Here is a 56487-nt window from a genome sequence, read left to right as displayed (position 1 = left end):
ACTTCTTCAACAACCTTTTCAGTGTCGTATGTTGGCTCGACTTTCAAACCAAGATTTTCTAAGTCGCTACCTTTTTCAGGCTCAACCTCGTCTTGAGTTTCTTCAGGTTGCAATTCTTTTAAAACTTCAATATGGCCTGTTTCTTCTAAAATCGTGCTGGCTTCTTTATCATTCTTAAGAATTTCAGCTTTGACTTCTTCGGAGATTTCTTGACCTTCTTCTTCAATTTTCTTGATAGCAGCAACTACATGTCCTAAATCAACGGTTGCTTCGCTGACTGTTTTAACTGGATCATTTTGATCATTAATTTCTTTTGGAACGCCTTTGATTGCTTGCTGATTTGCTTTTACAACCGTTGTTTCACTGATTGCTTCGATATCAACTTGAGCTGGTTTTTTACCAAAAAGTCCAAAAAATCCTTTTTTCTCTCTCGAAACAACTTTGATATGAGCTTTCATTCTCGGAATATTTAATTCATTCAATCCCTTTTGGATTGCTTCTTCAACTGTTGAACCTGTAAATAATACCATTATCAGATTTCTCCTTACTTTTTCTTTTTCTGTGCTTTCTTTAGAGCTTTTCTTTTCTTAACTTCTAAATCCTTCTTAGCTTGCACATCTGCTTCACGCTCTGCAATAATTTTGAAGGGGTTATTCAAAAGGTAAGTTTGCAATACTTGATAAGCATTTGAAACCGCCCAGTAAAGAGCGACACCACTTGGAGCAGATATTGCAAAAAAGAAGATTATAACAGGCATCCCATACATCATACCTGTCATTGCACCATTTTTCTCAGGCAAAGCTTTATTTGAAAGCCAGCTACTGAGGAAGGTGAATAGGGCAGCTAAAATAGGTAGTACGAAAGTGGTATCAGCTCCACCTAGATTGAACCATAAGAAGTGGCCTGTCTTCAAAAAATCTACGTTTGATAAAGCTTGGAAAAGAGCCAATAGAATTGGCATTTGAATCAAAAGCGGCCAGAAGGATGCGGATTGCTTAATGCCTAATTCTTTAAATAATTTACGTGTTTCCTGATCTAGCTTAGTACGACTTTCCATGTCGCGACCTGGATAACGTTCACGTAATTCTTTGATAAGAGGTTGCGCCTCTTGCATTTTTCTGGAAGCCACCATTTGTGTTTGAAAGACCGGTAACAGTATTGTTCTAATCAAGACTGTGAACAGAATAATCCCTAAACCAATGCTGACATCAAATGACAAAAATCGAATAGTTTCAGCAAAAAAATAAACAAGTTTACTCCAAAAGTCTGCAGAATCTGCAGACACTTCACTAGTTGCACAAGCAGTCATTACCAACAAGGACAAACCTAACAAACTAGTCAATTGTAATTTCTTCTTCACTCTTATTTCCTTCCTGGTAAATCTTTGCTAATCTCAAAACATGAAGTAAGTTTTTTTCAATTTCTGCATATTCTAATAGTTCAACGTCTTTTCGAGCAATCACAACAAAATCGACATTATCAGCAATTTGATTACTATTTTGAATGAGAACATGCCGGATTCTTCTCTTGATTTGGTTTCTTGTCACAGCATTTCCTAATTTTTTACTGACTGATAAACCTACTCGAAAATGTGTTTCATTATTTTCTAATCGATAAATAACAAATTTTCGATTAGCTACACTTGCTCCCTTTTTAAATATGGCGTCGAAATCTTTCTCTTTTTTTACACGAAAGCTTTTTCTCAAAAATTCTACTCCATCTAATAAAACTACTACTATTATACCATAATTTTTCAAAAAGCCAATCATGGCAAGGTTTTAGGCTGGTTTCACTTCGAAAAAGTAGCCATTCTTAAAAAATTTGACCAGAATCAATGAAATTTTACTAGTTTTTTAAAGAATACAAAACAAAAGCCACTCTTACGAGCGACTTTTGTAGGAGATTATTATGAAAAAGTTTAGGATTTCTATTAAATAAAGTTAGGAGGTCTTTATTTAATGATTAGAGTATACACACCTATCCTTAAATTGAACTTAAATCATTTTATTTTTTTATTAATTTTTAAAACTATGAATTGGAGCTGGAATCTGTCCTCCACGAGCAATGAAATCAGCCGAAGAAGCTCCATTGACTTTCATAACTGGGGCTGTACCAAGCAAACCACCAAACTCAATCATATCGCCTTCTTTACCCTTTGGAATGATACGAACAGCTGTGGTTTTCATATTGATAACACCAATTGCTGCCTCATCCGCAATCATAGCCGCAATCGTTTCTGCCGGGGTATCTTCTGGAATGGCAATCATATCCAATCCAACTGAACAGATAGCAGTCATGGCTTCTAATTTCTCAAGATTTAGGGAACCATTTTGCACTGCTGCTATCATACCCTCATCCTCTGAAACTGGGATGAAAGCACCTGACAAACCACCGACTTGGTTGCAAGCCATTACTCCGCCTTTTTTTACTTGGTCATTTAAAAGAGCTAAAGCGGCAGTCGTCCCATGAGTCCCAACTGTTTCCAGTCCCATTTCTTCCAGGACCCGAGCTACTGAATCCCCCACTGCAGGAGTAGGTGCTAAACTCAAATCAACAATCCCAAAATCAACACCTAGTCTTTCACTAGCCATCTGGCCAACTAATTGACCAATCCGAGTAATCTTGAAGGCTGTCTTTTTAACAGTTTCAGCAACTACATCAAAGCTTTGCCCGCGAACTTTTTCTAAAGCACGTTTGACAACACCAGGCCCTGAAACACCTACATTGATAATAACATCCGCTTCACCAACACCATGAAAGGCTCCGGCCATAAAAGGATTGTCCTCAACTGCATTGGCAAAAACGACAAGTTTTGCAGCACCCATATCTGAAAGCTCAGCTGTCTCCTTGATAATTCGACCCATATCAGCTACAGCAGTCATGTTAATTCCTGACTTGGTTGAGCCAATATTGACAGACGAGCACACTTTGTCTGTCTCGGCCAAAGCACGTGGAATTGAGTTGATGAGTATTTCATCTCCTTTTTGGTAGCCTTTTTGAACTAAAGCAGAAAAGCCACCAATAAAATCTACGCCAATTTCTTTTGCTGCTCTATCTAAAGCTTTGGCTAATGGTACATAGTCCCTTGTATCTGTAGCAGCACCAATTAGAGAAATCGGTGTTACTGATACACGTTTATTGACAATAGGTATACCTAACTCAGCAGCAATTTCATCACCAACAGCGACTAAATTTGCCGCCTTAGTCGTAACTTTTTCATATATTTTATCTGCAGCTCTATCAATATCCGGATCTATACAATCAAGAAGAGAAATTCCCATGGTAATGGTACGAATATCAAAATTCTGCTCTTCAATCATTGCAATTGTTTCGGTAACTTGTCTAATATCCATAAACGCCTCCTAGATATTATACATAGCATCGAAAATTGCTGCACTTTGAATATTAATTTTAACATTCAAGGTCTGGCCAAAGGCTTCAAACTCATTTCTTAGTTGAGTAAAATCTTGTTTTTCATTACTGGATACTACAGCCATCATGGTAAAGAACTCATCCAAGACAGTTTGTGAAATATCATCAATATTTAATCCTAATTCAGCAATCTTAGTCGCAACACCTGCAACAATACCACCCTTATCTTTTCCAACTACAGTTATAATAGCTTTCATATTTGTCCTCCATCTTTGAAATCATAGAAAAATAACCATATCTATATTTTTCTTTTTTCTCAGTATAGCACATTTATTTCAAAAAACTAAAAAACGCCTGCTTACGAAATTGTTCTTAAAAGAAAAACAATTTCGTAAACAAGCGTCTACCTTACCATCTTATGATGAGTGTTCCCGCTAGGACAAAAGTCCTAGCGGTAGACCAGAGCTAGACTAAGAGCACAGGGCTCCATCATCATAACACTCAACAAAATTGATGATTTTATACTAATTCGATGATCGCCATTGGCGCTGCATCACCACGACGTGGTTCAGTTTTAAGGATACGAGTGTATCCACCGTTACGGTCTGCGTAACGAGGTGCGATTTCTGAGAACAATTTTTGAAGTGCTGTAGTAGAAGTGTACTTATCAGTTGCTTCATCATAGTTTTCAGATGCGATTTCATTACGTACGAAAGCAGCAGCTTGACGACGTGCATGTAAATCACCACGTTTACCTAGAGTAATCATTTTTTCAACAGTTTTACGGATTTCTTTAGCACGAGCTTCAGTTGTCACGATTGATTCGTTGATCAAAAGGTCAGTTGTCAAATCGCGAAGCATTGCTTTACGTTGTGAGCTAGTGCGTCCTAGTTTACGGTAAGCCATGTATTCCTCCTTTATTTATCTTTTAATCCAAGACCCAAATCAATGAGTTTGAGTTTCACTTCTTCCAAACTCTTGCGTCCAAGATTTCTTACTTTCATCATCTCTGCTTCAGATTTTTCTGTCAAATCATGCACAGTATTGATACCAGCACGTTTCAAACAGTTATATGAGCGTACAGACAAGTCAAGTTCCTCAATCGTACGTTCCAAAATACGGTCGTCCGATTCAGTATCAGCTTCTTTCATCACTTCTGCAGATTTAGCAATCTCTGTAAGATTTGTAAACAAATCAAGATGTTCTGTCAAAATACGTGCTGAAAGCCCTAAAGCATCTTCTGGAATAATCGTTCCATTTGTCAAGATTTCAAGGGTTAATTTGTCGAAACCATCATTGCTTCCTACACGAGCAGGTTCAACTTGATAGTTAACTTTTGTAACTGGTGTATAAATAGAATCTACAGCAAGTGTTCCAACTGGGGCATTATCTTTTTTATTTTCATCTGCAGGTACATAACCACGACCAGTGTTTACAGTCATAGTTGCTTTAAATGAAGCACCTTCTCCGATTGTAAAAAGATAATGATCTGGATTTACGATTTCAATATCACTATCAGTTAAAATATCTCCGGCTGTCACCTCAGCAGGACCTTCAACATCAAGTTCAATAGTCTTTTCGTCTTTTACATATGATTTAACTGCAATACCTTTAATGTTCAGAATGATTTGCATCACGTCTTCGCGAACACCAGGAATTGTATCAAATTCATGTAATACTCCATCGATATCGATAGATGTAACAGCTGCTCCTGGAAGAGAAGCAAGAAGTACACGACGAAGAGAGTTACCAAGTGTTGTACCGTATCCACGTTCTAGTGGTTCGATTACAAACTTGCCATAATCTTTATTTTCATCAATTTTTGTTATATTTGGTTTTTCAAACTCGATCATTTAGTTACTCCCTCTTAAACGAAAAGCAGTGTAAAGGTAATGATTATACACGGCGACGTTTTGGAGGACGAGCACCATTGTGTGGCACTGGAGTCACATCACGAATTGCTGTTACTTCAAGACCAGCGGCAGCAAGAGCACGAATAGCTGACTCACGACCAGAACCTGGACCTTTTACAGTAACTTCAACTGATTTAAGACCGTGTTCTTGTGCAGATTTAGCAGCAGCTTCTGAAGCCATTTGAGCAGCAAATGGTGTAGATTTACGAGAACCTTTGAAACCAAGAGCACCAGCTGATGACCAAGCGATTGCATTACCATGCACATCAGTAATCATAACAATAGTGTTATTAAATGTAGCGTGAATATGAGCAATACCAGATTCGATATTCTTTTTCACACGACGTTTACGTGTTGGTTTAGCCAAGACTTTTACCTCCTATATTATTTTTTCTTACCAGCAATCGCAACAGCTTTACCTTTACGAGTGCGAGCGTTGTTTTTAGTATTTTGTCCACGGACAGGAAGTCCACGACGGTGACGGATACCACGGTATGAACCGATTTCCATCAAACGTTTGATGTTCAAGTTCACTTCACGACGAAGGTCACCTTCAACTTTAATTGCATCCACTTCACGACGGATAGCATCTTCTTGATCTGATGTAAGGTCACGAACACGAATATCTTCTGAAACTCCAGCAGCTGCCAAAATCTTTTGAGATGTTGCAAGTCCGATACCATAGACATAAGTCAATGAGATAACTACGCGTTTGTCATTTGGAATATCAACTCCAGCAATACGAGCCATGTTTTCTCCTTTCTATCTTATCCTTGACGTTGTTTGTGTTTTGGATTTGCTGGGCAAATTACCATAACACGACCATTACGACGAATTACTTTACAGTATTCGCAAATTGGTTTGACCGATGGTCTTACTTTCATTTCTTATCCCTCCAAGTTTTTCGATTATTTAAAGCGGTAAGTGATACGTCCACGTGTCAAGTCATATGGACTCATTTCAACAGTAACACGATCTCCCGCTAAAATACGAATATAGTTTTTACGAATTTTACCAGAAACTGTTGCTAAAATCTGATGTCCATTTTCAAGTTCAACCGTAAACATTGCATTCGGCATCGTATCGACTACTTTGCCTTCAACTTCAATCACATCGTCTTTTGCCACGCAAAAGTACCTCCCTAAATTTCGATTTGATGCCTCTAGACACAGAGACAACAATTATAAGTCAGACTAACTCAGTATAACATTTGTCAAGACATTTTGCAAGCCTGAAAAACGCTTTTATTTCAAATTTGTCAATACCTTTTCGATATCTTTAAAGACATCATTGATATCTTGGTTCCCTTCGATATCATGTACTAGACCTTTAGCACGATAGTGAGCGATGATTGGTTCACCTTGAGCAATATTGACATCCAAACGACGTTTTACTGTCTCAGGTTTATCATCTTCACGTTGGTAGTAATCTTCCTCTTTGTAATCAACTGGTGGGTTGAATACTTTATGGAAAGTTTCGCCAGTTTCACGATGAATGATACGACCACTCAAACGTTCAAGTAGGCAAGATGGATCTACTTCGATGTTGATAACACCTTCAAGTTTAATTCCAAGTTCAGCCAATGTTTTATCTAAGGCATGTGCTTGCTCAATTGTACGTGGGTAGCCATCCAACAAGAAACCAGTTTCTTTAATATCATCTTGAGAAAGACGTTCTTTAACAATTCCATTTGTTACTTCATCTGGAACCAATTCGCCTTTGTCAATATATGACTTAGCTAGTACACCCATTTCAGTTTGGTTAGCCATTGCTGCACGGAACATGTCACCTGTTGAGATGTGGGCAACGTGAAACTGTTCAACAATTTTCGCTGCTTGTGTCCCTTTACCTGCACCAGGTAAACCCATAATCAAAAGATTCATGATTCAAACTCCTTTTTTGTATTTAAATAGAAGCAAAAATTCATTTCAACTCCTATTTAAAAACAAAATAGAAGAGAGGAGATAAAAATCTGACAATGTCTTTGATTTTTACACTCCACTCTCTGAGCAATAGTGAATTTTATTTTCTATTACAATTATTCTGTTGTATCTAAGAAACCAACATACTTACGTTTCAATAGATAACCTTCCAATTGTTTAATTCCTTCGATACCTGTAGAGATAATGATTAGCAAACTTGTTCCCCCAAAAGCGACAACTTCTGAAAGGCCAAATAAATCTTTAGCTACAATAGGTAGGATAGAAATCACACCTAGGAAGATTGATCCGACTGTTGCGAGACGACGAAGAAGTTTTGACATATATTCTTCTGTCCCTTTACCAGGACGGACACCATGGATATAAGCTCCACTCTTTTGTAAATTTTCTGCTGCTTTCTCTGGATTGATCTGTACAAATGTATAGAAGAATGTAAAGAGAATAATCAACAGAGCATACAAAGCCACACCTGTTGGGGTTGAAGTAGATACCAACTCTTGAGCTGTTTTTACCCATTCCCAATTAAGGCCAGACGCACTTACAAATTGTAAAATTGCTGCCGGTGCTGCTGTAATAGAGCTAGCAAAGATAACTGGGATAACCCCAGCAGGGTTAATCTTCAATGGAAGATAGGAACTTGACGGCGCACCTTGAGCTACCTTTGTATACTGAATTGGAATCTTGTATTTAGCTTGTTCAACGTAAGTTGTAAAGTATACAATTAACAAAACAGCAATGATTAAGATGGCAACGAAAATGAGAGACGATGTCAATCGACTACTTGGTACATTGACAAAGTAGTCCACGTAGATGCCCTTAACCATATCAGGAATTGAAGCAACAATCCCTGCAAAGATAATCATTGAAACACCATTACCATATCCCTTATCTGTGATTTGCTCTCCCAGCCAGGTTACAATCATGCTACCTGCTGTTAAGATTCCTCCAATCACAAGGAAAACTTGTGGTGTAAGTGGTACAGTCAAAAGTTTAGCTCCAGACAGAGCGTTAAAACCAGCAGTAATACCGACTGATTGAACAAATGCAAGCACTAGTGCAATGTATCGAGTCGCTTGGTTTAACTTTCTACGACCAACTTCCCCTTGTTTACCCCACTCCACAAACTTTGGTAATAAATCCATTTGCAAGAGTTGGACGACGATTGAGGCTGTAATGTAAGGACTAACTCCAAGAGCAAAAACTGAAAAGTTTTTCATGGCATTCCCTGACACCAAGCTCAACATATTCAAGAAGGATAGTCCACTCAAAGCGTTCAAGCTATTTGCATTTACCCACGGTACAGTAATACTAGTACCGATACGAAAAACAAATACGATAAAAATTGTAAATAAAATCTTTGATCGAACTTGCTTAACTTTGAGTGCTTCTCTCAATAATTTAAAAAACATAGGTCACCTCACTTAGATGACTTCAACTGAACCACCTTTAGCAGTGATAGCTTCTTCAGCTGATTTAGAGAATTTAGCAGCTTTAACAGTCAACTTCTTAGTCAACTCACCGTTACCAAGAATCTTGATACCTGATTTTTCAGATTTAACAATTCCTGATTCTACAAGTACCACTGGAGTTACTTCAGCACCGTCATCAAAGGCGTTCAATTGGTCAAGGTTAACAATCGCATACTCTTTAGCGTTGATGTTAGTAAATCCACGTTTTGGAAGACGACGGAACAATGGAGTTTGTCCACCTTCAAAACCAAGGCGTACTCCACCACCGCTACGAGCTTTTTGACCTTTTTGACCACGACCAGATGTTTTACCGTTACCTGATGAAGTACCACGACCAACACGGTTACGAGTTTTACGAGAACCTTCTGCAGGTTTCAATTCATGAAGTTTCATTATATATTTTCTCCTCTTTTGTAAAATGCTAGCGCCGATAAGAGAGAAAAGGTTGTCTCTCCTATCAACTCGCCTATACTGAGTCATCTAAGATGACTATATCTAGTTTTAGGGGATGGTCTTATGCACATCCCCTAAAATTTTATTAGTTTACTTCTTCAACTGTTACCAAGTGAGATACTGCAGTGATCATACCACGGATAGCAGCGTTATCTTCTTTAATAACAGAGCTGTTCAATTTGCCAAGTCCAAGTGCTACAACAGTTTTACGTTGTGATGGAATGCGTCCGATTGGAGACTTAGTCAAAGTAATTTTAATTTGAGCCATTTTATCCCCTTTCTTATGCCAAATCAGAAACTGAAATACCACGAAGGGCAGCAACTTCTTCAGCGCGTTTCAATTGTTTCAATCCTTCAACAGTTGCACGAACAATGTTGATTGGAGTGTTAGAGCCAAGTGATTTAGATGTAATATCTGCCACACCTGCCAATTCCACAACGGCACGAACTGCACCACCTGCGGCAACTCCAGAACCTTCTACAGCTGGTTTCAACAATACTTTAGCTCCACCGAATTCTGAAAGAACTTCATGTGGGATTGTTGTTCCAACCATAGGAACTTCGATCAAGTTTTTCTTAGCATCTTCTACTGCTTTGCGGATCGCTTCTGGAACTTCTTGAGCTTTACCAGTACCAAATCCTACACGACCATTGCGGTCACCAACAACTACAAGAGCTGCGAAACGAAGACGACGTCCACCTTTAACAACTTTTGTAACACGGTTAACAGCAACTACGCGTTCTTCAAGTTCTACTGCATTGTCTTTAAATGCCATTTTCTAGTGTCCTCCTATTAGAATTTCAATCCGTTTTCACGAGCTGCATCAGCCAAAGCTTTCACACGTCCGTGATATAGATATCCACCGCGGTCGAACACCACTTCTGAAATACCTTTAGCACTTGCACGTTCTGCAACGAGTTTACCGACAGCAACGGCTTGTTCAGTTTTAGTTCCTTTTGAAACTTCTTTGTCAAGAGTTGAAGCACTTGCGAGCGTTACACCCGCTACGTCATCAATCACTTGAGCGTAGATGCCTGTATTAGAACGGAATACGTTCAAACGTGGGCGATCAGCAGTTCCAGAGAGTTTTCCGCGAACGCGACGGTGGCGTTTTTGGCGGAGTTTGTTTTTATCTGGTTTAGAAATCACAGTTTTCACCTCTTTAATTTTAAATCGTGTGCTATGCACAAAGTTGGTAATGAGGTTGGTGGTTGAGAATCAACCACTCAACATTATTTACCAGTTTTACCTTCTTTAAGACGAACATATTCGCCAACGTAACGGATACCTTTACCTTTGTATGGTTCTGGTGAACGAAGGCTACGTACGTAAGCAGCTGTTTGACCAACTTTTTCTTTTGAAATTCCGCTGATAACGATAGTCGTTGGGTTTGGAAGTTCAAAAGTAATTCCTGCTGGAGCTTCAACTTCATCTGGATGTGATTTACCAACAGCCAAAACAAGTTTGTTTCCTTGAAGTTGAGCACGGTACCCAACCCCACGCATTTCAAGTTCTTTCTTGAATCCTTCTGAAACACCAATAACCATGTTGTTCAAAAGTGCACGAGTAGTTCCGTGGATAGTTTTCATTTCTTTTGAATCGTTTGGACGGTGAAGAGTTACTTCAGTACCTTCCACACGGATTTCAATATCTTTTGAGAACTCACGAGTAAGTTCTCCTTTAGGTCCTTTTACAGTTACAACGTTGTCATTGTTAGTGAGTTCAACACCAGCAGGCAACACGATAACTTTATTACCAATACGTGACATGTTTTTATTCTCCTGTTAAATTGTCAGGCCATAAAGGCCAGTTTTCACGGGGTTAAATCGATTTCTCTATTTAAAGGAATATTTAGATTTCAATTTCAAAGTGAATCTAGGCATCGTCTCGCAGGCATAACTTTTGGTTAGGCTAGAGACGATAACGAAGAGTCACAAAGAAATTGGGAGCTAAATATTACCAAACGTAAGCGATAACCTCACCACCAACATTCTTTTGGCGAGCTTCTTTATCAGTAAGCAAACCTTCTGAAGTTGAAAGGATAGCAATTCCAAGACCGTTAAGTACTTTTGGAAGATCTTCACGTTTTTTGTAGACACGAAGTCCTGGTTTAGAAACGCGTTTCAAGTTAGTGATAACTCGTTCACCGTTTGCTCCGTATTTAAGGAATACACGGATGATGCCTTGTTTGTCATCTTCGATGATTTCTACGTTCTTAACAAAACCTTCGCGTTTAAGGATTTCAGCAATCCCTTTTTTAATGTTTGATGCAGGTACTTCAAGTACTTCGTGTTTTGCTTGGTTAGCGTTACGAATACGAGTTAGGAAGTCTGCGATTGGGTCAGTCATAACCATTTTATTTTTCTCCTCTTACTAGTAGTTTGCAAGTTGCACTTGCTAGTTAATACATGATACAGAGAGCGTAACAGCTAGAGCAAAAATAGGCAATTTGATGCAGGAGCGATGCTCCAAAGAAAATTGGTCTTTTTTGCCAAAGCTGTAGCTCGTGTTCAAATTGGCGGGCCCAACTGAACCCGGGCTAAACTCTGCGCGAAAAAGATAAACTTTCCTAGAAACTAAAGTTTCTTCGTCAAATTTCCTATTTTCACTTAGAGTTTTGACGCCCTTGATATCTTAAATTACCAAGATGCTTTTGTTACACCAGGGATTTGACCTTTATATGCCAATTCACGGAAGCAAACACGGCAAAGTTTAAACTTGCGGTAAACTGAGTGTGGACGTCCACAACGTTCACAGCGAGTGTATGCTTGAGTAGAGAACTTCGCTGGGCGTTTGTTCTTAGCAATCATAGATTTTTTAGCCATTAGTTATACCTCCTATATTATTTTGCAAAAGGCATTCCAAGGCCTGTAAGCAATGCACGTGACTCTTCGTCAGTGTTAGCAGTAGTAACGATAACGATGTCAAGACCACGAGTTTTGTCAACGTCATCAAAGTTGATTTCTGGGAAAATCAATTGCTCTTTCACACCAAGTGTGTAGTTTCCGCGTCCGTCAAATGATTTTGTTGGAACACCGTGGAAGTCACGTACACGTGGAAGTGATACTGAAACCAATTTATCCAAGAATTCGTACATACGTTCACCACGAAGGGTAACTTTTGCACCGATCGCAACACCTTCACGAAGACGGAAGCCGGCGATAGATTTTTTAGCTTTAGTGATAAGTGGTTTTTGACCTGAGATAAGGGCCAATTCTTCGGCAGCTTTTTCAAGGCTTTTAGCGTTTGATACTGCTTCACCAACACCCATGTTCAAAACGATCTTATCCACTTTAGGAACAGCCATCACTGATGAGTAGTTAAATTGTTCTGTCAAAGCAGGAACTACTTCATTAAGATATTTTTCTTTTAAACGATTTGCCATTATACTTCTCCTTTCCTTCGTGATTAATCAAGCACTTCGCCTGATTTTTTGTTGTAGCGAACTTTTTTACCGTCTACAAATTTGTAACCAACACGACCAGCTACACCATTTTTGTCCAAAACTTGAACGTTTGATACGTGGATAGCTGCTTCCTTCTCGATGATACCACCTTGAGGAAGTTCGTTAGTTGGACGTTGGTGTTTCTTAACAATGTTAACACCTTCAACGATAACTTTGTTTACTTTTGGAAGGGCAGTAAGGACAACAGCTTCTGTTCCCTTATCTTTACCAGCGATTACGCGAACTTTGTCGCCTTTTTTTACAAACATTTTTTTCTCCTTTTATTCTTACGCCCAATGGGCACCCTGGCTAGGCCAGGGGACTGTGTTTGTTTTTATTGATTAAAGTACTTCTGGAGCAAGTGACACGATCTTCATGAAGCCACCTTCACGCAATTCACGTGCAACTGGGCCAAAGATACGTGTTCCGCGAGGAGTTTTGTCGTCACGGATGATAACTGCTGCGTTTTCGTCAAATTTGATGTATGAACCATCAGCACGACGAGCACCTGATTTAGTACGAACGATAACTGCTTTAACAACGTCACCTTTTTTAACCGCACCACCAGGAGTAGCTTGTTTTACAGATGCCACAATAACATCACCGATGTTTGCAAATTTACGTCCTGAACCACCAAGAACTTTGATAGTCAAGATTTCGCGAGCACCGCTGTTGTCTGCGACTTTCAAACGAGTTTCTGTTTGAATCATTTCAGTTTTCTCCTTTCAGGTTTGATTAGATGATGACCGCTTCTTCAACAACTTCTACAAGACGGAAACGTTTTGTAGCTGAAAGCGGACGAGTTTCCATGATACGTACGATATCGCCTTCTTTGGCAACATTGTTTTCATCATGTGCTTTGTATTTTTTAGAGTAGTTAATACGTTTACCATAGACTGGGTGGTTACGTTTTGTTTCAACTACAACTGTGATTGTCTTGTCCATTTTGTCAGATACAACACGTCCAACAAGAACTTTACGATTATTGCGTTCCATTGAAATTTCTCCTTCCCTAGTCTATTATTTCGCTTCAGATTGAACTGTTTTAATACGAGCGATTTGTTTTTTAACTTCTTTCAAGCGAGCTGTTTGTTCTAATTGACCAGTAGCAGCTTGGAAACGAAGTTCGAACAATTCTTTTTTCAATTCGTTTTCGCGCTTCGCGAGTTCTTCTTGAGAAAGACCACGAAGTTCTTTAACAAATTCTTTTACTTCATTAAGTTTCATGCCTTCTCCTTATTCTGCTTCACGTTTTACGAATTTACATTTAACTGGCAATTTGTGGCTTGCAAGACGAAGCGCTTCGCGAGCGATCTCTTCAGATACACCAGCAACTTCAAACATTACTTTACCACGTTTAACTGGTGCTACCCAACCTTCAGGTGCCCCTTTACCAGATCCCATACGAACCCCGATAGCTTTAGCTGTGTATGATTTGTGTGGGAAGATTTTAATCCAAACTTTACCACCACGTTTCATGTAACGAGTCATGGCGATACGAGCAGCCTCGATTTGGCGGTTAGTGATCCAGTGGCTAGTTGTAGCTTGAAGACCGTATTCACCGAATGCTACTTCTTTCCCACCTTTAGCTTCACCGCGCATTTTACCACGGAATTCACGACGGTGTTTAACACGTTTAGGTACTAACATTGGTTATTTACCTCCTTTAGTGTTTTTACGAGCTGGAAGAACTTCACCACGGTAGATCCATACTTTAACACCAAGTTTACCGTATGTAGTGTCTGCTTCTTCCCAAGCGTAATCGATGTCTGCACGAAGTGTGTGAAGTGGAACAGTTCCTTCAGAGTATCCTTCAGCACGGGCGATATCTGCACCGTTCAAACGACCTGATACTTGAGTTTTAATTCCTTTAGCTCCAGCACGCATAGCACGTTGGATTGCTTGTTTTTGTGCACGACGGAAAGCAACACGTTGCTCCAATTGACGAGCTATTCCTTCACCAACAAGGTGAGCATCCAAATCAGGTTGTTTGATTTCGATGATGTTGATGTGTACTTGTTTACCAGTCAATTTGTTAAGTTTAGCACGGAGTGCATCAACGTTAGCACCACCTTTACCGATAACCATACCTGGTTTAGCAGTGTGAAGTGAAACGTTAACTTTGTTTACTGCGCGTTCGATTTCAATAGTTGAAACTGCTGCGTCAGCAAGTTCTTTTTGAACGAATTTACGGATTGCAAGATCTTCATGAAGGTAATCCGCGTATTCTTTTTCAGCATACCATTTGGCATCCCAATCACGGATGATGCCGACACGCATACCAATTGGATGTACTTTTTGACCCACGATTTTACCTCCTTATTTTTCTGCAACAGCTACAGTGATGTGAGCTGTACGTTTGTTGATTGGTGAAGCTGAACCTTTCGCACGTGGACGGAAACGTTTCATAGTTGGTCCTTCGTTTGCGAATGCTTCAGATACTACCAAGTTAGCTTTATCCAAACCAAAGTTGTTTTCAGCGTTAGCTACAGCTGAGTTCAAAACTTTCAAGATGATTTCAGCAGCTTTGTTTGGAGTGAATGTCAAAATTGCGATTGCATCGGCTACGCTTTTACCACGGATGTTGTCAAGAACAAGACGTGATTTACGAGGTGAAACACGTACTGTGCGAGCCATTGCTTTAGCTGAAGTAATTTCTGCCATTTATGTTCTCCTTATTTTCTACGTGTCTTCTTGTCGTCTGCGGCGTGACCTTTGTAAGTACGAGTTGGTGCAAATTCACCAAGCTTGTGACCTACCATGTCTTCTTGGATGTAAACAGGTACGTGTTTACGTCCATCATAAACTGCGATAGTGTAACCAATGAAACTTGGGAAGATCGTTGAACGACGTGACCAAGTTTTGATAACTTTTTTCTTTTCGTCGTTAGCTTGAGCTTCAACTTTTTTCATCAAATGCTCATCGACGAAAGGTCCTTTTTTAAGACTGCGTCCCATTTTTATATTTTCTCCTTTAAATATAGTACCACAGCGGCTTGCGCTCTCAACGAGCGCTACCGAGCTGGCGGATTATCTAGCGCTTAAGCAACTAGTTTTAAATTATTTCTCGTTGCGACGACGAACGATAAGTTTGTCAGATTTCGCTTTCTTGTTACGAGTTTTAAGACCAAGAGCAGGTTTGCCCCATGGAGTTGATGGTGCTTTACGACCAACTGGTGCTTTACCTTCACCACCACCGTGTGGGTGATCGTTAGGGTTCATTACAGAACCACGAACTGTTGGGCGGATACCTTTCCAACGGCTACGTCCTGCTTTACCAAGGTTTACAAGTCCATGTTGTTCGTTTCCGACAACACCAACTGTAGCACGACAAGTTCCAAGAATCATACGAACTTCACCTGATTGAAGACGAACAAGAACGTATTTACCTTCTTGACCCAATACTTGAGCAGAAGCTCCAGCAGCACGTACCAATTCTCCACCACGACCTGGTTTCAATTCGATGTTGTGGATCAAAGTACCAACTGGGATGTTAGCAAGCGGAAGAGCGTTTCCGACTTTGATATCTGCTTCTGGACCTGAAACGATACGTTGACCTACTTCAAGACCTTTTGGAGCGATGATGTATGCTTTCACACCGTCAGTGTAGTGTACAAGAGCGATGTTTGCAGAACGGTTTGGATCGTACTCGATAGTTTTAACAACTGCTTCAACGTTGTCTTTGTTACGTTTAAAGTCAACCAAACGGTAGAAACGTTTGTGTCCACCACCTTGGTGACGAACTGTGATACGACCGTTGTTGTTACGACCAGCCTTGCTCTTCAATGCAACAAGCAATGATTTTTCAGGAGTGCTTGTTGTGATTTCAGCGAAATCCAAAGAAGTCATATTACGGCGACCGTTTGTTGTTGGTTTATAAACACGAATTCCCACGATATTTCCTCCTTAGATTATTCAGCTTCAGCTGCAAACAACTCGATTGCTTTTGAATCAGCTGTAAGAGTGATGATAGCTTTTTTAGTTTTGTTAGTAAAACCAGTGTAACGTCCAACACGTTTAGCTTTAGGTTTTACGTTGATTGTGTTAACATTTGCAACTTTAACACCTTCGAAAGCAGCTTCAACAGCTTGCTTGATCAAAAGTTTGTGTGCACGAGTGTCAACTTCAAATACATATTTCCCTGCTTCAAGTTGAGCCATTGAGCTTTCAGTGATAACAGGTTTTTTGATAACATCATACAAATTCATTATGCAAGAACCTCCTCGATTTTAGAGATAGCTGCTTGAGTAACAAGAAGTTTGTCACTATTTGCGATGTCAAGAACACTTGCAGTGGTAGCAGTCGCAACTTTCACGTTTGGAAGGTTACGAGCTGAGAGAGCTGCGAATTCGTTTCCTTCTTCAAGAATAACAAGGACTTTAGAATCGATGCTCAAAGCTGCAAGAACTTTTGCAAATTCAGCAGTTTTTGGAGCTGTAAATTCAAGAGAATCAACGGCTACAAATTTGTTTTCAGCAACTTTTTCTGAGTAAACAGATTTAAGTGCAAGGCGACGAACTTTTTGAGGAAGTTTGTACGCATAGCTACGTGGAGTTGGTCCGAAGACGATTCCACCACCACGCCATTGTGGAGAGCGGATAGAACCTTGACGAGCACGTCCAGTTCCTTTTTGACGCCATGGTTTGCGTCCACCACCTGAAACAGCTGAGCGGTTTTTAACTGCATGAGTTCCTTGACGAAGGCTAGCGCGTTGGCTGATGATCACATCAAACACAACAGATTGGTTTGGTTCGATACCAAAGATTGCATCGTTAAGAACAACTTCGCCCGCTTGTTTACCAGTTTGGTCGAATAATGTTACATTTGCCATTTTGACTGTATTCCCCTTTCCTTATTATTTACCAGCTTTAACTGCTGACTTGATAGTGATAAGAGATTTCTTAGCACCTGGTACGTTACCTTTGATAAGGATAACGTTCTTTTCTGGAACAACTTGTACAACTTCAAGGTTTTGAATTGTTACACGGTCGCCGCCCATACGTCCTGCAAGGTTTTTACCTTTGAATACGCGGTTAGGTGCAACAGGTCCCATAGAACCTGGACGACGGTGGTAACGAGAACCGTGAGCCATAGGTCCACGTGATTGTCCGTGGCGTTTGATAACACCTTGGAAACCTTTACCTTTAGATGTACCAGTTACATCAACAATGTCTCCAGCTGCGAAAGTTTCAACTGTGATTTCAGCACCAACTTCCAAGCCTTCAACGTTTTTGAATTCACGAATGAAGCGCTTAGGAGCCGTGTTAGCTTTTGCTACATGTCCTTTAGCAGGTTTGTTGCTCAATACTTCGCGTTTGTCATCGAAACCAACTTGGATAGCGTTGTAACCATCTGTTTCAACAGTTTTAACTTGAAGGACAACGTTTGGAGTTGCTTCGATAACTGTTACAGGGATCAATTCGCCAGCTTCAGTGAAGATTTGAGTCATTCCCACTTTTTTCCCTAAGATTCCTTTTGTCATGAGAAAATAGTTCCTTTTCTATATTTTTTATTCAAAAAGTTTTTAACGAGCGTTTTTTATGCTCAAGGTTTCAAACTTTAGATTAAAGTTTGATTTCTACGTTTACACCACTTGGAAGATCCAATTTCATCAAAGCGTCAACTGTTTTTTGAGTTGGGTTGATGATATCGATCAAACGTTTGTGTGTACGCATTTCGAATTGTTCGCGAGAGTCTTTATATTTGTGAGTCGCACGAATGATTGTGTAGAGGCTACGTTCAGTTGGAAGTGGGATTGGACCTGCAACTTCTGCACCTGTGCGAGTAGCTGATTCTACGATTTTAGCAGCCGCTGTGTCAAGCGTACGGTGTTCGTAAGCTTTCAAACGGATACGGATTTTTTTGTTTGCCATCTTTTTCTCCTTTTCGTCTATTTAAGATAATAGGCTAGCTCCACAAGAAAACCGACGCGCGTTGCGTGGCAATGCAACCGAGCGTGTCGCAACCTCTTGCATCAAAGCTAAGGCTGTAATTTACAGCACCATAATAGAATAACACAAAGCCCCTGCGATTGCAAGGGATTTGACAGGATTTTTTTAATTTTTCGAATGAAACTGTTTTCTTATCGCTCCTTATCTCAAATAAGCATAAATGAAGAGCGAATTTTTATTTTTTCTTCTATATAATATTCGTTTTGATCTGAAATTTATCATTTGATTGATTTATCAAGATATCCGCTTTTGACTCGGTTTCTTTATAGTATTGCAGATACTGTTCTCGTCTCATTTGCTGACTAGCCAATATAAAGGACGCATCGCGATTTCTCACAGTCGTATCTCGAGCTAGACGCCTCTTTAATTCTGTCTCTTCATTCGTGTAGAAACAGACAGTTTTGTCAAAGAGTTCCTTGGGTAGAAAACCCACAGACATCCCTTCGACTATCAGAATTGGTTTAGAACCAGACAAGATTTCACTAGCTTTCCAAGGTTCTTCGATTGTCAAGACATCCATACCCGCCTGCAGGGCGAGAATATCTCTCTGCAAACTTGCCAGTTCATGCGCCACTGGCAGACAGGCTGTCACCTTTTGATCAGGTGCTTGCTTTGGTACTACCAGGTGACGTTCTGAGGTGATATAGGGATCTGTTTCTAGCAAATTTACTGTAGTAGAATCTAGGGCTTGATACAATTCCTGAGCGAAGGTTGATTTCCCTGAAGCCCCATGACCGTAAATACCCAGCGTTTTTACTTTTCCGGACTCTATTTCTGATACTAGTCTTTCTATTAAGTCTTTTTTCTTCATTCTCTCTTCACCTGTTCATAGCTTTGCTTCCCATCATTAAGCTTGTCCCAAATAACTACTTTTCCACTTTGCATAGATTTTTGTACATCGATAATTCGTTGATTGGAAGAGCCACGGAATTGAAGCATGAGATTACGCTTGCTTTTATCATACCGTCCATCAACCAAGATATCAATCATTGACAAGAGCTCCAGTTTATCAGGTGTCTCCAACATCATCTCTTCCCATGTGTATCCCGTCCAAGACCAGATATCTTTTTCTGGCAATTCTTTCCGGATACGTTTCACGAGCGGCAAGAGGATTCCTGTATTTAGGAAGGGTTCTCCTCCTAATAAAGTCAAGCCTTGAACATAGGGTTGGGCTAGGTCTACTATGATTTGCTCTTCCAACTCTGGGGTATAAGGTATGCCTGCATTAAAGGACCAGGTCGCAACATTATAACAGCCCTCACAGTGAAACATGCAACCTGCTACATAGAGAGAATTGCGCACCCCCTCTCCATCGACAAAGTTAAAAGCCTTATAGTCAATGATGCGCCCCTGACTGAGTTCTTCACTTTTCCACTCGCCTGGTTTTGGTGTATTCCATGTCATGCTTTCTACTCCAAGTCTATCCAATAGCGCTCCGTTCCATTTCGAACATCCTCCAACTCCCCACCATTAGCTAAGATAACAGCTCGGCTTGCTGGATTTTCTGTGCTACAAGTCACTAAAGCTCGTTTAATATTTTTTCCCTTAGCAACTTGTAGACCTTGTCGGAGGGATTCTTTCGCATAATCCTTACCTCTTTCAGATGGACGAATAGAGTAGCCAATGTGGCCAGCATAATTCAGCAAGCCCTCATTCAGTCTTAATCGCAGATTCAAAAACCCTAAAGCACAACCTACATCATCAAATGATACAAATTGAATAGAAGGAACCCAGTTTTCAGGAATATTGAGTCCCGCTTCCGCTTGAAGATTTTCTTCTAACCACTCTTCATAAACAAAATTCTCAGCATCCCAAAATCCGCCATCGTGGGCTGATTGAGTCTGTTCAAACTCTGCCATCATCTCTAAAACTGTTTCTTTATCTGCCAATCTTGGTCTGCGTAGTTCCATATTCCCCTCCCCGCTATAAGAAAAGCGAGAGGCAACTCTCACTTTTTCTTGTTCTTGTTTAAAAATTGTTCTCTAAGGCTAGCTACTCGGTCTTTTTTATTGACTCCACCCTTTGAATGTTTTTCGTGGAATCGTTGAACCAAGGCCTTGCCTTTATCATCTAATTGATATTTTCCCATGCTATCTCTTTCTAATTTCTTACTTCATGTCCTGCTGTTTTGATAGTAGAACCGTTCATGTGTTTGACACGCGCAGCAATTTCCTTGTGGCGTCCATTAACCATCGGACGCGCTTGTGGGTTCCCAAGATAGCCACAGGTCCGTTTAACCACATCTACTGTTTTAGGATCGTTATTTCCACAGTTAGGACAAGCAAATCCTCTCTCAGTAGGTTCAAAATCTCCTTCAAAATCACACTTGTAGCAACGGTCAATCGGAGTATTGGTTCCTAGATAACCTACACGGTCATAAGCATAGTCCCACACAGCTTCCAAGGCCTTTGGGTTTTGTTGGAGAACAGGATACTCGCAGTAGTGGATAAAGCCACCTGATGCACCTGCTTCTGGATAAACCTTTTCAAAATCTAGTTTTTCAAAAGGAGTTGGATTTTTACGCACATCATAATGGAAGGAATTTGTGTAGTATTCTTTATCAGTAATGTCTGGAATAGAGCCAAATTTCTCTGTATCCAAGCGGCAGAAGCGGTCTGTCAGACTTTCAGATGGTGTTGAATAAATAGAGAAATGATACCCATATTGGTCTGACCACTCTTCCACTCGATGTTTCATATCTCGAATGATATTAAGGGTGAATTCTTTAGCTTCTGGATTAGTTTCCCAATTGTTGCCAAAGAATACTGTCGCTACTTCATAAAGTCCAATGTAGCCAAGCGAAACAGTCGCACGACGGTTCTTAAAGAGCTCGTCAACTCTTTCTTCTTTACCAAGACGACGTCCGAAGGCACCATATTGATAAAGAATTGGTGCATTAGCTGGAGTGGCTTCCTTGGTTCTTTCCACACGGTAAACCAAGGCATCTTCCGCGATATTCATACGCTCATTGAAGATTTCCCAGAACTTGTTCAGGTCGCCTTCGGATTCAAGTGCGATACGAGGAAGATTAACCGTCACGACCCCTAGATTCATACGGCCCGAATTGACTTCTACTCCATTTTCATCCTTCCATCCTTGAAGGAATGAACGACATCCCATCGGAACCTTGAAAGAACCTGTCAACTCGACAATCTTATCATAAGACAAGACATCTGGGTACATGCGCTTGGTTGCACACTCAAGAGCCAACTGTTTGATGTCGTAGTTAGGAGAGCCTTCCTCTAAGTTGAGTCCTCTTTTTAGCGTAAAGATGAGTTTAGGGAAGATGGCTGTTCGATGTTCCGAACCAAGCCCCTTGATACGAATGTTCAGGATTGCCTTTTGAATTTCACGTTCAAAACGACTGGTTCCTAGACCGAAACCAAGAGAGGTAAATGGCGTTTGCCCATTTGATGTAAAGAGGGTATTAATCTCGTACTCTAGAGATTGCATGGCATCGTAGATGTCTTTTTGGGTTTTCTTCCAGGCATATTCTTGGCGCTTATCAGGCAGAACCCATTCCTCCGCATCTTTGAGGTGCTTTTGGTAATTTTTCTCTGCATAAGGAGCCAATACTTCATCGATACGGTCAGCTGAACAGCCCCCATACTGGCTAGAAGCAACGTTTGCGATGATTTGTGAAATCTGCGCTGTCGCAGTCTGGATAGATTTGGGACTCTCTACCTCAGCATTCCCAATCTTAAAACCATTTTCCAACATGCCCTTGAAATCAATCAAACAGCAGTTGGTCATAGGGGTATAGGGACTGTAGTCCAAATCATGATAGTGGATATCTCCTTTTTGATGGGCATTAGCCACATGTTTAGGAAGCATTTGAAGTCCGATGGATTTCCCAACAATCCCTGCCGTCAAATCACGCTGGGTATTAAAAACATCACTATCCTTATTGGCATTTTCATTGACAACTGCCTGATCTTTATTGAGAAGTTTATGAATACTAAAGTTGATATCTGTCGCTTTTGAGCGCTCAAAATCTCTTTGAGTCCGATAAGTGATATACTCCTCAGCCAAGGCATATTCTTTGGCTTCCAGCAATTCGTGTTCTACGATATTTTGGATTTCATAGATTTTTACACCTTGTGGGAAACGGCTATGAATCTCTTCGACGATACGTTCAACTAGAGTACTAAGTCGTTTTTCAACCAAAGGGGTTACATCCATAACCTTTTCAGCAGCCTTATGAAGCGCTTTGTCAATCTTGTCTACATCAAAAATGACACGTCTACCGTCACGCTTTTCAACGAATAAAGTCGGATCAGGGACAGTCTTCTCTTCCAATACAATCATATCCATACCCTTTTCTTAAATATAATATTGATTCTAAAAAGTATTATATCACTAAAAAAATAAAAATCAATATCTTGTGTAAAAAAATAAAATTTTTTTAAAATTACACAAGATATTGATAATTTTATTTTAATTTATAGAGTTTAAAATCTTTGAATTCACTTTGAACCGCTTGATAATTTTCAGCTAAAAGCTGCTCAACTTCTGTCCAAAGAGTTGTTTTTGTATTTACTACAATTATCTTTGGTTGATTATCTCGCAGATCATTTACAAGTTTGGTACGATTTTCATCAAGCCCTGTATGCAATCTAGGAGATAACAACTGACTAGCAGCCAAGCGTTCGCTAGCTTTATAGCTACTTGTCAGATTATCCCAAACATAGATACGATCTGTAGCTTGCGTTTCCCCTTTGACTTTAGTTTCAATGCCTGTACGTTCTTGATATTGTTCCGCATGAAGTAAATATCGTGATACTACAGGAGCTAAAAATAGATAAACGAGAGCTAAAATTGGCAGATAGGCATTTCCTTTCACAAAAGTGCCCCATGGTGACGTTTCTTCTCTGCGTCTTCTACGACGGCTGGCTCCCTCTAATTCCCACGTGCGAATTCGAGTTAACAATAGAATAGACAAGAAGGGTAACAATTCAACCATACGACTACCATTGATAAGATCTGTAGAGAAAATTTCTAAAACTAATACCAAAATAACAGCTATTGCAGCAGAGATTGATAAGACTGATTGTTTCAATGGTTTAGATTGGAAGAGACCTGTGAAAGCCAACGTCAATGCTCCAAGAGCAATTGCCAATAATCCATAGAAGAGGATGTTGTCGAGTAACCCCGAGTTAGAGGTGAAGTTCAAACTATCTAATGGATAGAGGATTTGACTAATGGCATTTCCGAAGCTACCTTTATAAGCTGTATAGTAGCCAATTGGATAAAAGAAGATTGAAAAACCAAGACCCGCCGCAAAGAATTGATAGAGGCCATGAGTCAAGTTGTTGCGCCCAACATTAAAAGCAGTTACTGCAAAAAATAAGACAAATGCATATAAAGTTGTCACCAAAGGTGCAAAGAAAAATGCTAGGGCCAGACTAATCCCAATACGTATGAAACCTTTATCATGATCTGGTTCTGCAAAGTAAGCAATCGCTAAACTGAGAGCATAGAATAAGAACGGAAGGGCAAGAATAGTCGCATAGCCACCACCAAAACTAAGAGCACTGGCGAGGATATAAAAGACTGTCAGCACTTGTTGAGATTGTTTGTTTTGTCCCGTCAAGTTATAAGCCGAATGAAAAAGAAAGAATCCTGCACCTATTAAGGCTAACCAATTAAAGACTGCAAACAATAGACTGCCTTTGGTTAGATACTGTAAAAAGTAATAAAGGAGACCACTAGTTCCAAAGTAGTCAGAGTAGATATCTCCTCTCTGATGCATGGCCCATCCGATATAGAAATCCTGAGCCTGTTCTGGACTTAGCAAGCCTAATAAAAAGGGTAGGACCACAGACACAAGTACTACTAGCGTACTCAAAATTAGGATATTAAAAAATGGTAAGCGAGTAGGCTGACGAGTTTCAACCTCGAGTTGCTCCTCATTTGTTACTGGAGCTTCCTGACTTCCCACCCAATATGGATTCGATTCATCTTCTAATCTGCCATATACGTTCATTCATTCTCTCCTATATTTTAATTTGTTCTAGTATATCAAAAAGTCTAGTTCTTGTCAGCCTGCGGCGGACGTTTGCGTAACTTTTCAGATAAGAAAACAAAGCGTTCAATCTCATAAAAACGATGATAAGAAGCTTTTTTATAGTAGTCTAAAAAAGTTTTTTCCTCTACTGTCAGCATGGTTACCCCTCCTTTTCTCTTCATTCGAAAAAAGGAGAAAAATCTAAAAAAGCTGAATTCTCAAAAAGAGGATTCAGCACTTTTTAATCAGCTTTCTTTTCTAAGTTTTTTGAAATGCTACGATTTTTACCTTCCAGATACACCATCAAAATTGAGATATCTGCTGGGTTTACCCCAGAAATACGGCTAGCCTGACCAATGGTTTCTGGATTAATGAGTTTGAACTTCTGGCGCGCTTCTGTCGCGATAGAGTCAATATCATCCCAATCGATGTTGGCCGGAATACGTTTTTCTTCCATGCGTTTCATCTTGGCAACCTGATCCATAGCTTTTGAGATGTAACCTTCGTACTTGATTTCTGTTTCAATCAATTCGATAATCTTGTCATCCAATTCTTCGGCAGCAGGTCCAATAAAGGCCACCACGTCTTGGTAAGAGACTTCTGGACGACGGAGAAACTCCTTGGCAGTGACTGCATCAGTCAATGGTTTGAAGCCCATTGCTTCAACCTTAGCGTTTGTTTCCTTGACTGGCTTGAGTTTGATGCTATCCAAACGCTTCATTTCATTTTCAAATTGATTTTTCTTGATTTCAAAACGAGCCCAACGTTCATCGTCAACAAGCCCAATCTCGCGCCCCATCTCAGTCAAACGCATATCGGCATTGTCATGACGGAGGATGAGGCGGTATTCGGCACGGCTGGTCAAGAGACGATAGGGTTCAATGGTCCCCTTAGTTACCAAGTCGTCAATCATCACTCCGATATAACCGTCGCTTCGTTTCAGAATCAACTCAGGCTTACCTTGGATTTTCAGAGCCGCATTGATACCCGCTATGATCCCTTGTCCAGCAGCTTCTTCGTAACCTGACGTTCCATTTGTCTGACCAGCAGTGAAGAGACCTGATATTTTCTTGGTTTCAAGCGTTGCACGCAATTGATGAGGTAAGACCATATCATACTCGATAGCATAACCCGTTCGCATCATCTCTGCATTTTCCAAACCTTTGATAGAATGAACTAGCTCACGCTGTACATCTTCAGGTAGACTGGTTGAAAGACCTTGGACATAGACTTCTTCCGTATTGCGCCCTTCTGGTTCTAGGAAGAGTTGGTGGCGTTCCTTGTCCGCAAAACGTACAATTTTGTCCTCAATCGACGGACAGTAACGAGGTCCCACTCCCTTAACCACACCTGTAAACATAGGCGCACGGTGGAGATTGTTTTGGATAATTTCATGACTGGTACCATTGGTATAAGTCAACCAACATGGTACTTGGTCCTTTACATAATCCTCATCACGTGAAGTATAAGAAAAGTGATTTGGTGTTTCATCTCCTGGCTGGATTTCTGTCACATCATAGTTGATAGAGGAAGCCTTGACACGTGGAGGTGTTCCTGTCTTGAAACGACCGATCTCGAGGCCCAATTCCTTGAGATTGTCAGCTAGGTTAATCGAAGCTAAGCTGTGGTTAGGACCTGACGAGTACTTGAGGTCTCCGATGATGATTTCCCCACGGAGGGCTGTCCCTGTAGTCACAATAACAGCCTTTGCAGCATACTCTTGATGGGTCGCTGTACGAACACCGACAACCTTGCCATCTTCCACCAAAATCTCATCAATCATGGTTTGACGAAGGGTGAGATTCTCTTGATTTTCAACCGTTTTGCGCATTTCCTTAGAGTAAAGCTCCTTGTCAGCCTGCGCACGAAGGGCACGAACAGCAGGTCCTTTCCCAGTGTTGAGCATCTTCATCTGGATGTAAGTCTTGTCAATAGTTTTTGCCATTTCGCCACCAAGAGCATCGACTTCACGCACAACAATCCCCTTGGCAGAACCACCAATAGACGGATTACATGGCATGAAAGCCAACATTTCAATGTTGATAGTCGCAAGCAAGACCTTGCAGCCCATACGGCTCGCAGCTAGGGAAGCTTCGACACCCGCATGTCCCGCACCGATTACAATAATATCGTATTCTTCTGTAAAATTATAAGTCATTTTCTCTCCTATTCCTCAAGATGAATGTGTCTTAGTTGGCCGTTCCAATTTGGTAGGGCTGTTTTTAAAAAGGATGGAACTAGATTGAGCCCCTTAAGCTTGTCTAAGTCAATCCACTCACAAGGCTGCATTTTTTCGTCTTCCTGCATGGTCAATGGAGCTTCTTCAAGCAAATTCACCAGATAATGAAACTCGATATTGTGATAGTGAACACCGTCTTCTTCAAAACGATTTTCAACCACGAAAGCTAGCTGCCCAACTTGAGCTTTGACACCCAGTTCTTCTCTCACTTCGCGGACTACCGCATCTTCCGTTCTTTCGTTGACTTGAATAGCACCGCCGATGGTGTAATACTTGTCCTTGTCTTTAGTAGCTAGAAGTTTGCGATTTTGGAGAATCAAGGCTGTTGCCCGAATACCAAAAACAGTATTTCCCTCTTTTGTCCGAAAGTCTTGTTGAGTCATTTTTGCCCTTTCCCTTAAACGACACAAAAACAGTCAAAACTCGTAAGAAGTGCAGGACAAAAAAGCCTGCAACATCCATGAGCTTTGACCATCATTTCTATTGCTTTTATTATTGTAGCAAATTGAGAAAATTTGTCAATCTATATGTACTGACAAACCTTGCCATCACGGTAGGCATTGTCAATCAAACCACCACCGAGACACTCTTCACCATCGTAAAAGACAACTGCCTGTCCTGGTGTAATGGCGCGTTGCGGCTCCGCAAAGATGACCTCGGCCTTGTCTCCTTTAACATGAACAGTTACCTTAGAGTCAGGCTGACGGTAGCGGAATTTAGCCGTACATTCTAGCGTAAACTCCTCTGGCATGTCACGAGTAAAGTGAACTTGACTAGCCTCTAAGCTAGTTGACATGAGCGCTTCATGATAGAAACCTTGTCCGACATAGAGGATATTTTGGCTCAGGTCTTTGCCGACAACGAACCAAGGGGCATTGTCCCCTCCGTGTTGACCACCGATACCGAGTCCCCCACGCTGACCAATTGTATAGTACATAAGGCCTGCATGCTCGCCCATATCGCGACCATCCACAGTCATCATGCGACCAGGTTGAGCTGGTAAGTAGTTGCTGAGAAATTCTTTAAAGTTCTTTTCTCCGATAAAGCAAATTCCTGTCGAATCTTTCTTCTTGGCAGTCGCAAGTCCAGCTTCTTCAGCTATTTTTCGGACTTCAGGTTTTTCCAAATGCCCCAAAGGAAACATGGTTTTTTGGAGTTGTTCTTGAGAAAGTTGACTGAGGAAATAGGTCTGATCTTTGCCATTGTCCACGCCACGAAGCATGTGAACGATGCCATCCTCATCACGCGCCACTCGAGCATAGTGCCCAGTTGCTACATAGTCTGCTCCCAAGGTCATGGCATAGTCCAAAAAGGCCTTAAACTTGATTTCTTTGTTGCACATAACGTCTGGATTTGGCGTGCGTCCTGCACGGTATTCCGCTAGGAAATACTCAAAAACGCGGTCCCAGTACTCTTTTTCAAAATTGACAGAGTAGTAAGGAATGCCAAGTTGGTCTGCCACCGCAGCCACATCCTTGTAATCCTCGGTCGCTGTACAGACGCCGTTTTCATCTGTGTCATCCCAGTTCTTCATGAAGATGCCGATCACATCGTAGCCCTGCTCCTTGAGCAAGAGAGCCGTCACCGACGAATCAACACCACCACTCATCCCCACGACAACACGTGTTTTAGAGTTATCACTCATGGTAAGTCTCCCATCTATTCGTTTATTCACGATTGAAGGTCGTGTGTGCTTCAACGATTGAAGGTCGCTTGAGCAAGATTCATTATAGCATGCTTTAAAAAAGATGACAAGGAAGATGGAGACAAATCTAGCAATCTCTTCTGTAAATACATAAAATTAAGAACTTAAAAAAGTAATTCATGCCTAAACCTCTATTCACTTTAAAAATTTATTTTTAAAATCAACTAAAAATGATATACTGTAATGAGGAGGAATGCGCACATGATTCCATACATATACCTTTATCCACGTGCGTAGAACTATTGTGAACAACTACAAAGATATACTAAAATCAAAAAATACCATTTTTACTATTATAATTATTGCAGGTTTTGGACTTTTAACAGCCTTAGTCATTCATCAAGAACATGTTCAAGCAGAGAAAGGAAACATTGCTCTCATCAAACAACAAAAAAATCAACAAGATGTTGAACAAGTAAAAAATGCTATTAAAGACTTCAACATCGATTCTGAAAGCATAATAGATGATTGGAAAAAGATTCAGGAATTGAAACCAACCACTGATGCGGGTAAAAAGACACTAACAGACTTTCTTACTTCTACTGCCGATAAAGTCACAAAGCATTATACTGAAAAAGCTTTAAAATTAGATATAAAGGGCTCTGATAGCCAGTTTCAAGATAAACAAACACTTGAAGCAGGCATCACTTCTTTACAAAAAATACTAGAAATCATTAAAGATATTAACTCTACTAACGAACAAACTTCCATTGAAGAAAAAATAAAACCAATTCAAGAACTGATCTCTAAATTCCAAAAACAAGTTGAATTCTTGACTAAAAAAGAAGAACAAAAATCTAACCAAAACGAAACAGAAACAGCTAATAAGACTCAGGTAGTAGAATCCTACAATTCAGAAGATAGCAACTACAGTCCAACCTACACTGAATCATATGAAAGCATAAATAATTCTCAAACACCTGCAGCTGAGCAATATTCATCTGATAGTGCTGGCAGCGAAGGGAACCATGGCGTTGATACACGAGATCAATCTTCTAATTCTTCCGGTTCTCAGACAGAGGCTAATAGACATAATAATTAAACTAGAATTCGCGATTTAAACAGTTTAACTTACTAATTCGGGTGGAAAAATTCTGTAAAATCATCAACCTGAACAAATCTTCCGTCACTATTACTTAAAAATTGTCTCTCATTAAAAGGTACACAAAAAGAGCCATTCAAGGCTCTTTTTTATTTTTTAGTACCAACCGTTGTTAAGCCAGAAGTTCTTAGCTTCAGTCCATGAACCATAGCGTCCTGCTACATAAGCGTCAGCTACACGTTCTTGGTTTTCTGCTGAATAGTCACCGTTCAAGTATGAATCTGTCAATTGGTAACGTCCGATGTAACGTCCGTTTGTAGCTGTATAGCTACCGCCTGATTCTTTTTGGGCGATCCATTCTTTAGCTTCTGCTTCAGATCCGCTTACAGTCGCAGCTGGTGTTGTGCTCTCTTCTGCTACTGGGGCTGGTGTTGCAGCTGCTGGGGCAGAAGTTTCTTCTACTGCTGGAGTTTCTTCTGCAGTCGCTGGGGCTGGTGTTGAAACCGGAGCTTCAGTATTTGCAGATGGTGCAGGAGTTGTCGTTGCAGGAGTCGCCGCTACTACTGGAGCTTCTCCTTCAATAACTAAAACTTGGTCAACATAGATGAGGTCAACGTTTTTAATGTTGTTCAATTTAGCCAATTTTTCAACTGTTGTGTTGTAAGTCTCAGCAATTTCTGATAGAGTATCTCCAGGTTTAACTGTATAAGTTTTTGATTCTTGTGCAAAAGTAAGTGATGGTGCAAGGAAAGCAAGTACAACTGCAAATCCTGCAAGTTTAGTCTTAATGTTTAATTTCATTTAAAAAAGTTCTCCTTTTTTCTTATACTACCATGATACCTTTCTAATGTTACTATTTGTTAACGAATTTGTGTAGAAATGTTACAAAACTGTGATTTATTTACTTAAAAAAGCCCTTTTTTGTTACAAAACCCTTGTTATTAAAGCTTTTTAATCTTTTTATATATTTCAGAAAGTAATTAAGCACTTACATCTAATCTTTGCTATAATAGAAGTAAGAATCTTTTTAAGGGGAAACAGATGCAATCACTTCGTTTTCAATCTGTCTTTGATATCATTGGACCAGTAATGATTGGGCCATCTAGTAGTCACACTGCAGGAGCTGTTCGTATCGGTAAAATCGTTTCATCTATCTTTGATGATACTCCAACTGAGGTTGAATTCCAGCTTTTTAACTCTTTTGCAAAAACCTATCGTGGACACGGGACAGACCTTGCCCTTGTAGCTGGTATTTTGGGAATGGATACGGATGATCCTGAAATTCCAAATAGTTTAGAAATTGCCCATAAGCGTGGCATTAAAATCGTGTGGACCATCCAAAAGGACAGTAATGCTCCCCACCCAAATACTACGAAAATCACTGTTAAGAACGATCGTAAGACTATCAGCGTAACAGGAATTTCAATCGGCGGTGGAAATATCCAGGTGACAGAATTAAATGGTTTTGCCGTATCTCTCAACATGAACACCCCTACCATCATCATCGTTCATCAGGATGTTCCAGGTATGATTGCTCATGTGACTGAGGCTCTTTCTCGCTTTGGTATCAATATCGCTCAGATGAATGTAACTCGAGAAAAAGCTGGCGAGAAAGCAATCATGATTATTGAAGTTGATAGTCGCAACTGTGAAGAATCTATCGAAGAAATTCGGAAAATTCCTCATTTGCACAATGTCAATTTCTTTCAATAGGAGAAAATATGTTTTACTCTATCAAAGAATTAGTCGAACAAGCCGAACTTGATTTCCAAGGAAATGTTGCTGAGCTCATGATTACTACTGAGTATGAGCTAACTGGTCGTGAGCGAGAAGAAGTTCTCCTCCTCATGGAACGTAACCTCGAAGTCATGAAAGCTTCCGTCGAGCTTGGTCTCAGCGAAAAGAAATCTCGTAGCGGTTTGACTGGTGGTGATGCAGCTAAGCTCGACCACTACATCAAAAAAGGAAAGACCTTATCAGACTTCACTGTCTTGTCTGCCGCCCGTAACGCCATTGCCGTTAATGAGCACAATGCCAAGATGGGCCTTGTGTGTGCGACACCAACTGCAGGTAGCGCAGGTTGTCTTCCTGCAGTTCTCACATCTGCTATTCAAAAGTTAGATTTAACGCATGAACAACAACTAGATTTTCTCTTTGCTGCCGGTGCTTTTGGGCTCGTCATTGCTAATAACGCTTCTATCTCGGGAGCCGAAGGAGGCTGTCAAGCCGAAGTTGGATCTGCCTCTGCCATGAGCGCTGCTGCCCTAACTCTAGCTGCAGGTGGAACTCCTTATCAAGCGAGTCAGGCTATCGCCTTCGTTATCAAAAACATGCTCGGTCTTATCTGCGATCCCGTTGCAGGTTTGGTTGAAGTCCCTTGTGTTAAGCGTAATGCTATGGGGGCAAGTTTCGCCTTCATCGCAGCTGATATGGCTCTAGCCGGTATCGAATCAAAAATCCCGGTTGACGAAGTCATTGATGCCATGTACCAAGTAGGCTCTAGCCTCCCAACTGCCTTTCGTGAAACTGCCGAAGGTGGTCTCGCAGCCACACCGACAGGCCGTCGCCTTCAAAAAGAAATCTTCGGCGAATAATTTCAAGATTACTAGGAGAATCAATGTCATCTCTATCAGCCATCTTTTTCGACTTAGATGGAACCCTTGTGGACAGCTCTATCGGTATTCACAATGGCTTCACCTATACTTTTGAACAACTGGGAATTCCTAGTCCAGATGCAAAAACCATCCGTGGTTTTATGGGACCTCCTTTGGAAACTAGTTTCGCTAGTTGCTTACCAACTGAGCAGATTGAGTCAGCTATCCAGCTTTATCGCTCCTATTATAAGGAAAAAGGAGTCTACGAAGCTCAGCTCTTTCCACAAATCAAGGAACTACTCACTGAACTAGCTCAACAATATCCTCTCTATATCACGACAACAAAAAATACTCCGACAGCAGTCCATATGACAGCTAATTTTGAAATCGATCACTTCTTTGACGGCATCTATGGTTCAAGTCCTCAAGCGGTGCATAAGGCAGATGTCATTCATCAAGCTTTGACAACTCATAAATTGGATCCAGAAAAAGTGGTCCTTATCGGAGATACTAAATTTGATATGATTGGCGCCCAAGAAACTGGCATTAAAAAACTAGCGGTTACTTGGGGATTTGGTGAAGAGGAAGAGTTGATGAGCTACCATCCTGACTGGGTCGCACATCAACCAGCAGACATTTTACGTCAACTATAATTGAAACCCTAAACAAAAAACACTCCAATTAAATTGGAGTGTTTTTTAACTTTTTGATAATAAAATACAAGAAGTCCAAAACAGATTCAACCGTAAAACAAGAATCTCTTAGTTCTTATCTGATTCTTCGAACGGTGTATCTTCGATGGCTTCTTCATTTTTGACTGCTTGAGATTCACTATAGTTTACCACTTCAGTTTCTTTTGTCGGCATAGCGAAAAGAATCAAAAGAGCTAGCCCTCCCATTGGGGCAAAGCGAAGGAAGATAAAGGCCCAGTGGAATCCGGCATCACGCAAACGGCGAACTGATATAGCCAAAGTCGGTACTAAGATTGCTAGGTAGAAAACTGCATAAATAATAGCAACTAAACCAAAAACCATGAAAATAGCCTCGCTGGCTGAATCGCTCACTGAATCCATCACAGTACTAAGATATACAATGTAGAAATAGATAATCCAGAAAGGAATAGAAAGGATGAGGTTTCCTAGCCAAACCCACCAGAAATCTGGACGCGTCGAACGACCGGTGAACTCTGCATAATTCTTAAAAAAATTCTTATACGCGTTAATCATATGATACTCCCATTTTTTATTTTATCAGTAGATACTAAACTGTACAGTTATAGAACACTCCCAAATCTAGTAAAAGGCCTGGGAGTGTTAGCCAATTATTCGACAAGACTGAAAATTCTTCGTCCTTGTAGCATTCTTCAGATAGTTGAACTTATATTTAATCCTTTGTCGGCATAGCTAGGAGTATCATAAGAGCGATACCTCCAACAAATGGAACAAATGCTACGAAAATGAGTGCCCAATGGAAACCAGCATCACGCAGACGACGAACTGTCAATGCAAGTTGAGGCAAGAAAAGTGCCAGACCAAAAATGAAATAAATAAATATGAAAAGACCCAAAGTCGTAATAGCAGCTTCGCTATCTGGATTTGCTATTGCACTACCGTAGACTATGTCAAAAGGAATAGAAAGGATAATGTTTGCCAACCCAATCCACCAGTAATCAGGACGTGTTGAACGTCCAGAGAAATCTACATAACCTTTAAAGAAATTTTTAATTGCGTTAATCATATGATACTCCCAACTTTTATTTTATCAGTAGATACTGTACAGTTATAGAACACTCCCAAATCTAGTAAAAGACCTGGGAGTGTTAGCAAATTATTCGACAAGATTGAAACTTCTTCGTTCTTGTAGCATTTTTTCAGATAGCTGAACTTAGTGTTAGTCCTTTGTTGGCATAGCTAGGAGCACCAAAAGTGCGATACCTCCAACCATTGGAATAAAAGCAACGAAGATGAGCGCCCAATGGAAACCAGCATCACGTAGACGACGAACTGTCAGTGCTAGTCCAGGCAATAAAACTGCTAGTCCAAAAATGAGATAGACAAATCCGATTAAGCCCAAAGTCATAATAGCAGCTTCGCTATCTGGATTTGCCATTGCAGCACCGTATGCCATGTAGAAAGGAATAGAAAGGATAATGTTTGCCAACCAAATCCACCAGTAATCTGCGCGAGTTGAACGTCCTGAAAAATCTACATAACCTTTAAAGAAATTTTTAATTGCGTTAATCATAAGTTACTCCCTAATTTTTTATTTACTATAGTTTACCATATCTGTTCAATAATAACAAGTTTGTTCAAAAAACTCTGAAAGTCTCTCGAAATCTAGAAAAAAAGATACTATCCGCTCTTTCTCATAAACAGAAGTTGCAGATAATATCTCATCTATTTTTAGTCAACATGTGTTGTTTCATTAGCAAAAGCTATGATTGCTCTCTTCAATTCAGAACCTTGCAAGGTACGGAACTCTTCAATCTTCTGATTGATCATCTCAAGAGGCATTACATTTACTTTACCAACAAAGATTTTGTCCATTACTTGATTGTCAACTAGTTCAGTTGATACAAGCAACTCTTCGTATAGTTTTTCACCTGGGCGAATACCTACTTCTACGATTGGAATTTCATTTTCAGTATGACCACTGAGTAGAACCATTTTCTTAGCCAAATCGTAAATGCGTACTGGTTTGCCCATATCAAGGATAAAGACTTCTCCATCCTTTGCATAAGCACCCGCATGAATCACCAAGCGACTAGCTTCTGGAATGGTCATAAAGTAACGAGTCATTCGGAAATCCGTCACCGTTACAGGCCCACCTTCAGCAATCTGACGTTCAAAGACAGGAATTACACTACCACGGCTACCGAGTACGTTACCGAAACGAACCGCACAGTAGGTAGATTGGCTACGTTGATTAAATCCTGTAACAATTAACTCAGCCACACGTTTAGTTGCTCCCATTACGTTTGGTGGATTAACAGCCTTATCTGTCGAAATCATGACCATTTTTGGAACTCGAGCAGCGTCAACTGCCTTAGCAACATTATAGGTTCCAAGGATGTTATTCTTGAATGCTTCTTTTGGATTACGCTCCATCATCGGAACATGTTTATGAGCTGCAGCATGGTAAACAATCGCTGGTTCGTACTGTTCAAAAACTTGAAGCAAACGATCGTAATCTTGAATATCGGCAATGACAGGAACAAAGTCAATTCCCTGGAATTTACGAATCAATTCATGGTAAATCAGATAAATAGAGTTTTCTCCATGACCGAGCAAAACGACACGTTCCGGATTGAAGCGACTGACTTGACGGCAAATTTCTGAACCAATCGAACCTCCGGCACCAGTTACCAAAATCGTTTTATTAGTGATTTCAGAACCCAGACGTGATTCATCGAGCTGAATCTCTTTACGTCCCAACAGGTCCGTGATATCAATTTTCTGGAAACCACCTGCTTGAGGCTGGATACCTTGCACAACTGATTCAATCATCGGCATCTTAAAGCATTTTACACCGATACTGTTACACATTTGCAGGATTCGTTCATATTCAGATGGATCTAGAGACGGAATCGCAACGATAACTTTTTCAACTCTGTAGCGTTTAGCCAATTCTGGTAGATCATCATAAGAACCCAAAACTGGGATTTTCCCAAGTTTTTGTCCTTTTTTCTTTTCATCATTATCCAAAATCCCAACTAGTTCAAGGTCACTAGTAGGATGTTGGTAGCTGTTCATAAAGAGCGCGCCACCATCACCAGCACCAATCAAGAAGGTACGACGGTGTTCTCCAGCTCCATTTCCCTTTTTACGTCTTGAGTAAATCAACTGCCAAGTGATACGAGGAAGTAGAATCAAGAATGTTGTTAATAGGATAAAGAGTACGATAAAGCGGATAGAAAAGAGCGGCAAGAAAGCATAGCAGATCACATAAGATAAGATACTACTGATAGTCACTCCGAAGAAAATCTTCATGAAATCTGTTATTTTGCTATATCGACTAATACTAGCATTAAGCCCCCAGAATCCAATCATCAGTTGGTAGAAAAGGAAGGTTAGACCTGTGTAAATGACATAGTCTACCGGGGCTGGATTAATCAAGCCATAAAATAGAATATAGGAAACAATAATTGATAAGACCATACTGGCAATATCAAAAAATCCCCAAAAAATTTGTTTCTGTTGTTTATTTAATACTTCAACCAGATCAATTACGTAATCTGTTATTTTTTTATTCATGTGAATGGTATCCTCCTACACAGAATCACATTTTCTAGTAATCTTCAGATAAATTTTTAAAATCTAATTAGCTTCAATTACTTGCTTTTTCTTAGAAGTTTCAAAAATATAAACTGTCGCACAAATCCTGGACATAGGGCAACGACAACTTGGATTAAAACACTTTTCAGATATTCGCCATAAGAAATCTGTCCACGAGCGTGCATTCTTTGACGTGCTTGGCGATAGAGTTTGAGATAGCGAAGACCTCCACGGCGTTCAAACATCCCTGCTCCCACGCGCACCTTACATAGAATTTGATCCACATTTCCAGTTCGAGCTCCAGCGCTAATCATATTGAGCCAGAGAAGATCATCTTCCATATAAAGACCATCCTCGTAGTTACCAGCCTTGAGAACCATTTCTTTTTTGAACATAACAGTCATATGATTAAAGGCACTTCTCATACGTTGGTAGGCAATGATATCCTCATGCTTAGTCGGTACACGACGGTAAGACACAATCTCGTCAGGTTGGTCGATAAACTCTGCGATATGACCACCTAGTAGGTCCAAGTTTTCTTTTTCCATCAATTCGAACTGCTGTTCGAAACGGTCTTCAACAGCAATATCATCTGTATCCATACGAGCAATGACGTCATATTGGCACTGTAAGACACCGTACTGAAGCGCTAAACCTAAGCCGCGATTTTGCTCAAGTGGACAACGTTTGATTGGAATACTTGACTGTGCTTCCAATTTCTCCAAAACTTGATACAGTTCAGGTGTCAGCGGACCATCTTCGACGATTACCACTTCGCTAGGTTTGAGCGTTTGATGTATGATACTCTCTACCGCCTCTTCTAGAAAGACTGGATTTTCTTTAACATAGACTGACATCAGGACGCTAAATTTACGATTTTCAGACACAGTAGTTCTCCAATATATAGATTTTCTTTCACTATTTTATCACAATTTTTCAGACTTTCCTATTTTTATTTGAATCCCAGAAAAAAACTAGTAAATATATTGTCCTTCTTTACTATGATTTCTATCGACTACGTAGCGAATCACGTCAGGTCAACTTGACATCTTTAGGAAAAAAATTAAAATAAGCTGTTATCAAAATCAGCTTATTGAGGTTCACATGAAAAAACGATCACTCTTTTTTATTCTAGGAATTATCTTAATTGGAGCGGTCTTAAGAGCTCCTTTCACAGCTTTACCAACTATTTTGGGAGATATTGCCCAAGGTTTAGGCGTGGAAGTCAGTTCACTTGGTGTTTTGACCAGTCTCCCTCTCTTGATGTTTGCCCTCTTCTCCTCTTTTGCGACTCGTTTGGCTCAAAAAATTGGACTCGAGCACCTTTTCACCTATAGTCTTATCGTATTGACCATCGGTTCAGTGATTCGTATCTTTAATCTTCCTTTACTCTATCTAGGGACTTTACTCATCGGAGCAAGTATTGCGATCTTTAACGTGCTCCTTCCTAGCGCCATTCAGGCCAATCACCCACAAAAGATTGGCTTTCTGACAACCATCTATGTGACCTCTATGGGGATTACAACGGCTCTTGCTTCCTATCTCTCAGTCCCCATTACTCAGGCAACATCCTGGAAAGGCTTGATTCTCTGTTTATCCTTGGTCTGCTTACTAACTTTAGTTGCCTGGCTCCCCAATCATCGTCACAATCATTTTCTAAGAGGAAGTGAGAAAAAACAAAAGAAAGAGAATATCTTAAAAAACAAGGAAGTTTGGGCTATTATTGTATTTGGTGGGTTGCAGTCCCTACTCTTCTATACCAGTATGACCTGGCTACCAACCATGGCCATCAGTGCAGGACTATCTCATACAGATGCTGGACTTCTGGCTTCTATCTTTTCACTGATTAGTATCCCCTTCTCGATGACCATTCCAAGTCTCACAACTCGTTTATCAAATCGTCACCGTCAAATCATGCTGACAGTCATCTCTCTGGCTGGAATGCTTGGAATTGCTATGCTCCTATACCCGAGCAAGAGTTTCCTTTACTGGTTAGTAGCGCATCTCTTGATTGGTACTGCTTGTAGCGCTCTTTTCCCTTATCTCATGGTTTGCTTCTCCATCAAAACCAGCTCTCCTGAAAAGACGGCCCAATTATCTGGTCTTGCCCAGACTGGTGGTTACATTCTAGCGGCCTTTGGACCAACTCTCTTTGGTTACAGTTTTAACATGTTCCAGTCTTGGGTTCCAGCGGTACTGATTCTTCTAGTAATTGATATCATCATGACGGTCGCCCTCTTTATGGTGGATCGAGCGGATAAAATCCTCTAATCTTCTAGTTTTCACTAGAAGATTTTTTATATGTAAAAATTTTATACATATTACTTGACAGCGTTTCCATTTAGATGTATGATGTATGTGTAGAATAATTATATATAAAATTTTTATATACTAAAAAGGAGGTGCCCCATGTATTTTCCGACATCAGCGGCTTTGATTGAATTTCTCATCTTGGCCATCCTAGAACAAGGGGATTCCTATGGTTATGAAATTAGTCAAACCATTAAACTCATTGCCAAAATCAAGGAATCTACCCTCTACCCCATCTTGAAAAAACTGGATACCAACCGCTATCTGACTACATACTCTCGCGAATACCAAGGTCGGATGCGGAAATACTATTCCTTAACAGAGATTGGAGAGGAGCAACTATTTGTACTCAGCGAAGAGTGGATACTCTATACTGACACTATCAATGGCATCATAGAAGGGAGCATTCGCCATGACAAGAACTGAATATTTGAATCAGCTTGAAGCCTATCTGATGAAGCTTCCTCAATCTGATCGTATCGAAGCCATGGACTACTTCAAAGAACTCTTTGATGATGCTGGTCCAGAAGGTGAGGAAGAGCTAATGACTAGTCTGGGAAGTCCTAAAGAGGCTGCCCACGACATCCTGACTACACTTCTTGATAAAAAAATCAACGAAGAAAATTCCAATAAGAACAACCGTCAGGTTTTACAAATCGCAATCCTCGCACTTCTGGCTGCACCTATTGGGATTCCAGTCGGGATTGGTCTTCTCATGGCTATCATCGGGATTTTTATCGCTGCGATTAGTGTACTTTTAGCCTTCTTTGCTGTATCAGCAGCTGGACTAATCCTAGGAGGCGTTCTCCTATTTGAAAGCTTCTACGTTCTGGCTGAATCGACATCTGCCTTTATGCTGATTTTTGGTGGAGGTTTGCTAGCTATTGGAGCTTCATCCCTAGTCTTGCTAGCGACTTCCTATGTGACCCGTTTCTTTGGAATACTAATCCTTCGACTTATTCAGTGGATTCTTAATAGAGGAAAGAGAGGTGAAAGTCATGCGTAAATTAACAAAAGGATTTCTTATCTTTGGTGTTGTTACTAGTATCATTGGTTTTGCCATGATGATCATCGGCATCCAAACAGACGGTATCAGAGACCTCCTTGCAATGTCACAAAAACCAGTCTTTGAGAGCCGAATGGAAGAGCTCGTTTTTGATCAAGATATTGAAAATCTTAACATGTCACTGACAGAACATTCGTTAGTCATTAGAGAATCTAGCGATGACAAGATTCGCCTTCAGTATCATCCAACTATCTCTGAAAAAGAAAATCTTCAACATTCTACCAAAGAAAAAACTCTTGAGATTTCTGACACCAAGTCAACTACACGTCGTTCTGTAGGTTCTAGTATCCAAGGTATCCTCTTTATCGCAAGCGGAATTTCTAGCCGCAATGATGAAGTCGTTCTATCGTTGCCAAAAGGAAGAGAATTAAAAGATCTAACCGCCCAGGTCGACCACGGTGTCCTTTCGATTGCCGATGTAAAACTCAGCAATGCCAAGATTCAGTCAAATGGCTTTCTTCTTCGTATCACAAATAGCGAGATTAAAAATAGCCAACTGACCACAACTGGAATTGTCAATGTATTTGGAACCAGTCTAACAGATAGCCGTATCCAAGCAGAACATGAACATATCTCTGCTGACGATATCCAAGTGCACGGTAAGGTAGAATTCGAGGCAGAAAATGACATATCGCTCATGTTATCAAGAAAAGAGCTTGAACGAATCAATCTCAATCTCTCGTCAGAATACGGAGCTATTTATCATCGAACTCGAGAAGGAGTGAAGCCTGGCCAGGGAAATGATGTAAATAGGGACGAAGAATTCTCAAATCCTTACAAAGTAGAGAAAAAAGATACGCAAGATCTCCTCGTCGCAAAGGCAGGTCAAGATATCAACATTCCAGACGAACCGGATCGCTCACCTAATTCGAGAGATCATGAATAATAGTTAATCATTACTACTCAAACAAGAAATAAAAAGGAGGTCTCATCATGACTCAAGAATGGTTCGAAAGTGCTGATTTCGAGAAAACAGCCAACAATGAGAAAAAAGATAATCCATCTGACCCAGTCATTCCCCAAGAAGAGTTAAAAGAAAAAGAAGAATTGCCAGTGGTTGAAGAAAGCCTTCAAGCCAATCCTGAAGAACAAGAAGCTGACCTAGAGAAAGTAGAGAGTGACGAACACGAAGAAATCGTGGAAAATACAGACAAGTCAGAAGAACCTGTAGAGACTGAAGAACAAGAAGAACTGGCAACAAAGACAGACCAAGCAGAAAAACTAGTTAAGGAAGCAGCTCAGCCTAGCAAATCTTTGGAAAGTCCATTTGTCCCAGATCCTGTCCCTACAAAAACTACAATCTTCAAAGAAGAATTGGCTGATTTTTGGGTCTGGTTACAAGGTGCTCTCAAAGAGCCAACAGCAAGCATTGATACAGATAAAAAACATAGTTATAATGCCTTTGTGCTCCTAACTATCTTTTCTGCCACAAGTTTCCTCTTTACAGTTTATCACGCCAAACAAGGCTACTATGGTCGTATGGCAAGCATCGATGCTCACTTCATGGAACAATTCCCGTCTCTCAATCTCTTCTCGGTCTTCTCCATCCTAGTAGCGACAAGTCTCTTCTTCTTTTCAATTCTCATGGGTGGATTTGTAGTCAAACGTTTTGTCGACCAGGACAGTGATTGGACATTAGAAAGAGCCTTTCAAGCACATAGCAGACTCTTGGCTATCCCAGTTCTCTTGACAGGTATTGCTAGTTTCTTCGCTCTTTTTAATGGTCTACGATTTGCAGCATTGCTTTGCTTGATTAGCATTGGTCTGACTCTCTTGGCCAATCTCTACTTCATCTCAAGACCTAGCAAGGATAGTCAAACCGATCCCTTCTATCGCCTTCTTTTAGCTTTCCTAGTCAACGGTGGTGTTCTATTTCTCTTCTTTCTAGCAGAAATGGCTCTTGTTTTTGACTATCTTCGAATCCTTGCTTTTATATAAGATAAAATCCTGTCACTCTGACAGGATTTTTTTGTGTACACAAAAAGCAGATCAAACGATCTGCCTTTTCACATTATTTAAAACCAATATCTTTCATTTATGCCTCTAGTTACCTTTTACTAAGTTATCAAAATCTTCCCCTGAAACTGGTCCTACCTCTACTTGGTTAGCATCTAAGTCCTGATAAAGTTCTTTTGGCAAAGCTCCTAAAAAGGCTTGATAATCAACTCTAGCTACCGCTTCATAGTCTTCTGGTTTTGAGCCATCTCCAGAGATTTTTACCAAATCAATCTCCCAAACAAGTTCCTTGCCTACCAATTGCTCAACGTAAGGAGCAGGAATCACCGGTTCTTTTGGCAAAATGGTTTTTACCCCCTGAGCTAGGTGGTAGACCCCATGAACCTTACCTTCACCATCTGGATAGAATTTAGCACTGGAAGGATAGGCATCAGACCCTTGAACTTTCTTGACTAACTCTTCAAAACGTGCCAAGCCATCTTCTTCCAAGAAACTTTCCAAATCCTTCTTATCAAAGTAAACAGGTGATAGAATACCCTGACAGAAACCTAAACGAGCAGCTTTATCAGCCAGATAGTTCTTAACCGTTTCTTGGAAATAGTTTTCCAAATCAAAGTCTGCCAAGCCCTCAACTGCTTCACCAACCTTGCTAGACAAAGCCCGCAAGAGCCCTTCTACAATCTCCCAGTCAGCTCTTGTAATCAAGTCAGGAATGATTACTTGATAGCCTTTTTGAGCATCTAGATATCGAACTTTAAAGAGAAATTGAGACTTACCTACGATTCCACACTCGATATACTCAAGGCGATTAAGAGGTTGACGGAGGTAAACAGCATCATAACTATGCGACTCTAGGCCTTCTACTAAGCCTAAAATTGATTTAGCTGTGAGAATCTCCTGTTGTCCTAAAATACTTTGTTTATTTGGAATAAAAAATGTCTTCACCATAATGGTCTCCTTTGAAATCGTTTACATATAGTATACACCATTTTCCTGAAAGATGCAGAAACAAATTTAAGATTTTTTAGTCAAAAGCATAGAAAAACAGCCCTTTAGGACTGTTGATACTATTATACGACTTCAGAATGATCTAGGTTCTCACCAATCGCTGCTAAACGCTCGATGACTTGATCTTGTGTCAATTCATGTTCTAAAACATAGCGATTACGTGGGTGAACACGACACTCGTGTGAGCAACCACGAAGATATTTGTCTTCGTTGTCTTCTGATGCCAAGATACGGCGGTTACAGAATGGATTTCCACAGTTGACATAGCGTTCACATGGTGTTCCATCAAACCAGTCTTTCCCTACAATGGTTGGATTTACATGGTTGACATCGACTGCAATACGTTCGTCAAAGACATACATTTTCCCATCCCAAAGTTCCCCTTGAACTTCTGGATCTTTCCCGTAAGTCGCAATTCCTCCATGCAATTGACCGACATCTTTGTAGCCTTCACGGACCATCCAGCCAGAGAATTTCTCACAGCGGACTCCACCTGTACAATAAACTACGACACGCTTGTCCATGAACTTTTCCTTGTTATCACGGACCCATTGTGGTAATTCACGGAAGTTGCGGATGTCAGGACGGATAGCCCCACGGAAGTGCCCAAGATCGTACTCATAGTCATTACGAGTATCAAGGACAACTGTATCTTCGTCAAGAAGGGCTTCTTTGAATTCTTTTGGTGACAAGTAAGCACCTGTTGTTTCAAGAGGATTGATGTCGTTATCAAAGTTATCATCCTCTAAACCAAGGTGAACGATTTCCTTTTTGTAGCGAACAAACATCTTCTTGAAGGCTTGCTCACTTTCTTCATCAATCTTGAACCAGAGGTCTTCCATACCTGGAAGGCTGTGAACGTAGTCCATGTATTTTTGCGTTGTTTCGTAGTCACCAGAAACGGTTCCGTTGATCCCTTCGTCAGCCACTAGGATACGGCCCTTGAGGCCAATAGACTTACAGAAAGCCAAGTGGTCTGCAGCAAATTGTTCCGCGTTTTCGATGGGAACATATTTATAGTAAAGTAAAACTCGAATATCTTTTGACATTTGCTTCTCTTTTCTAAGATTAAATTATCAGAAATTTTCATTCAACTATACCAGTATACTCTCCCAAGAAAGCGAATGCAATTTATTTGACCGAAAAATAAAAAACAAGACCCATTTTCAGATCTTGTTTTAATTAAATATTTGAAGAAGAAAAATTAACAAAAAGATATCCATGGCCTGTCTTGAATAAATTACTAATCATGATCTAAAAAAACAAGACTGATAAGATTTCGAATCCAGAAAAAATTGCACTGATTTTTAGGAGTAGATGGTATTTTTCATGTACCTATTATCAACGCTACTTGTAAGGCAAATGTCTGGATTTCAAACACAGATAATTATATGTATTTGCTCAAAAAAAGAATCACCACCCCGTCTGGAAAAATCCAGACAAGGCAGTGATCGCATCTTTTAGGAATGAATACACGAAATCAATCTATCTTATGATTTTTTGTTTTTCAAGAATTCGTCGTATTGTTTTTGCATTTCATCCAATACTTTTTGGTAAGCACCTTCAGATTTAAGTTTTTCCATCAATTCTGGAATAGCTTTTTCTGGGTCTACAGTACCAGTGTTGATAGCTGTATCGAATTGTTGCATAGTGTTAGTGATAGCTGAGATTTCAGATTTCACGTTGTCAGTGTTGAAGATGAATCCAAGCGCTGGAGATTCTTTTGCAGTTTCCAAGTCTTTCTTAGATTGTGCAATTTGCTCATCTGTAACGTTTTCGTTGATGTAAAGGATCCAGTTGTTACCAGTGTTCCATCCTGACATGTGAGTGTTTCCTTTGTATCCATCAAGGACTTTAACACGGTTTTCTTTACCTGCAACTTTTTCCCAGTTCTTGCCTTCTGGACCGTAAACAAGGCCGTTCAAGAGTTCTGGGTTAGTGTTCAAGAGGTTCAACACTTCCATTGCTTTTTCTTTGTTCTTAGAGTTGTTTGAGATTACAAAGTTTGCAACTTGAGTTGTTTGGTTTTTCTTGATGAAGTTAGTAAATGGTTTGATTTGGATGTCTCTGTTAGCAACACGAGAAAGCAAGCTGCTACCGTAGTCAGCTGGTCCTACTGTTTCTTCACGAACAAGCCAAGTATCTTGAGTAAGGTCATATGAAGTTTCACTTGTTGCTACGTCTTTTGGAATGTATCCTGCTTCATAGTATTTGTGAAGAGTCTTCAAGTGTTCTACGAAACGAGGAACTTCGTAACGGTTTACGATCTTAGTAGTGTCGCCTTCAAGGTCGATAACGAATGGAAGACCATTTGCAACTGGGTAGTCAAAGTTTTCTGACGGGATAAAGTTTTTACCAACAGCGAATGGCATTACGTCTGGAGCTTTTTCTTTGATTTGTTTCAATACTGGTTCAAGTGTTTCGTATGAAGTTACACCTGAGATATCGATTCCATATTTTTCAAGAAGTGGGCCGTTGAAAGCAAAGTTTTGTGAAGATGCAACGTTAGCTGCAACTGGAACAGAATAAATCTTACCGTTTACAGTGTTACCTTTGATGTAAGCTGGGTCAAGCGCTTTGTAAAGGTCAGCTCCTTCTTTCTTGTACAATTCTGTCAAGTCAGCATAAGCACCTTTTTGAGCGTTTACAACGTAGTTATCTGCAAATGCGATATCATAGTTTTCACCTGATGAAGTGATAACTGACATTTTCTTGCTGTAGTCACCCCATCCAAGATATTGGATATCTAATTTAGCACCAACTTTTTCTCCGATGATTTTGTTTGCATTTTCTAGCAACTCATCCAAGTTATCTGGTTTGTCACCGATTTGGTACATCTTGATAACAGTTTTGTCACCTGAAGCTGAGTCAGCAGCTTTTTGGTTGTTACCTTTAAGGTTTCCACAAGCAGCGAGGCTAGCAGCCAAAGCTACAAGGCTAGCAGATGCAAAAGCATATTTTTTCCAGTTTTTCATGATAAAAACTCCTTTTTTATTTTTAAATTTAAAACAATTTTAGTGATCTACTTTTCAACAAAGAAAAGTTAGATAGGGTAGAGAAAACTTGTTTCTCAGTGTCTCTTATTCTTTAACACCACCGATAGTCAAACCTTTTACAAAGTAGCGTTGGAAGAAAGGATAGAGAATCGCAATTGGGACAGTCGCAACTACGACCATGGCCATACGACCTGTTTCTTTTGGTAGGGCAACCGCAAGCTGTCCTGACATACCAACTGACTTAGCAATGTAATCCATGTTGTTTTGAATTTGCATGAGCAAATATTGCAATGGATACAAGTTGTCACTCTTGATGTAAAGAAGGGCATTGAACCAGTCGTTCCAGAATCCAAGTGCTGTCAAAAGTGTGATAGTCGCGATCCCTGGAAGAGAGAGTGGTAAACAGATTTGGAAGAAGATCCGCGCCTCGCTAGCACCATCGATACGAGCTGATTCGAGGATTGCTTCTGGAATGGTTTTCTTGAAGAAAGACCGCATCAACATGATGTTGAATGGCGATAGAAGCATCGGAACAATCAAGGCCCAAATAGTATCACCCAAGTGAAGTAACTGAGTTACCACAATATAGCCTGGTACCAAACCAGCATTGAACAACATACTAAGAAGAGCAAAGATTGTAAAAAATTTGCGATACTTAAATGTTGAACGTGAGATGGCATAAGCGTATGTTGTTGTGATGAAGACGTTTGTCAAAGTTCCAACAACTGTTACAAAAGCTGAGATAAAGAGCGCTTGTAAAATTTTGTCTTTAAACTGAGCCAAGAATTGGAATCCATCTACACCAAACTTGGAAGGGAAGAAACTATATCCATATTGAACAATACTTTTTTCGTCTGTAACTGAAATAATGATTACGAAGATGAAAGGCAAGATACAAGAGAAGGCCAGCAAACCAGATATGATACTAAAGAAGATATCTGCCTTTTTGCTGAAGGAGTGTATGCCAACATTATCAATTTTTTCTTTTTGAATTTTTTTTGCCATATGCTCCTCCTTTCTAGAATAGTGCTGAGTTAGGATCAACACGTCTTGCAAGTAAGTTTGATAGGATAACGAGAATCAAACCGACGACTGACTGGTAGAGACCGGCTGCTGAAGCCATACCGATATCTGCTGTCTGAGTCAATCCGTTAAAGACATAGACGTCCAATACATTTGTTACACTATAGAGCTGACCTGCGTTGTGAGGGATTTGGTAGAAGAGACCGAAGTCTGCACGGAAGATGTTTCCGACTGCAAGGATGGTCAATACTGTCACAAGCGGTGTCAACTGAGGGATGGTTACGTTACGGATACGTTGCCATTTGCTAGCACCGTCCACTGTCGCTGCTTCGTAGTAAGTTGGGTCAATACCCATGATCGTTGCGTAGTACATCACACTACTATATCCAAAGCCTTTCCAGATACCTAGGAAGAGGAGGAGGTAAGGCCAGATACTGACATCAGCGTAGAAGTTAATACCCTTCATCCCTAGAGCTTCTAAGGTATGGTTGATAAGCCCTTTATCGATATTTAGGAATGCATCTGTAAAGAAACTGATGATAACCCAAGATAGGAAGTAAGGGAATAACATAGATGTTTGGTAGATTTTAACCATTTGCTTAGAGCGAAGTTCACTAAGGATAATGGCGATACCAACTGACACAACCAAACCGATAAAGATAAATCCAAGGTTGTAAAGTACTGTGTTTCGAGTGATGACAAAGGCATCCTTGGAACTAAACAAGAATTTAAAGTTATCTAGTCCGACCCATCTACTATTTATAATACTGTGGACGAATCCTTCACCAGTCATATGGTAGTCTTTGAAGGCAACCACATTCCCAAAAACTGGAATGTAGAAGAATAAAATCAACCAAATTGTTCCTGGTAGAACCATTAAGAGAAAAATCCAATTATCTCTTAAAGTTTTTGAAAACTTGTTCATAATTTCCTCCCTTTTTATTTTCTAAAACTTCATAATCTCACATTTTTAAACTTGATAACGTTTACAAAAATAGTATACTCTTATTTTTAGGACAGTTTAAACTACAAATTATAGAAAAAACTCCACAAATTATTTTATGTGGAGAACTTTTTATATAAGAATAGGTTTCACGGGAAACTTCTTTTCTGAATAGAGTTTTTCTAGGTCGTATAAATAGTCGAAGCTGTCGCAATGGTATGCCATTGATTAGCCGTTGTGGCTGCGAAGTCCTTATCTCCGTAGAAATCGTTGAATGGCAAAATCTCTACTTCCAACTCATCGATACGAGAGATTTCGCCTGCTAGGTAGTTTTCAATGCGACTTTCTGCTCGCTTGATTCGTTGCAATAGGCCACCCATACGGATGTCCACTGTATCCAAGCCAAAGACCTTGTTTTCTTTCAACCATTGGTGGCTAAAGAGCTTGTGGAAGGTTTCAATCTGGCTTCTTAATTTTGGTAATTCTTCCCTAGCAATTTGTTGCAAGCTCTCTTTATCACCTTTTTGATAGGCTTGACGAATGCGTCGGCCCACATCCACCTTGCCACTTAAAATAGCATTCAACTGGGCCTGGGTTTCAAAGAGATAAGCATAGTTTCCTGCTTTTTCTTTAATAGCAGAAAGAGTCTCCGCTGCCTGGGCAAAGTGAGGCTTGTCCTGTTCAGGAGTCATGTGCTTATCAAGGATTGGACAGAGAACATCCTGATAAAAGACATAGCGATTGGGGTTGATCCCGCTGAGATTATCTGGTAGATCTGGCAAGAGGTTGGCAAGATCAAGTTGCATGAAGTCCTCAACCGGTAGACCTGTATTGGTCTTGAAATGAGCTGACAAACGGTCTAAATCATTGCGGTAGCTGAGTTCTGCCCAGATTTGCAAGCTTGGCAGAATAGAGAACTGAGCTGTTTCACCACCATTGTCTCCCCAACCAGTCACAATGACTTCTTTGATCTGATTAGCACGGCAGGCTTTGTTTGCTTCGACAGCGATGAGACGACTGAAATGGTTGTGTGGTGTGAAACCAATCCACTTCCAAGCACCACCTGCAAAGGCAATATCCTGGCTAATCTTGTGGTGATTACCGAAGTTACGGTTGTATTTTTCTTCGCTATCCTGATAATAATCCCAGTAAACCAAGGTCACACGGTCTTTTAGACGGTCAAGATAAACGCGTGTTTCCTCTGGAATTTCGACATCACGGTCGTACTGGCCATCTGCTGACATGAGTTTGAAGAACATATCGCTCCACATCTGGCAGTGGAAACCATACTTGTCTGCAATATCCAGCACGCGCTCCAAGTGTTGGCACATAAGGAGACTACGATCCACAACACCATTGAGAATCAAATAGCGTCCCAAACCAACCAAGTGGGCTTCGTCCATGCCGATATTGACCTTGCGTGTTTGTAGCTTAGACAAAGTGGCAAACATCCCGTCAATCAAATCATAAACCTTTTCTTCACCGATGAGGAGAATGTCCTCTACATCACGAAGTTGCTGAACTTCTTTGACACCCCATTTGACAAAGGCTGATAAGTGAGCCAAGGTCTGGATACAAGGAACAAAAGTCATGTCAAACTGCTGGGCATAAGCTTCGATTTCCTGTAATTCTTCAGCTGAATAAGCCCCGCGGAAATAGCCAAAATAAGGTTGCCCTTCAATCTGATAGGTGTCTTCCATGTAGAGCTCAAAGATTGAATAACCCATCAGAGCCAAGACTTCAATCATCTGCTTGGCTGATGCAACATTTAGAACCGCATTTCGCGAACAGTCAGCCATGTAGGCTAAATCTTCATAAGCCGCTTGTTCTTCAATCTCTACCTTATCACCTTCTACCAAAGCTGTTGCTAGCACAGACAAGGCGCGATAGAGTTGGTGAGGTTTGCGATAAGTCAATTGATAGCTTCCGTCCTCACCCTTGATAGAGATAGAAGCTTGGTCAGACTGAGCGACTGCCACTTCTACATCTGGTAGAGAAATATGCTTTTGAAGTAAGTCTATAGCTTGCTGTTGTTTACTGCTAATTCCGGTAAAATTTACCATTGGTTTTCCTCCTGTAACCAGTTGACAAGGGCACCGTAGAGATTGGCATCCGCCTGATAGGTACAAGCTTGGATTACTGGCGCAATTGTATATTCTTCATATCTTTCCACAAAGACCTCTACCGCTTTTTGCACCCCTTTGATAAAATCTGGGTTCTGACTGATAGAGCCACCTAGGCTAATGACATCTGGGTCGATCAGGTACTGAATATTGAGTAGTCCTTGAGCTAGATTACGATTCATACGCTCAATGGCTTCTTGGCAAAGGGCATTACCTGCTGCAGCCTCTTGGTAAACCTTACGGCCATCCCAGTCTGACTGACCTGATTTTTCAATGACATAACGAACCATGTTTCCTGTAGAAGCTAGTTGTGACCAGTTATTGAGTTTTTCTGCTGGTTCGATAGTTGTCATGTAACCAAACTCTCCACCCAAGCCATGGCGACCACGGTGAATTTTGCCATTGATAATCATAGCACCGCCAATCCCTGTGCCAATGACAACACAGGCTGCATTTTCAATCTCAGGATGAGCTAGCAGTTCACTAAGTCCAACACAGTTGGCATCATTTTCTAGATGGATAGGTAGCTGGTGATGAGAAAGGGCCTGGTACCATGAAAAACCATGGATATAAGGAATGGCACTAATCCCCTCAATCACACCTGTTTCTTGATTGACCGCTCCTGGAACACTCATAGCGATTCCACTGTAGTCTTGTTCCGATAAGCGTTGGTCCAACCAAGCTAGCAAATCTTCCAGAGTTTCTGGAGTTGGGGTGCTGGTTTTATCTAAAATCTTTCCATCAGGAGTTAGACTAGCAAACTTAATGCCAGTCCCTCCGATATCAATCGTTGCAATGGTCATTGCTTTCACCTGCAAAAAGGAGCGAATCAGCAGTTTGTTCTTACTTTTTCGCTCCTCCTTTCTTTTTATGTTTACTTTTTGAAATTAAATTTCTTCTTTTTGAATGAGTTCTGTACGAATTTCCTGTGGTGCCAATAGTCCTGAATGGACTGGGTATGGGCGTTCCAACAAGTCAAGAATAGTTTGTTGTTTTTCAGACACACGGATATTTTCTTGACTCATGTTGTAGTAACGAAGGACATAACCTTCTTCATTCTCAGCCACCTTAAAGGCTGTTGGGCATACTTGTGGCAAGTTCAGAGCCGGATGGTTAAAGAGGCTACCCGTTGCTGCAACGCTACCCTCTTGTTTTGCAACTTGAAGAGCTGTAAATGACACCTGGAAGGCTTTGGCACGACGGAAAGCTGAGAAGCGTTCCCCTGCTTGGTGACATTCTACTGCAAATTCAACTTCGATATCACGCAAGCACTGAGCTTCCGGCGTTGGGAAGTAACCCCAGTCACCAAGTTCGCCTGAAGCACGAAGAAGGGTTACAGCCATGGTGTCGTCTCCAAGGATTTCGTATTCATGCAATCCTTTATTGGATACGGTTACTCCTTTTACGTCATCATACAAGCTTACAAAGGCTTGTTGGTGTTGTGGATTTTCAGGATTTTCCCAAGAAGCTGCTGGTTTATTTGGCCGTGTCACAACTTCATAGATGCTTTCAGAATCATTGCTTGGACGAGTGTTATGAGTTTTCACCAAGAGACGAATGCGGTGATCCTTGGCTGTGTTGGTAAAGCGAGTTTTAAAGCGAATCTGTGGATTGTCCACAAAGACGGTCATCTCAGTTTCAAGAGGAATAGTTGTCAACTCTTCTGAACGACCTGCATCTCGTTTCATGAACTCGATGATCCCTCTTTGTTCTGCATCCAATCTTTCATCTGCGCTAACTGGAATAGTCAAGTCATGTTTGAGCAATACCTTAGCATAGCGAGCATTGTTTTCTAAGACTTCATAACCTTTCAGTTGAGCATAAATTGGATCAGTTCCTTTCGGCTGGAAGTAAATGTACTCGTTACCAATATCTCCACGGTCCTCGAATTGGATGAAATCTTCGTAAGCTTCGTTAGTAGTCTTGTCATAGACTGTGATTCCTTCATCCACACTGACTGTTACGAATGGTGTATCAATTACTCCATTTTGGTAAATACCATCACGGTGATTTACTTGACCTTCGACCAATTGGAAGCTTGCCCAAGAAAGCGGAGCAAGGTGGACTGGGATTGTCACGCGCACTTGGCGTGCAATATATGGTTGGCGGAATTTATCCTTAGGCAAAGTATAGCCAAAATTTGCTCCCAAGTCTTCAATCTTGGCTTCAAGGACATGGCCATCCAAATCTTCAACATGGTAATCTGGCAAGGTCACGGCTGCCATCTTCTTGTAACCTTCAGTCGGATGCAATTCTTTAAAATCACAAGTCACAACATCCACTACAACACTAACTGTATCAACCTTGTCATGTAAGGCTGTGTTGACAACGGTAAAGAGGTGGTCGCTTTGCGCTTCCTGAGTTGCTATTTTATGTTTCCACTCGTTAAGAAGATTACTCTTAACAAAATTCCCGACTTGATTAACCTTTGCAAAACGAGTTTCCATTTCACGGTGAACTTCGTCAATACTACAACCACAGATACTATCGTGCGGTGCATTTTGCAGAAGTACTTTCCAAGCATAGGTCAATTGATCCTTGTGGTTGTGGCCTCCAGTGATAATGGTTAATGGTTCCACGACCTGCTCTAACAAGTTGCTATTTTCTTGGAAGGCTTGTTTGAGATAAACACGTGAAGAAGAGGTATTGGCAAGGGTGTACCAGCCATCCGTTTCCTGGCTAGTCAACTCACCTGTGACCGTTGATAATTGTTCAGGAAGGGCACTTTCCAGTGCTTGGACATATTCGTCAAATGAGCTATGAATAAAGGTCACGTCAGGGAAGAGTTCGTTTGCCACACGAATGGCTTCGCTCAAGTTCCGTTGAACTGGTTGGTGGTCGCAACCGTTCATCATCAACCATTGGTTAGTTGATGCATAGTCACGAACGTCTGCCAATTTTTGTTTCCAGAAATCCAAAGCTTCATCTTTATCCACTGGAATTTCGTTCCCGTTACTGTACCAGTTGGCAAAGAGAATACCCAGCACACGGCTACCATCAGCCCCTTGCCAGTACATCTCAGAAAATTGAGAGGTAAACTGTTCATCTTCAAGGACTTGATTGTCAAATCCGATTGGCTTGACACCGCGACCAAAGGCTGCTACGTGAATACCTGATTTTTGAAGGATTTGAGGAGCCTGCCCCATATTTCCAAAGGTATCTGGGAAATAACCAATTTGAGTAGATTTGCCCCATTTGGCACATTCCGCTTGTCCAATCAAGGTATTGCGGACGTTAGCTTCACTGGAAATCAAGTAATCATCCTGCAAGATATAGAAAGGCCCAATCTTCAATTTGCCTTCGTCGATATAACGCTGCACCTTGTCACGGTTTTCAGGGCGAATTTCTAAATAGTCATCGAGGACAATGGTTTGTCCATCTAGGTGGAAGCTCTTGAACTCAGGATCATTTTCAAAAAGATCAAAAAGATTGTCAAAAAGTTCCACCAATTGCATACGGTGACTTTCAAAAGGTAGATACCACTCACGATCCCAGTGACTGTGAGAGATGATATGTACAACAACATTTTCCATGAAGTAAAACCTCATTCTAAATTTAAATTTTTATTGTTAACGTTTTAAATGTAAATTTGTGATTCTTTCCAAGAATCAGTTGAGCGAAAACGTACTCCTTATACTCAATGAAAATCAAAGAGCAAACTAGGAAGCTAGCCGCAGGTTGCTCAAAGCACTGCTTTGAGGTTGTAGATAGAACTGACGAAGTCAGTAACATATATACGGCAAGGTGAAGCTGACGTGGTTTGAATTTGATTTTCGAAGAGTATTAGCGAATATCTAGGTAATCCAAGACCAATTCGCAGAACATCATGTTGGCCCATGAGAACCATTCACGAGAGTAGAGAGTCGGATCATCTACGTGGAAGCTTTCATGCATAACACCTGTTCCGCCATCGCAGGCAACTAGTTGGTCTAGCAAGTATTTTTTCTCAGCTTTATCTGTAGCTGTTAAGCCTTGAATTGATAGGGCAATCGGCCAGATATAACGATAGAAGGTATGAGAGCTTCCGAGACCGCTAGCGTATTCTCCTTGGTAGAAGTATGGATTTTCAGGGCTGAGAATGGTGCGACGAGTTGCTTGATACACTTCGTCATTGACATCACAATAACCAAGATATGGAGCAGCTAACAAACTTGGTACGTTAGGGTCGTCCATGATGCTAGCATTTCCTAAACCGTCTACTTCAAAGGCATAGATCTTCTCGCCCTTGCTGTTAGTCGTGTAGGCGTAATTTTCGATCCCTTCTTGGATTTCAGCTTGCAGACGTTTAGCGTCAGCAATGATGCTTTCACTATCAGCTAGACTCAATGTAGCAAAGATTTCTTGGACATAACCTAAGACAACGACTGCAAACATATTGGATGGAATCAAGTAGCTATACTGACAGCAGTCATCGCTTGGACGGAAGGCTGACCAGGTCATCCCTGTCACGGCAAAATCAGGTCCAAAACCATCATTAACCAAAGTGTCTTCCTTACGATCGGTATCACGGACGAAACGGTATGGTGAGTTCTTGTGATCTTGCTCCACCGTCCAAAGATGAAGAATCTCCTTGGTCGCTGTAACAAAAGTCTCATCAAACTGGCTAGTCTCACCAGTTTCCTTCCAAAGAAGGTAAGCCAATTGCAAGGGATAGCAAAGCGAATCTACTTCATACTTGCGTTCCCAAATCCAGCCATTGAGGTCTGTATGGTCTGTCTCGTGATGGCCCTTCCAGTTCTCCTCAATATTGAAAGAGTTGGCATAGGGATCCTTGAGAATCAAAGTCATCTGGCGTTTAACCAAACCAGCAATGGTCTGGCGCAAACGAGGGTCTCTTTTTGCCACATGAAGGTATGGTCTAAGCTGAGCAGTTGAATCCCGAAGCCACATAGCTGGGATATCCCCAGTTAGTACAAAGGTCGAGCCATCTTCTAAGATTTCAACTGTATTGTCTAAAGTGTCTGTATAGCAACGCTCAAAAACATCGACCCATTCAGGATGTTCCTTGGCACTCTCCGCTACCTCATCTAGCCACTCTCTGACGATTTCTTTAGAATAAACCATAAACTATTTTGCCTCTTTCAAACAAATTTTCATTTTCAGTATATAGCTTTTAGTCCAGAAAATATATACACAAATGTTAGTCATTATTCTACAAAATTGTTATATTTAGAAGTCATTTTCTAAAAGTATCCTTTTTCTGATATAATGTAGAAAACTACAGAAGGAAATCGCTATGGAACCGATACTTGAAACCATTGATACCCGCTTTGGCACCGCGAGCAAGCATGCCTTTTCTCGAGGAAATACCCTACCTTACGCTGGAGTGCCTTTTGGGATGAATTACTTTGTTCCGCAAACTAGTGACCAGGAAGGGTCTTGGTTTTTTGATCCCCATCTTCCCATATTTCAGGGTGTTCGACTAACCCACCAGCCTAGTCCTTGGATTGGCGATTATTCTTGGTTACTACTGACTCCTGTTACAGGAGAAATCAGTGGAGACACCCTCTTCCATCGTCAGTCTTCTTATAACCTTGATCGTGCTATTTTCAATCCCCATTATCTCAGAATTTTTTCTGAGCGTTACCAGATTGAAACTCAACTCACACCTACTTGCTATGGGGCTTCTATTCAACTAAGACAGATACAAGGCAAGAAGATCTCACTCTATCTGCATGCAGCTGATGATTTATCATTAGAGCAAGTAGATGAGCGTACTGTCAACCTTGGTCAAAGCGGATTAACCGAAACCAACAAAAGCCCCCTCGTCATGTTTACTGCTCTCGCATTCTCTACGGATATTTTATCTATCAATCAAGTGGGGCAAGACTGGCGTATCGACTTGGCTGGAGCAGAAGCTCTAGTTCAACTGGCTACTTCTTTTATTTCTAAAGAACAGGCCATCTTTAATCTGCCTAGAAAAGACTTTAAAGAAACGAAATCAGAGGCTAAAGCAAGTTGGGAAGATCTTCTAGGCCGTTTTGATGTCGTGGAAACTGGCTCTGTAGACCGAACATTTTTTGATCACTGTCTTTATAGACTCTTTCTCTTCCCACAAACCTTCTATGAGGTAAATGAGCAAGGCGAGACTATTCATATAGACCTTGCTTCAGGAACGATCAAGTCTGGTCTACTCTATACCAACAATGGTTTTTGGGATACCTTCCGCACTTCATTCCCACTCTTTGCCTTGATTATTCCAGAGCACTATCGTCAGTTTCTTGAAGGTTTCCTCAATAGCTATAGAGATACTGGATATCTCCCTAAGTGGCTGGCTCCTGACGAAAGAGGGATGATGCCTGGGACTTTGATTGATGGCCTTCTTGCAGATAGTGCCTGCAAGAATATGGCACCTGAGTTTGAAGAAGAATTCCTCAAAGCCATGATTGAAACTGCTACTAAGGAAGATCCAAAAGCTATCAACGGGCGACACGGCCTAAGCCAATACCAAGAACTGGGCTATTTATCCACAGACTACCACGAAAGTGTCAGTCATACGCTAGATTATGCCTACAGCGATTTTTGTATCTCTACTTGTGCAGAAAAATTAGGTCAAGAAGAGCTAGCTCAAACCTATGCTCAATATTCTAAAAACTATCAAAACCTCTTTGACTCTGAGACGGGTTACATGAGGGCGCGTGATGTAGATGGCAACTTC

The 56487-nt window shown here is 40.7% G+C and carries 69 protein-coding genes (2 of these 69 running past the window's edge); 10 read left to right on the top strand and 59 right to left on the bottom strand.

Annotation, left to right across the window (positions count from 1 at the left end; genetic code table 11):
* The 44 genes from jag to mnmA form a co-directional block, all read right to left on the bottom strand.
* Positions 1-530, bottom strand: partial view of an RNA-binding cell elongation regulator Jag/EloR gene (gene jag / locus SPAR10_RS04355; protein ID WP_004251133.1) — the 5' portion only. Its footprint begins 427 nt before the window's first position; 530 of the gene's 957 nt are visible here — the first part of the coding sequence; the start codon lies at positions 528-530; the stop codon falls past the left edge of the window.
* Between the two features lie 14 nt (positions 531-544).
* Positions 545-1360: a YidC/Oxa1 family membrane protein insertase gene (locus SPAR10_RS04350; RefSeq protein WP_004251132.1), complete on the bottom strand. Its 816-nt coding sequence runs from the start codon at positions 1358-1360 to the stop codon at positions 545-547.
* Positions 1335-1706: a ribonuclease P protein component gene (gene rnpA, locus SPAR10_RS04345; protein WP_004251130.1), complete on the bottom strand. Its 372-nt coding sequence runs from the start codon at positions 1704-1706 to the stop codon at positions 1335-1337. The genes SPAR10_RS04350 and rnpA overlap by 26 nt, the downstream gene beginning before the upstream one ends.
* A 309-nt stretch (positions 1707-2015) precedes the next feature.
* The gene (locus tag SPAR10_RS04340) at positions 2016-3353 is read right to left on the bottom strand and encodes a PFL family protein (RefSeq protein ID WP_004251128.1); all 1338 of its coding nucleotides are present in this window, start codon (positions 3351-3353) and stop codon (positions 2016-2018) included.
* 9 nt (positions 3354-3362) lie between these two features.
* On the bottom strand, positions 3363-3629 hold the full coding sequence (locus tag SPAR10_RS04335; protein WP_004251126.1) for an ACT domain-containing protein: 267 nt from the start codon (positions 3627-3629) through the stop codon (positions 3363-3365).
* 262 nt (positions 3630-3891) lie between these two features.
* The gene (gene rplQ / locus SPAR10_RS04330) at positions 3892-4278 is read right to left on the bottom strand and encodes a 50S ribosomal protein L17 (protein WP_004251124.1); all 387 of its coding nucleotides are present in this window, start codon (positions 4276-4278) and stop codon (positions 3892-3894) included.
* 11 nt (positions 4279-4289) lie between these two features.
* Positions 4290-5225 (bottom strand): DNA-directed RNA polymerase subunit alpha, encoded by a 936-nt coding sequence (locus SPAR10_RS04325; RefSeq protein WP_004251121.1) that lies wholly within the window; start codon positions 5223-5225, stop codon positions 4290-4292.
* Between the two features lie 43 nt (positions 5226-5268).
* Complete coding sequence (rpsK, locus tag SPAR10_RS04320; RefSeq protein WP_001118385.1) at positions 5269-5652, bottom strand: 30S ribosomal protein S11; 384 nt, start codon at positions 5650-5652, stop codon at positions 5269-5271.
* Positions 5653-5669: 17 nt separating this feature from the next.
* A complete protein-coding gene (gene rpsM, locus SPAR10_RS04315) occupies positions 5670-6035 on the bottom strand; it encodes a 30S ribosomal protein S13 (protein ID WP_004251117.1) in 366 nt (121 codons plus the stop codon).
* A gap of 17 nt (positions 6036-6052) precedes the next feature.
* Positions 6053-6169 carry a 50S ribosomal protein L36 gene (gene rpmJ / locus SPAR10_RS10755; RefSeq protein WP_001808836.1) on the bottom strand — a complete coding sequence of 39 codons (117 nt, stop codon included), beginning with the start codon at positions 6167-6169 and terminating at the stop codon, positions 6053-6055.
* Between the two features lie 24 nt (positions 6170-6193).
* The gene (infA, locus tag SPAR10_RS04310; protein WP_001029883.1) at positions 6194-6412 is read right to left on the bottom strand and encodes a translation initiation factor IF-1; all 219 of its coding nucleotides are present in this window, start codon (positions 6410-6412) and stop codon (positions 6194-6196) included.
* A 117-nt stretch (positions 6413-6529) separates the two neighbouring features.
* Positions 6530-7168, bottom strand: a complete 639-nt coding sequence (locus tag SPAR10_RS04305) for an adenylate kinase (RefSeq protein ID WP_004251114.1) — start codon at positions 7166-7168, stop codon at positions 6530-6532.
* Between the two features lie 155 nt (positions 7169-7323).
* A complete protein-coding gene (gene secY, locus SPAR10_RS04300) occupies positions 7324-8634 on the bottom strand; it encodes a preprotein translocase subunit SecY (RefSeq protein WP_004251112.1) in 1311 nt (436 codons plus the stop codon).
* 12 nt (positions 8635-8646) lie between these two features.
* Positions 8647-9087, bottom strand: a complete 441-nt coding sequence (rplO, locus tag SPAR10_RS04295; RefSeq protein WP_004251104.1) for a 50S ribosomal protein L15 — start codon at positions 9085-9087, stop codon at positions 8647-8649.
* Between the two features lie 145 nt (positions 9088-9232).
* The gene (gene rpmD, locus SPAR10_RS04290; RefSeq protein WP_000057241.1) at positions 9233-9415 is read right to left on the bottom strand and encodes a 50S ribosomal protein L30; all 183 of its coding nucleotides are present in this window, start codon (positions 9413-9415) and stop codon (positions 9233-9235) included.
* A 13-nt stretch (positions 9416-9428) separates the two neighbouring features.
* Positions 9429-9923: a 30S ribosomal protein S5 gene (gene rpsE / locus SPAR10_RS04285; protein ID WP_004251100.1), complete on the bottom strand. Its 495-nt coding sequence runs from the start codon at positions 9921-9923 to the stop codon at positions 9429-9431.
* Between the two features lie 17 nt (positions 9924-9940).
* Entirely contained in the window at positions 9941-10297 is a 357-nt protein-coding gene (rplR, locus tag SPAR10_RS04280; RefSeq protein WP_004251098.1) for a 50S ribosomal protein L18, read from the bottom strand.
* Between the two features lie 83 nt (positions 10298-10380).
* Positions 10381-10917 (bottom strand): 50S ribosomal protein L6, encoded by a 537-nt coding sequence (gene rplF, locus SPAR10_RS04275; protein WP_004251096.1) that lies wholly within the window; start codon positions 10915-10917, stop codon positions 10381-10383.
* Positions 10918-11104: 187 nt separating this feature from the next.
* Complete coding sequence (gene rpsH, locus SPAR10_RS04270; RefSeq protein WP_004251095.1) at positions 11105-11503, bottom strand: 30S ribosomal protein S8; 399 nt, start codon at positions 11501-11503, stop codon at positions 11105-11107.
* Between the two features lie 284 nt (positions 11504-11787).
* Positions 11788-11973, bottom strand: coding sequence for a type Z 30S ribosomal protein S14 (locus SPAR10_RS04265; RefSeq protein WP_001085699.1), 186 nt, complete (start codon positions 11971-11973; stop codon positions 11788-11790).
* A gap of 17 nt (positions 11974-11990) precedes the next feature.
* Positions 11991-12533 carry a 50S ribosomal protein L5 gene (rplE, locus tag SPAR10_RS04260; protein ID WP_000013542.1) on the bottom strand — a complete coding sequence of 181 codons (543 nt, stop codon included), beginning with the start codon at positions 12531-12533 and terminating at the stop codon, positions 11991-11993.
* A 23-nt stretch (positions 12534-12556) separates the two neighbouring features.
* Positions 12557-12862, bottom strand: coding sequence for a 50S ribosomal protein L24 (gene rplX, locus SPAR10_RS04255; RefSeq protein ID WP_000497691.1), 306 nt, complete (start codon positions 12860-12862; stop codon positions 12557-12559).
* A 72-nt stretch (positions 12863-12934) separates the two neighbouring features.
* Positions 12935-13303 (bottom strand): 50S ribosomal protein L14, encoded by a 369-nt coding sequence (gene rplN / locus SPAR10_RS04250; RefSeq protein WP_002928796.1) that lies wholly within the window; start codon positions 13301-13303, stop codon positions 12935-12937.
* Positions 13304-13328: 25 nt separating this feature from the next.
* Positions 13329-13589, bottom strand: coding sequence for a 30S ribosomal protein S17 (gene rpsQ, locus SPAR10_RS04245; protein ID WP_000440801.1), 261 nt, complete (start codon positions 13587-13589; stop codon positions 13329-13331).
* A gap of 24 nt (positions 13590-13613) precedes the next feature.
* The gene (rpmC, locus tag SPAR10_RS04240) at positions 13614-13820 is read right to left on the bottom strand and encodes a 50S ribosomal protein L29 (RefSeq protein WP_000772918.1); all 207 of its coding nucleotides are present in this window, start codon (positions 13818-13820) and stop codon (positions 13614-13616) included.
* A gap of 9 nt (positions 13821-13829) precedes the next feature.
* Positions 13830-14243 (bottom strand): 50S ribosomal protein L16, encoded by a 414-nt coding sequence (rplP, locus tag SPAR10_RS04235; RefSeq protein ID WP_000960948.1) that lies wholly within the window; start codon positions 14241-14243, stop codon positions 13830-13832.
* Between the two features lie 3 nt (positions 14244-14246).
* A complete protein-coding gene (gene rpsC / locus SPAR10_RS04230) occupies positions 14247-14900 on the bottom strand; it encodes a 30S ribosomal protein S3 (protein ID WP_000529936.1) in 654 nt (217 codons plus the stop codon).
* Positions 14901-14912: 12 nt separating this feature from the next.
* Positions 14913-15257, bottom strand: coding sequence for a 50S ribosomal protein L22 (rplV, locus tag SPAR10_RS04225; protein WP_000818137.1), 345 nt, complete (start codon positions 15255-15257; stop codon positions 14913-14915).
* An 11-nt stretch (positions 15258-15268) separates the two neighbouring features.
* Positions 15269-15550 (bottom strand): 30S ribosomal protein S19, encoded by a 282-nt coding sequence (gene rpsS, locus SPAR10_RS04220; RefSeq protein WP_000533766.1) that lies wholly within the window; start codon positions 15548-15550, stop codon positions 15269-15271.
* Between the two features lie 102 nt (positions 15551-15652).
* Entirely contained in the window at positions 15653-16486 is an 834-nt protein-coding gene (gene rplB / locus SPAR10_RS04215; protein WP_000512910.1) for a 50S ribosomal protein L2, read from the bottom strand.
* Positions 16487-16503: 17 nt separating this feature from the next.
* Positions 16504-16800, bottom strand: coding sequence for a 50S ribosomal protein L23 (locus SPAR10_RS04210; protein WP_001055347.1), 297 nt, complete (start codon positions 16798-16800; stop codon positions 16504-16506).
* The gene (gene rplD / locus SPAR10_RS04205) at positions 16800-17423 is read right to left on the bottom strand and encodes a 50S ribosomal protein L4 (RefSeq protein ID WP_000024549.1); all 624 of its coding nucleotides are present in this window, start codon (positions 17421-17423) and stop codon (positions 16800-16802) included. Before rplD ends, SPAR10_RS04210 begins: the two co-directional genes overlap by 1 nt.
* A gap of 24 nt (positions 17424-17447) precedes the next feature.
* Positions 17448-18074, bottom strand: coding sequence for a 50S ribosomal protein L3 (gene rplC / locus SPAR10_RS04200; protein WP_004251088.1), 627 nt, complete (start codon positions 18072-18074; stop codon positions 17448-17450).
* Between the two features lie 82 nt (positions 18075-18156).
* Positions 18157-18465, bottom strand: coding sequence for a 30S ribosomal protein S10 (gene rpsJ / locus SPAR10_RS04195; RefSeq protein WP_001284511.1), 309 nt, complete (start codon positions 18463-18465; stop codon positions 18157-18159).
* A gap of 265 nt (positions 18466-18730) precedes the next feature.
* Positions 18731-19354 (bottom strand): uridine kinase family protein, encoded by a 624-nt coding sequence (locus SPAR10_RS04190; RefSeq protein ID WP_004251086.1) that lies wholly within the window; start codon positions 19352-19354, stop codon positions 18731-18733.
* Entirely contained in the window at positions 19351-19947 is a 597-nt protein-coding gene (nrdG, locus tag SPAR10_RS04185; RefSeq protein WP_004251085.1) for an anaerobic ribonucleoside-triphosphate reductase activating protein, read from the bottom strand. The genes SPAR10_RS04190 and nrdG overlap by 4 nt, the downstream gene beginning before the upstream one ends.
* Positions 19948-19952: 5 nt before the next feature.
* Positions 19953-20453 (bottom strand): GNAT family N-acetyltransferase, encoded by a 501-nt coding sequence (locus SPAR10_RS04180; RefSeq protein WP_004251074.1) that lies wholly within the window; start codon positions 20451-20453, stop codon positions 19953-19955.
* Positions 20454-20491: 38 nt separating this feature from the next.
* Positions 20492-20632 carry a hypothetical protein gene (locus SPAR10_RS11020; RefSeq protein WP_000521611.1) on the bottom strand — a complete coding sequence of 47 codons (141 nt, stop codon included), beginning with the start codon at positions 20630-20632 and terminating at the stop codon, positions 20492-20494.
* Positions 20633-20643: 11 nt separating this feature from the next.
* On the bottom strand, positions 20644-22851 hold the full coding sequence (gene nrdD, locus SPAR10_RS04175) for an anaerobic ribonucleoside-triphosphate reductase (RefSeq protein ID WP_004251072.1): 2208 nt from the start codon (positions 22849-22851) through the stop codon (positions 20644-20646).
* A gap of 124 nt (positions 22852-22975) precedes the next feature.
* On the bottom strand, positions 22976-24529 hold the full coding sequence (locus SPAR10_RS04170; protein WP_004251070.1) for a hypothetical protein: 1554 nt from the start codon (positions 24527-24529) through the stop codon (positions 22976-22978).
* Between the two features lie 44 nt (positions 24530-24573).
* Complete coding sequence (locus SPAR10_RS11285; protein WP_004251068.1) at positions 24574-24708, bottom strand: hypothetical protein; 135 nt, start codon at positions 24706-24708, stop codon at positions 24574-24576.
* Between the two features lie 83 nt (positions 24709-24791).
* Positions 24792-26708 carry a tRNA uridine-5-carboxymethylaminomethyl(34) synthesis enzyme MnmG gene (gene mnmG, locus SPAR10_RS04165; RefSeq protein ID WP_004251065.1) on the bottom strand — a complete coding sequence of 639 codons (1917 nt, stop codon included), beginning with the start codon at positions 26706-26708 and terminating at the stop codon, positions 24792-24794.
* Between the two features lie 8 nt (positions 26709-26716).
* Positions 26717-27172 carry an NUDIX hydrolase gene (locus SPAR10_RS04160; RefSeq protein ID WP_004251063.1) on the bottom strand — a complete coding sequence of 152 codons (456 nt, stop codon included), beginning with the start codon at positions 27170-27172 and terminating at the stop codon, positions 26717-26719.
* A 140-nt stretch (positions 27173-27312) separates the two neighbouring features.
* Complete coding sequence (gene mnmA / locus SPAR10_RS04155) at positions 27313-28434, bottom strand: tRNA 2-thiouridine(34) synthase MnmA (RefSeq protein ID WP_004251061.1); 1122 nt, start codon at positions 28432-28434, stop codon at positions 27313-27315.
* 304 nt (positions 28435-28738) lie between these two features.
* Here mnmA and SPAR10_RS04150 point away from each other — a divergent pair, with 304 nt between their 5' ends.
* Positions 28739-29536 (top strand): hypothetical protein, encoded by a 798-nt coding sequence (locus SPAR10_RS04150; protein WP_004251059.1) that lies wholly within the window; start codon positions 28739-28741, stop codon positions 29534-29536.
* A 156-nt stretch (positions 29537-29692) separates the two neighbouring features.
* Here the strand turns inward: SPAR10_RS04150 and apf are convergent, their stop codons facing one another.
* A complete protein-coding gene (apf, locus tag SPAR10_RS04145; RefSeq protein ID WP_004251058.1) occupies positions 29693-30337 on the bottom strand; it encodes an aggregation-promoting factor in 645 nt (214 codons plus the stop codon).
* A 240-nt stretch (positions 30338-30577) separates the two neighbouring features.
* Here apf and sdaAB point away from each other — a divergent pair, with 240 nt between their 5' ends.
* The 3 genes from sdaAB to SPAR10_RS04130 are packed head-to-tail and all read left to right on the top strand — an operon-like array spanning position 30578 to position 32783.
* A complete protein-coding gene (gene sdaAB, locus SPAR10_RS04140; protein ID WP_004251057.1) occupies positions 30578-31249 on the top strand; it encodes an L-serine ammonia-lyase, iron-sulfur-dependent subunit beta in 672 nt (223 codons plus the stop codon).
* An 8-nt stretch (positions 31250-31257) separates the two neighbouring features.
* Complete coding sequence (sdaAA, locus tag SPAR10_RS04135) at positions 31258-32130, top strand: L-serine ammonia-lyase, iron-sulfur-dependent, subunit alpha (RefSeq protein ID WP_004251056.1); 873 nt, start codon at positions 31258-31260, stop codon at positions 32128-32130.
* A 23-nt stretch (positions 32131-32153) separates the two neighbouring features.
* Positions 32154-32783, top strand: a complete 630-nt coding sequence (locus SPAR10_RS04130; RefSeq protein ID WP_004251054.1) for an HAD hydrolase-like protein — start codon at positions 32154-32156, stop codon at positions 32781-32783.
* Between the two features lie 108 nt (positions 32784-32891).
* Here the strand turns inward: SPAR10_RS04130 and SPAR10_RS04125 are convergent, their stop codons facing one another.
* The 5 genes from SPAR10_RS04125 to SPAR10_RS04105 form a co-directional block, all read right to left on the bottom strand.
* The gene (locus SPAR10_RS04125) at positions 32892-33356 is read right to left on the bottom strand and encodes a DUF805 domain-containing protein (RefSeq protein ID WP_004251052.1); all 465 of its coding nucleotides are present in this window, start codon (positions 33354-33356) and stop codon (positions 32892-32894) included.
* A 157-nt stretch (positions 33357-33513) separates the two neighbouring features.
* The gene (locus SPAR10_RS04120; RefSeq protein WP_004251050.1) at positions 33514-33867 is read right to left on the bottom strand and encodes a DUF805 domain-containing protein; all 354 of its coding nucleotides are present in this window, start codon (positions 33865-33867) and stop codon (positions 33514-33516) included.
* Positions 33868-34020: 153 nt separating this feature from the next.
* The gene (locus tag SPAR10_RS04115; RefSeq protein WP_004251045.1) at positions 34021-34374 is read right to left on the bottom strand and encodes a DUF805 domain-containing protein; all 354 of its coding nucleotides are present in this window, start codon (positions 34372-34374) and stop codon (positions 34021-34023) included.
* Between the two features lie 158 nt (positions 34375-34532).
* Entirely contained in the window at positions 34533-36383 is a 1851-nt protein-coding gene (locus SPAR10_RS04110; protein WP_004251043.1) for a polysaccharide biosynthesis protein, read from the bottom strand.
* A gap of 77 nt (positions 36384-36460) precedes the next feature.
* The gene (locus tag SPAR10_RS04105) at positions 36461-37291 is read right to left on the bottom strand and encodes a glycosyltransferase (RefSeq protein ID WP_004251041.1); all 831 of its coding nucleotides are present in this window, start codon (positions 37289-37291) and stop codon (positions 36461-36463) included.
* 217 nt (positions 37292-37508) lie between these two features.
* Between SPAR10_RS04105 and SPAR10_RS04100 the strand changes: the two genes are divergently transcribed.
* The 5 genes from SPAR10_RS04100 (at position 37509) to SPAR10_RS04080 (ending at position 41718) form a co-directional block, all read left to right on the top strand.
* Positions 37509-38675, top strand: a complete 1167-nt coding sequence (locus SPAR10_RS04100) for a CynX/NimT family MFS transporter (RefSeq protein ID WP_004251040.1) — start codon at positions 37509-37511, stop codon at positions 38673-38675.
* A 138-nt stretch (positions 38676-38813) separates the two neighbouring features.
* Positions 38814-39140: a PadR family transcriptional regulator gene (locus SPAR10_RS04095; protein WP_004251039.1), complete on the top strand. Its 327-nt coding sequence runs from the start codon at positions 38814-38816 to the stop codon at positions 39138-39140.
* Positions 39127-39720, top strand: a complete 594-nt coding sequence (locus SPAR10_RS04090; RefSeq protein ID WP_004251038.1) for a DUF1700 domain-containing protein — start codon at positions 39127-39129, stop codon at positions 39718-39720. Before SPAR10_RS04095 ends, SPAR10_RS04090 begins: the two co-directional genes overlap by 14 nt.
* Positions 39713-40666, top strand: coding sequence for a DUF4097 family beta strand repeat-containing protein (locus tag SPAR10_RS04085; RefSeq protein WP_025170532.1), 954 nt, complete (start codon positions 39713-39715; stop codon positions 40664-40666). The genes SPAR10_RS04090 and SPAR10_RS04085 overlap by 8 nt, the downstream gene beginning before the upstream one ends.
* A 47-nt stretch (positions 40667-40713) precedes the next feature.
* Positions 40714-41718 (top strand): DUF6574 domain-containing protein, encoded by a 1005-nt coding sequence (locus SPAR10_RS04080; RefSeq protein WP_004251030.1) that lies wholly within the window; start codon positions 40714-40716, stop codon positions 41716-41718.
* A gap of 105 nt (positions 41719-41823) precedes the next feature.
* Here the strand turns inward: SPAR10_RS04080 and SPAR10_RS04075 are convergent, their stop codons facing one another.
* From SPAR10_RS04075 to SPAR10_RS04035, 9 genes are all read right to left on the bottom strand, one after another.
* Positions 41824-42684, bottom strand: coding sequence for a DUF4299 family protein (locus tag SPAR10_RS04075; RefSeq protein ID WP_004251026.1), 861 nt, complete (start codon positions 42682-42684; stop codon positions 41824-41826).
* A gap of 122 nt (positions 42685-42806) precedes the next feature.
* Complete coding sequence (gene trhO / locus SPAR10_RS04070) at positions 42807-43793, bottom strand: oxygen-dependent tRNA uridine(34) hydroxylase TrhO (protein WP_004251023.1); 987 nt, start codon at positions 43791-43793, stop codon at positions 42807-42809.
* Positions 43794-44234: 441 nt separating this feature from the next.
* Positions 44235-45719 carry an ABC transporter substrate-binding protein gene (locus SPAR10_RS04065; protein WP_004251021.1) on the bottom strand — a complete coding sequence of 495 codons (1485 nt, stop codon included), beginning with the start codon at positions 45717-45719 and terminating at the stop codon, positions 44235-44237.
* Positions 45720-45824: 105 nt separating this feature from the next.
* Positions 45825-46745: a carbohydrate ABC transporter permease gene (locus tag SPAR10_RS04060; RefSeq protein WP_025170531.1), complete on the bottom strand. Its 921-nt coding sequence runs from the start codon at positions 46743-46745 to the stop codon at positions 45825-45827.
* Positions 46746-46758: 13 nt separating this feature from the next.
* The gene (locus tag SPAR10_RS04055) at positions 46759-47688 is read right to left on the bottom strand and encodes an ABC transporter permease (RefSeq protein ID WP_004251016.1); all 930 of its coding nucleotides are present in this window, start codon (positions 47686-47688) and stop codon (positions 46759-46761) included.
* 200 nt (positions 47689-47888) lie between these two features.
* The gene (locus SPAR10_RS04050; RefSeq protein ID WP_004251013.1) at positions 47889-49769 is read right to left on the bottom strand and encodes a beta-N-acetylhexosaminidase; all 1881 of its coding nucleotides are present in this window, start codon (positions 49767-49769) and stop codon (positions 47889-47891) included.
* Positions 49763-50632, bottom strand: a complete 870-nt coding sequence (locus tag SPAR10_RS04045; RefSeq protein WP_004251012.1) for an ROK family protein — start codon at positions 50630-50632, stop codon at positions 49763-49765. The genes SPAR10_RS04050 and SPAR10_RS04045 overlap by 7 nt, the downstream gene beginning before the upstream one ends.
* 84 nt (positions 50633-50716) lie before the next feature.
* Positions 50717-53362 carry an alpha-mannosidase gene (locus SPAR10_RS04040; protein ID WP_004251003.1) on the bottom strand — a complete coding sequence of 882 codons (2646 nt, stop codon included), beginning with the start codon at positions 53360-53362 and terminating at the stop codon, positions 50717-50719.
* A 250-nt stretch (positions 53363-53612) separates the two neighbouring features.
* A complete protein-coding gene (locus SPAR10_RS04035) occupies positions 53613-54893 on the bottom strand; it encodes a glycoside hydrolase family 125 protein (RefSeq protein ID WP_004251001.1) in 1281 nt (426 codons plus the stop codon).
* Positions 54894-55065: 172 nt separating this feature from the next.
* Between SPAR10_RS04035 and SPAR10_RS04030 the strand changes: the two genes are divergently transcribed.
* A protein-coding gene (locus SPAR10_RS04030) for a GH92 family glycosyl hydrolase (protein WP_004250999.1) crosses the window boundary here: on the top strand, positions 55066-56487 show its 5' portion. 663 nt of this gene lie beyond the right edge of the window; the window shows 1422 of its 2085 coding nt (coding positions 1-1422); its start codon is at positions 55066-55068; its stop codon lies off the right edge, out of view.

Origin of the sequence: Streptococcus infantis SPAR10 (assembly GCF_000279535.1) — a bacterium.
In the GTDB taxonomy this organism is placed as follows: Bacteria; Bacillota; Bacilli; order Lactobacillales; family Streptococcaceae; genus Streptococcus; species Streptococcus infantis_I.
The sequence above is the reverse complement of the archived record's forward strand: the minus strand, read 5'-3'. Positions and strand labels throughout refer to the sequence as shown.

Bases quoted from the DNA above. Each gene is read 5' to 3' on its own strand.
- SPAR10_RS04265 (WP_001085699.1), bottom strand. From the start codon at position 11,973: ATGGCTAAAAAATCTATGATTGCTAAGAACAAACGCCCAGCGAAGTTC.
- SPAR10_RS04120 (WP_004251050.1), bottom strand. From the start codon at position 33,867: ATGATTAACGCAATTAAAAATTTCTTTAAAGGTTATGTAGATTTCTCT.
- SPAR10_RS04210 (WP_001055347.1), bottom strand. From the start codon at position 16,800: ATGAATTTGTATGATGTTATCAAAAAACCTGTTATCACTGAAAGCTCA.
- SPAR10_RS11285 (WP_004251068.1), bottom strand. From the start codon at position 24,708: ATGCTGACAGTAGAGGAAAAAACTTTTTTAGACTACTATAAAAAAGCT.
- sdaAA (WP_004251056.1), top strand. From the start codon at position 31,258: ATGTTTTACTCTATCAAAGAATTAGTCGAACAAGCCGAACTTGATTTC.
- SPAR10_RS04335 (WP_004251126.1), bottom strand. From the start codon at position 3,629: ATGAAAGCTATTATAACTGTAGTTGGAAAAGATAAGGGTGGTATTGTT.
- rpsS (WP_000533766.1), bottom strand. From the start codon at position 15,550: ATGGGACGCAGTCTTAAAAAAGGACCTTTCGTCGATGAGCATTTGATG.
- SPAR10_RS04085 (WP_025170532.1), top strand. From the start codon at position 39,713: ATGCGTAAATTAACAAAAGGATTTCTTATCTTTGGTGTTGTTACTAGT.
- SPAR10_RS04035 (WP_004251001.1), bottom strand. From the start codon at position 54,893: ATGGTTTATTCTAAAGAAATCGTCAGAGAGTGGCTAGATGAGGTAGCG.
- SPAR10_RS11020 (WP_000521611.1), bottom strand. From the start codon at position 20,632: ATGGGAAAATATCAATTAGATGATAAAGGCAAGGCCTTGGTTCAACGA.
- rpsH (WP_004251095.1), bottom strand. From the start codon at position 11,503: ATGGTTATGACTGACCCAATCGCAGACTTCCTAACTCGTATTCGTAAC.
- SPAR10_RS04040 (WP_004251003.1), bottom strand. From the start codon at position 53,362: ATGGAAAATGTTGTTGTACATATCATCTCTCACAGTCACTGGGATCGT.
- SPAR10_RS04060 (WP_025170531.1), bottom strand. From the start codon at position 46,745: ATGGCAAAAAAAATTCAAAAAGAAAAAATTGATAATGTTGGCATACAC.
- SPAR10_RS04305 (WP_004251114.1), bottom strand. From the start codon at position 7,168: ATGAATCTTTTGATTATGGGTTTACCTGGTGCAGGTAAAGGGACACAA.
- rplC (WP_004251088.1), bottom strand. From the start codon at position 18,074: ATGACAAAAGGAATCTTAGGGAAAAAAGTGGGAATGACTCAAATCTTC.
- mnmG (WP_004251065.1), bottom strand. From the start codon at position 26,708: ATGACTTATAATTTTACAGAAGAATACGATATTATTGTAATCGGTGCG.
- rpsE (WP_004251100.1), bottom strand. From the start codon at position 9,923: ATGGCATTTAAAGACAATGCAGTAGAACTTGAAGAACGCGTAGTTGCT.
- SPAR10_RS04080 (WP_004251030.1), top strand. From the start codon at position 40,714: ATGACTCAAGAATGGTTCGAAAGTGCTGATTTCGAGAAAACAGCCAAC.
- rplF (WP_004251096.1), bottom strand. From the start codon at position 10,917: ATGTCACGTATTGGTAATAAAGTTATCGTGTTGCCTGCTGGTGTTGAA.
- SPAR10_RS04050 (WP_004251013.1), bottom strand. From the start codon at position 49,769: ATGGTAAATTTTACCGGAATTAGCAGTAAACAACAGCAAGCTATAGAC.
- rplQ (WP_004251124.1), bottom strand. From the start codon at position 4,278: ATGGCTTACCGTAAACTAGGACGCACTAGCTCACAACGTAAAGCAATG.
- rplV (WP_000818137.1), bottom strand. From the start codon at position 15,257: ATGGCAGAAATTACTTCAGCTAAAGCAATGGCTCGCACAGTACGTGTT.
- SPAR10_RS04340 (WP_004251128.1), bottom strand. From the start codon at position 3,353: ATGGATATTAGACAAGTTACCGAAACAATTGCAATGATTGAAGAGCAG.
- rplO (WP_004251104.1), bottom strand. From the start codon at position 9,087: ATGAAACTTCATGAATTGAAACCTGCAGAAGGTTCTCGTAAAACTCGT.
- nrdD (WP_004251072.1), bottom strand. From the start codon at position 22,851: ATGATTGTATTGGAAGAGAAGACTGTCCCTGATCCGACTTTATTCGTT.
- SPAR10_RS04065 (WP_004251021.1), bottom strand. From the start codon at position 45,719: ATGAAAAACTGGAAAAAATATGCTTTTGCATCTGCTAGCCTTGTAGCT.
- rpsM (WP_004251117.1), bottom strand. From the start codon at position 6,035: ATGGCTCGTATTGCTGGAGTTGATATTCCAAATGACAAACGCGTAGTT.
- SPAR10_RS04100 (WP_004251040.1), top strand. From the start codon at position 37,509: ATGAAAAAACGATCACTCTTTTTTATTCTAGGAATTATCTTAATTGGA.
- mnmA (WP_004251061.1), bottom strand. From the start codon at position 28,434: ATGAGTGATAACTCTAAAACACGTGTTGTCGTGGGGATGAGTGGTGGT.
- SPAR10_RS04095 (WP_004251039.1), top strand. From the start codon at position 38,814: ATGTATTTTCCGACATCAGCGGCTTTGATTGAATTTCTCATCTTGGCC.
- rpmD (WP_000057241.1), bottom strand. From the start codon at position 9,415: ATGGCTCAAATTAAAATTACTTTGACTAAGTCTCCAATCGGACGCATT.
- secY (WP_004251112.1), bottom strand. From the start codon at position 8,634: ATGTTTTTTAAATTATTGAGAGAAGCACTCAAAGTTAAGCAAGTTCGA.
- SPAR10_RS04045 (WP_004251012.1), bottom strand. From the start codon at position 50,632: ATGACCATTGCAACGATTGATATCGGAGGGACTGGCATTAAGTTTGCT.
- rplE (WP_000013542.1), bottom strand. From the start codon at position 12,533: ATGGCAAATCGTTTAAAAGAAAAATATCTTAATGAAGTAGTTCCTGCT.
- sdaAB (WP_004251057.1), top strand. From the start codon at position 30,578: ATGCAATCACTTCGTTTTCAATCTGTCTTTGATATCATTGGACCAGTA.
- SPAR10_RS04090 (WP_004251038.1), top strand. From the start codon at position 39,127: ATGACAAGAACTGAATATTTGAATCAGCTTGAAGCCTATCTGATGAAG.
- SPAR10_RS04160 (WP_004251063.1), bottom strand. From the start codon at position 27,172: ATGACTCAACAAGACTTTCGGACAAAAGAGGGAAATACTGTTTTTGGT.
- SPAR10_RS04125 (WP_004251052.1), bottom strand. From the start codon at position 33,356: ATGATTAACGCGTATAAGAATTTTTTTAAGAATTATGCAGAGTTCACC.
- SPAR10_RS04110 (WP_004251043.1), bottom strand. From the start codon at position 36,383: ATGAATAAAAAAATAACAGATTACGTAATTGATCTGGTTGAAGTATTA.
- SPAR10_RS04075 (WP_004251026.1), bottom strand. From the start codon at position 42,684: ATGGTGAAGACATTTTTTATTCCAAATAAACAAAGTATTTTAGGACAA.
- SPAR10_RS04055 (WP_004251016.1), bottom strand. From the start codon at position 47,688: ATGAACAAGTTTTCAAAAACTTTAAGAGATAATTGGATTTTTCTCTTA.
- rpmJ (WP_001808836.1), bottom strand. From the start codon at position 6,169: ATGAAAGTAAGACCATCGGTCAAACCAATTTGCGAATACTGTAAAGTA.
- rpsQ (WP_000440801.1), bottom strand. From the start codon at position 13,589: ATGGAACGCAATAATCGTAAAGTTCTTGTTGGACGTGTTGTATCTGAC.
- SPAR10_RS04190 (WP_004251086.1), bottom strand. From the start codon at position 19,354: ATGAAGAAAAAAGACTTAATAGAAAGACTAGTATCAGAAATAGAGTCC.
- rpmC (WP_000772918.1), bottom strand. From the start codon at position 13,820: ATGAAACTTAATGAAGTAAAAGAATTTGTTAAAGAACTTCGTGGTCTT.
- SPAR10_RS04115 (WP_004251045.1), bottom strand. From the start codon at position 34,374: ATGATTAACGCAATTAAAAATTTCTTTAAAGGTTATGTAGATTTTTCA.
- rplN (WP_002928796.1), bottom strand. From the start codon at position 13,303: ATGATTCAAACAGAAACTCGTTTGAAAGTCGCAGACAACAGCGGTGCT.
- SPAR10_RS04325 (WP_004251121.1), bottom strand. From the start codon at position 5,225: ATGATCGAGTTTGAAAAACCAAATATAACAAAAATTGATGAAAATAAA.
- apf (WP_004251058.1), bottom strand. From the start codon at position 30,337: ATGAAATTAAACATTAAGACTAAACTTGCAGGATTTGCAGTTGTACTT.
- rplP (WP_000960948.1), bottom strand. From the start codon at position 14,243: ATGTTAGTACCTAAACGTGTTAAACACCGTCGTGAATTCCGTGGTAAA.
- SPAR10_RS04180 (WP_004251074.1), bottom strand. From the start codon at position 20,453: ATGGAACTACGCAGACCAAGATTGGCAGATAAAGAAACAGTTTTAGAG.
- rplD (WP_000024549.1), bottom strand. From the start codon at position 17,423: ATGGCAAATGTAACATTATTCGACCAAACTGGTAAACAAGCGGGCGAA.
- SPAR10_RS04170 (WP_004251070.1), bottom strand. From the start codon at position 24,529: ATGAACGTATATGGCAGATTAGAAGATGAATCGAATCCATATTGGGTG.
- nrdG (WP_004251085.1), bottom strand. From the start codon at position 19,947: ATGACATGGAATACACCAAAACCAGGCGAGTGGAAAAGTGAAGAACTC.
- rpsJ (WP_001284511.1), bottom strand. From the start codon at position 18,465: ATGGCAAACAAAAAAATCCGTATCCGTTTGAAAGCTTACGAACACCGT.
- SPAR10_RS04130 (WP_004251054.1), top strand. From the start codon at position 32,154: ATGTCATCTCTATCAGCCATCTTTTTCGACTTAGATGGAACCCTTGTG.
- trhO (WP_004251023.1), bottom strand. From the start codon at position 43,793: ATGTCAAAAGATATTCGAGTTTTACTTTACTATAAATATGTTCCCATC.
- rplX (WP_000497691.1), bottom strand. From the start codon at position 12,862: ATGTTTGTAAAAAAAGGCGACAAAGTTCGCGTAATCGCTGGTAAAGAT.